A 57,671-nucleotide genomic window follows, 5' to 3' on the forward strand; every position below is an offset into this window, starting at 1 on the left:
CTTACCGCTGTCCATTATTAATTTTACAGCCATAAAAATCCCTCCCTTTTATACTTATATATTATACACTTAATCTTATCAACAATCTTTATAATTTAATGTTTTATAAGCTCTTCTAAAGCCTTAATCTGTTTCTCCTTATTTTTTATCGCTAACGACAATATTCTGTATGTTTCAGATTTTACATCCTTTTCGTTTTTTACAAATCTTCCTTGAACGTCTATAAATAATGCTTTAAGATCTCTGTTAAGATTAAGAGAAGATACCAAAAATTCATTTACATTGTGAATTTCTGGCATATCAAGCTTTTTACTGAATTCATTAATTATGAAAGCTATTTTGTCATAAACATAAAAATCGATTTCATCTAATTCCAATTTCTTAGCTTCCTCTTTAATAGCCTCATAATACTCGATGGTCTTTTTAACTTGTTTAATTAATACCTTTGATATAACTCTTATAGAAGGAACATCAGCATTTTCGTTAGCTATATTTTCGTACATTTTTATTCTTCTCTTATCAATTACAATTGCTTTATCTATTAAATCAATTACGTTATACGCCATATTTCCTCCACCTTTATTCTTTTGACTTTATCTGTTGTAATTTTAAACATCATTTGTAACTATATTTTGTATAAAAAATACACATATAAACTATACATTGTTAATTTTAGCTATTTTATTTTAATGCTAAAAAGGTAAAACATCAACATTTTTTCTCATTTTTATTAATTCACTTACATGAATAAAATAATAATTACATTTAAAGGTAATATTTTAAACACTGCTATTACATTTTCTTTGTTATCATATAACAAAACATCCCATATCTTCTTAATCAATTATATAACTAACTAAGACAACAAGGGATGTTTTTTCTCTTATATTCTCAAATTATGTTGCAAAATTTAGATTTATTTTAATAATTATTGCTTTTTATCCTAGCACTCATACCCTCTAAAAAATTGCTATGCATTACTTTTTAACTTACTTTGTTTTTAAGTCTTAGCTTGTCAGCTACCATTGCTATAAATTCACTATTTGTTGGCTTACCTTTGTCGTTGTGTATTGTATACCCAAATAGCTTGTTAATTGTATCTACTTGACCTCTTCCCCAAGCTACTTCAATTGCATGTCTTATTGCTCTTTCTACCCTGGAAGCAGTAGTATTATACTTCTTCGCAATAGATGGATATAATTCCTTTGTCACAGCAGATAATAATTCCATATCATTAACAACCATAGTGATTGCTTCTCTTAAATACATATATCCTTTAATATGAGCTGGAACTCCTATTTCATGAATTATATTTGTTATTTCTGTTTCTAGATCAATTGGTTCTTTTTTAGTTTCTAATTTTACTTCTTGAGATTCTGCTACTGGCATCTTCTTTTTAACATCTTCACTTGAGATTGTATTATTAAACATTTGTCTTATTCTCTTAGTGAAAACATCCATATCAAAAGGCTTTACTACATAGTAATCTGCACCTAAAGTAATAGCTCTTTGAGTTATCTTATCTTGTCCAACTGCGCTTAATACAATAATTCTTGGCATTGGATCTAAATCCATTGCTCCTAATCTCTCTAATACTCCAAGTCCATCAAGATGAGGCATAATAATATCCAAAACTACCAAATCTGGCTTCTTTTCTTGGATCAACTTTAACGCCTCTATTCCATCTTTAGCGATACCTGTAACAATAATATCCCTTTGGTTTAATAGATAGTCATTTAAAATATTACAGAATTCTTTGTTATCATCTGCTATTAAAACTGATATTTTTGAGTTTTGCATAACATTCTTCCTTTCAATTTATCTACCATAATTTTACATTAATATTATTCGACAAAGGTTATTAGTTTCCTTCTAAATTATAATAAAAATTTATTTTTTTATTGAATTACTGCTGTTTTAATTAAATTATAACATATATTAAAAAATTATTACTATATTTTTATAAAAATTGTACAAATTACTCTATTAAATATTCTTCAGAAATATAAAAGGTTCATACGTATTTTATATTTACATATGAACCTTTTATATTATTTTAATATGTCTGAATCTTGAAGCATCCATTCTATATATATACCATAACCAACCTCAGGATTGTTAATTAAAACATGTGTTACAGCTCCTATTAACTTTCCATTTTGAATTATTGGTGAACCACTCATTCCTTGAACTATACCACCTGTCTTCGCTAGTAATTTTGGATCTGTTACCTTAATTATCATACTTTTTGGACCAGGTTTATCTTGAACAAGTAGTTTACTTATTTCAATGTCGTACAATTGAGGACCATTTTCATCAATTGTAGTAAGAATTTGTGCTTTACCTTCTTTTATTTCATTTCTTAATGCTATTTTCATAGGTTTATTGTTTATATACTGATTGTTTTCTTTTAATTCTCCAAATATTCCACAGTATGTATTTTGATTTATTGTGCCTAGTGGTTCGTTTTCTTCAACAAAAATTCCTCTCAATTCACCTGGGGAACCCTTTTCGCTTTTCCTTAAGTTTATTATTGATGATTTAAGTAGACTACCACTTTTTATTTCTATAATTGAATTAGTATCTCCATCAATAATCGCATGGCCAAGTGCTCCGTATTTATTGGTTTTCTTATCATAAAATGTTAACGTACCTACACCAGCTGTTGAATCTCTAACCCATAAACCAATTTTATACTTATTGTCTACCGAGGACTTAACTCTAGTTATTTCTTTATTTATCTTTTTTCCTGACTTACTTATCTCAAAATCTAACTTATCATCCCTACTATTACTTACTTTTCTTATTAGATCTTGTGAGTCTTCCACCTCTTCATTGTTTATTCTTAATATTACATCACCTATTTCTATTCCCTCTTCTTTAGCCGGTGATACTACTTTGTTTTCATCAATCTGTATATCTGAATAACCTACTACCAATACACCTTTTGAGGAGAGCTTTATTCCTACAGGGACGCCTCCAGGATAAACTTGAATTTTATCAGAATCTTTTAAGCTTACTTTATTAACTGTTAAGCTATCTAGTGAACTTGTTAGCTTATTATTTAGTCCGGCATCAGTTGGTAAGAATGCCATTTGAGAATTATCAGTAGTTGAACTAAATAAACTCTTATTTATCCCACTTCCTATATTTAAATTAACCATTAATAGAAGTATTAGGGGAGCGAAAACTAAATTTTTCAATGATTTTTTTTGATTTTTCATTTTTTCTCCTCCTTTCGCCTCTATCTTTAAATTACCCTTGTATAGATTACAATATGCTGTGATAACTTTGTTATAAAGTCAAAAATATTATAGTTATGCCTTAAATTTTCTAAAAAATAAAACTGATAACAATGTTATCAGTTTTATTTTGGCTATTTTTACTAATTTTATTCATTTTTTATTTCCATTTTATCTTTTAAAGCATCAGCCATTTTTATTATTTCTTTTGAATGTTCGATGGTAACCTTAGTAATTTCAGCCCCGCCAATCATCTTAGCTATTTCATTAATTTTTTCATCTTTGCTTAATATTTTGATATTTGAATAAGTTTTGCCCATTTTTTCTTCTTTAGTTATATAGTAATGACTATCAGATAAACATGCAATCTGTGGTAAATGAGTGATACATAAAACCTGATGCCTATTCGAAATTTCATATATTTTTTCACCAACAGCCTGTGCTATTCTTCCACTTATTCCAGTATCTATTTCATCAAATATTATTGTTTCAATATTATCCTTTTCAACAAATACAGCTTTCAAAGCTAGCATTATTCTCGATAATTCTCCTCCGGATACTATCCTATCTAAAGACTTCAAAGGCTCTCCGATATTTGTAGAAATTAAAAACGTAACTATATCTTTTCCTTTATAGTTAAAGTTTTTATCTTCTTCTACATCTATTTTAAAGCTACATTTTTCAAGGCCCAAAAACTTCAATTCCCTAGATATTTTTTCTTCTAAGTATTTTGCAAATGTTATTCTCTTTGTCCTAATTTTATCCGTTATTTTATGTAATTCTTCAATTATTTTATTGTTTTCATGTTCTAATAATTTTACCTTTTCTTCAATATTTATCATATCATCATATTGTTTTTTAATTTTCTTATAATAAGCTAAAATCTCTTCAATTGAAGGGCCATATTTCTTTTTATACCCAGCTATTTTGTAAAGTCTTTCATTTATATAAGATAACTCATCTTCATCATAAACAACATCATCTAGAAGAGCACCTATTTCTCTAGAGTTTTCTTCTAATAAATAAAATGCCTCATTTATGCTTTCATTTATTTCTTTTATTTTATAAATATGCTTTTCTACACTTGTCAATTCTTGTACAACATGACTTATATTATCTAATATTGATTTACCATCCATTTGATCTTTCAAAAGAGAATATGAGCTATTTAGTGCTAAACGTATCTTTTCTGCATTAGATAATACACTTAACTTTTCTTTAAGCTCCTCTTCTTCATTTTCTTTTAATTTTCCCTCTTCAATATCACTTATTTGATATTTTAAATAATCAATTAGTTTGTCTTTATCTTCAACACCAACTAATTTTCGTATTTCATTTTCAATATTTAAGCTCTTACTTCTTAGTTCTCTATAATCTTCTATAAGTTTATATAAGCTATCATCACCAAAGCTATCTAAGTAAGTAATATGTTTACTTTTATCTAATAAGTTTTGATTCTCATGTTGTCCATGTATATCAATAATCCTCTCAGATATTTTTTTCAAATTCGAAATAATTATACTCTTGCCATTAACTTTAGTAATACTTCTTCCATTTATAAATGACTCTCTAGAAATTATTATTACTTCGTTTATATCTACACCATTTTCATGTAAAATTTCATTTACTTTTTCATTTTCTACTGAAAAAATTGCTTCAACATAAGCCTTTTCTTCTCCAGTACGGATAATATCCTTATTAAATTTTCCACCTAATACAAAGTTTATCGCATCAATCAAAATCGATTTTCCAGCACCTGTTTCACCTGAAATTATATTAAATCCGTATGAAAAATCCACTGTCATTTCTTCAATTAATGCAAAATTTTTAATACTTAATTGTAATAGCATCCTACACCACCTTACAATTTACTCATTAATTAACTTTCTTAAACTACTTACAATCTCTTCCGCATTTTCAATTGTTCTAACAAGTATGAAAATCGTATTATCTCCTGCAATTGTTCCAGCAATATCTTTATAATCTAATGTATCTAATGCTTCTGCTGCAGCATTTGCAGAACCAGATATGGTTTTCACTACTACAATCTTATCTACATTTTCTACATGTAAAACAGAATTTTTTAATATGGATGTAAGCTTATCAACTATAGAATTTTTATCATTGGTAGGCATAACGTATTTATATCTTCCTGATGAACTTTGCACCTTAATTAATTTTAAAAGTTTAATGTCTCTAGATACTGTAGCTTGTGTTACATCAAACCCAGCATCTTTCAATGCTTCTGCTAGTTCTTCTTGAGTTTCTATATCTATCTCTTTAATAATCTCAAGTATTTTCTGATGTCTATTAGATTTCATCATTATCACCTTCACAATAATTATTTGTATTTAAAAGTTTAGTCTTAAGTAATTTAAAATAATCATAGTCATTAAATAAAAGTACCTTACAATTACTATCGGATTTTTTTATCTTAACTTTTTGCTCTTTGTCTAGCTTTATAGCTTTCTGCCCATCTATCGAAAGATATATCTCCTCATCATAGCTTTCACTTAAAATAGTTATTTCCGAACTGCTTTTCAAGATAATTGGGTGCATATTCTTTGTATGTGGGCATATAGGGGTTAAAAGTATTATATCTAAAGTAGGAAAAATTAGTGGACCGCCTGCAGAAAATGAGTATGCTGAAGATCCAGTTGGAGATGCAACAATTATTCCATCTCCTTTAAAAGATGTAAATTCAACTCCATCAACAAAAATCGTAAACTTTCCCATTCTTGATAGGGTTCCTCTAGCAATTACTAAATCATTTAGCGCTATTCGAGTAAATTCTTCTCCATCTTTTAAAAGACTTCCTTGTAACATAATTCTATCTTGAATAAAATAATCCTCTTTTTTAAGCTTATCAATTATATTATCTAAGTCAGTAATATCTGCAGATGTTAAAAATCCTAAGTTTCCTATATTTATTCCTATAACTGGACACTTAATATATCCGTTTAGCCTTCTAGACGCCCCTATCAAAGTTCCATCTCCACCTAATACGACAAGCAAATCTAAATCCTCATCTAATTTGTCTAAAAGATTTTCTGAATTATAAGCCACTTGCACCTGTGAATTTTCATATGCTTTATTTAATTTTGTAACAACTTCATCCAATATCTTTCCGTCTTTGTCTTTTGAAGGATTAATGATTACCCCTATTTTTTTCATAAAATCTCCAATCTATTTTAAAGTTCATTATGTGCTCTATCTACTATTTCTTTGATTTTCTCTAGATTAAAATTACTTTGAACTTCTGAATTTTTAGTAAAATATATTAAAAATTCCATGTTACCTTCTGGACCTTTTATAGGAGAAAAACTTAAATCTAATATATTTAAGTTTTCATCGTATAAATAATTAGCAATTGATGTTATGACTTCTTCATGAGTACTTTTTTCTCTTACAACACCCTTTTTACCAACCTTCTCTTTTCCTGCTTCAAATTGAGGTTTTATTAATGCAATTACCTCTCCATTATCACTAAGTAATGAAACAACTGCAGGCATAATCTTTTTAAGTGAAATAAAAGATACATCAATTGATGCAAAATCTGCTGCTTCTCCTAAATCCTCTGGAGTTACATATCTGATATTAGTTCTCTCCATACAAACGACCCTTGGATCCGTTCTAAGCTTCCATGCAAACTGACCATAGCCTACATCTATGGAAAATACCTTTTTTGCTCCATTTTGCAGCATACAATCAGTAAAACCTCCAGTTGATGCTCCAATATCTAAGCAAGTTTTCTCTTTTAAATTCATAGAGAATTCCTTTATCGCTTTTTCAAGCTTATAGCCACCTCTACTAACATAAGGCATTTCTTGGCCCTTAAACTCTATTTCTGCTGTAACTTTTATTTTCTCTCCACACTTATCAACTCTTCTGCCATCAATGAAGATTTTTCCAGCCATTATTTGAGCTTGAGCTTTTTCTCTTGATTCAAAAAATCCTTTTTGAACCAACAGAACATCTAATCTTTCTTTAGTATCAGCCATTATATACTCCTTATTTAATATTATATATTATTTGTTCACTTATACTTTGAGGATCTAACCTATATTTCTTATATAATATGTCAACATCTCCATGAGGTACAAAATCATCATTAAATCCGAAAGTAGTAACCTTTATCGAAGAATTGATCTTACTTATATATGAAAGTATTGTTTCTCCGAATCCGCCTCGTATAACATTATCTTCCATGGTAAAAATCATTGTATTCTTTTCTATTAATGCATCAATTAATTTAGTATCAATTGGTTTTATAAATGTAGCATTTATTACAGTAGGATTATATCCTTGCTTAACCAAAATATCCTTTGCCTGCATCGCGAAATCAACCATTTTACCTGCTGCAATAATTGCAAAATCTTTCCCTTCATTAAGTGTTTCCCATTTTCCAAGTGAAAAGCTCTCTAAAGGTATAAAATCAGTCTTTCCATCAGCTCCTCTAGGATATCTTATTGCAATCGGCTCATTTTGACTTAATGCAAATTCAAGCATTGGATAAATTTCTGAGGTACATTTTGGAGTTATTATATTTAAGTTCGGAATATGTGAAAGATATGAAATGTCAAATATACCCTGATGCGTTTCTCCATCTTCACCTACCAAGCCTGATCTATCAATTGCAAAAACTACTGGCAATCTTTGAATACAAACATCATGCAAGACCTGATCATAAGCCCTTTGTAAAAATGTTGAGTATACAGCAAATACTGGTCTTAATCCTTCCTTGGCTATTCCTCCTGCTAGGGTAACTGCATGTTGCTCTGCTATACCAACATCAAAAAATCTATTTGGATATTTTTTAGAAAATTCTTTTAATCCCGTTCCATCAGGCATAGCTGCTGTAATTGCCACCAAATCATTTCTTTTTTCTCCTATGTCAACCATCGCATCACTAAAAGCCTTTGAATAAGTAACCTCTTTCTTTATAGTAACTTCTCCATTCCCTAAATTAAATGGTCCAATTGCATGAAACTTATTTGGATTTCCTTCTGCTAATTCATAACCTTTTCCCTTTTGAGTAATAGTATGTATTATAACTGGTCTTTTTAATTCTTTAGCTTTTGAAAGTATAAAGTTAAGTTCTTTAATATCATGTCCATTTATAGGGCCCAGGTATTTCCATCCCATATCTTCAAACAGCATAGAAGGGACAACTAACTGTTTTAAGCTATCTTTGATTTTTCCTATTGAGTCAGCAATTGTACTTCCAAACTCAGAATTTCTTAATGTATAATTAATGTCACTTTTTAATTTATTATATCCTGGCTCGGATCTGAACTTATTAAGGTATGAAGCTAATCCACCTACATTTTTGGATATACTCATACCATTATCATTAATTATTACAATTATATCTGTCTTTCTATAGCCAGCATCATTTAAAGCCTCTAAGGCCATCCCTCCAGTTAATGCTCCATCTCCAATAACTGCGATAACCTTATTTGTTTCTCCTTTTATATCTCTTGCTCTCGCCATACCAAGGGCTGCAGAAATTGATGTTGAAGAATGCCCTGTATCAAAAAAATCATATTCACTTTCCCATGCTTTTGGGAAACCGCTTATTCCTCCGTATTTTCTTAATGTATTAAATCTATCCTTTCTTCCAGTTAAAATTTTATATACATAAGATTGATGCCCTACATCCCAAACAATTTTATCTTTAGTAAAATCAAAATTTTTAAATAAACTTAATGTTAATTCTACGACACCTAGATTTGATGCCAAATGCCCACCAGTCTTAGATACGCTATTAATCAAAAATTTTCTGATCTCCACTGATAATTCTTCTAAACTTTTTAGCGACATATTATTTATGTCCTTTGGTTCTCTAATGTTATCTAATAAATTAAACATATTATCATCCTTTAGATTAATTTTCTCTATTTAAAAGCATAAAAGTTAATTCTTTTAAGCTTGTTGTATTCACTGTTAATGATTCTAAAATATCAACACATTCATTAGTTAAATTTTCACAAATTTCATTACATCTTTCTAACCCATATGTTGTAATAAAGTTTGTTTTATTATTATTCTCATCACTTTTAATTTTCTTACCTAGTTTTTCTGTATTTCCTACAACGTCTAAAATATCATCTTTAACTTGAAATGCTAAACCTAGTTTTTCACCATATAATCTTAATTTATCAATATCATCCTCACTAGCTCCAGCCACTACTGCTCCAGATAATATTGATGCTTTTATAAGTTCTCCAGTCTTTTTTTTATGCATATATAATAGCTCGTCTTCTGAAATAACTTTTCCTTCATTAATTATGTCAACTACTTGACCACCAATCATTCCCTCTGAGCCTGATGAATTCAAAATAATTTTAGATGCTTCCAATGTATAACCACCATTTTTTATAGAATAATCAATTAATATATTGCAAGCTTCATTTAGTAAGGCATCTCCTGCTAAAATAGCAATTGCTTCACCATAAACTATATGATTTGTTGGTTTACCTCTTCTCAAATCATCATTATCCATAGCTGGCAAGTCATCATGAATTAATGAGTACGTATGAATCATTTCTAGTGCTAATGCTAAAGGTAACGCCCTTTCATAATTATCCTTATACATATTATAAGTAAGGAGACAAAGAATTGGCCTTATTCTCTTTCCACCAATATTTAAACTGTAATTTTGAGAGTCATAAATAATTTTATTTAATCCATTTCTTTCTTTAAAATAATTCTTTAATTCTTCATTAAAGTAATCTCTAATTGTATCAATACTCATAGCTACTCCTTTATTTTTTCCTCAAGACCTTCATTTATAACTTTTAACTTTCCTTCCATAGAATCCAATGTTAAATAAAGTTTATTAACTAATTTTACACCTTCTTCATAAATTTTCATAGATGTTGAAATATCTACTTGATTGCCTTCGAGTTCTTCAATGATTAATTCTAGTCTTTTAATCATATCCTCATAATTTTCTGATTTTTTTGCCATTAAATCACCTACTCTATTCTTTAATTATATTTATTTCTGCCCTCTTATAACCATCCTTAAAATTAATTTTATATTCTCCAGAAGAAAAATCTTCTTTAGATTTTATAATTTCACCTTTATCGCTTTCTAAAATTACGTATCCTCTGTTTAAAACATTTATAGGACTCTTTGCTTCTAATACATTCTTTAATTTCATCAAATTTTGTTTTTCTGAATTTATTTTTAAACTTATACTTCTATCAAGCAATCCCTTTAAGGTTTCAACTTCTTTATATTTATTTATTAAATAATTTTTAGGGGAATTTAATTTTAGAACCTTCTCTAAATGTTCTATTCTTATTCGAGAATTATAAATTTTATTTTCCATGGATGAATTTAATTTATTTTCTATATATGCTATTTTCCCTAACAACTCTTCTTTATCTGTACTTATTATTTCTGCTGCAGCAGAAGGAGTTGCAGCTCTTACATCTGAAACAAAATCACAAATAGTAAAATCTACTTCGTGACCTACAGCTGAAACAACTGGTATCTTTGATTTATAGATTTCTTTAGCAAGCTCTTCGTTGTTAAAAGCCCATAATTCTTCAATAGAACCGCCGCCTCTACCAATGATTATTACATCAATCTTTTCTTTTGCTCTTTCATTAAAATATTTCAATCCTTCTATTAAGGATTTAGGTGCGGCTTCTCCTTGAACTAAAGACGGATACAAAAATATATCAATAGAATTGTTTCTTCTATGAACCACATTAATAATATCCTTAATAGCTGCTCCAGTTTCAGAGGTTATTACCCCTAAAGTTTTAACATAGCTTGGAATATTCTTTTTATGTTTCTCATCAAATAAACCTTCATCTTTAAGTTTATTTTTAAGATTTTCAAATTGTGCATAAAGATCACCGATTCCTGCATCTTGGGCTTCTCTAACATAAAGTTGATAATTCCCTTCCTTAACATATGATGAAAGCCTAGCCTTTACTATAATGTTTTGACCTTCTTTCATCCTGAAATCATTCTTAGACGCATCACTCTTAAACATTACACAGTTTATTTTAGAAAACTCGTCTTTTAATGAAAAATAGATATGACCTGAAGAGTGATATTTTAAGTTAGAAATTTCACCCTTCACAGATAAATTATTAAGTATAAAGTCATTATCAAAAATTCTTTTTATATAATTGTTAATATCAGTAACACTTAAGGTTTTAATATTCATACTATTCCAATGCCTCGCATGCATTTTTAATAAGTAGAGTGGTTGTTAATGCGCCAACTCCTCCAGGTACTGGAGTAACATATTCTGCTATTTCAATTACATCATCGAATTTTACATCTCCTGTTATCTTACCATTAAATGAAGAAGTCCCTACATCGATAACTATAGCTCCTTTTTTAACAAAATCTTTATCAACGAAGTTTGGTCTACCAATAGCTACTACAAGTACGTCAGCTGTTTTAGCTATTTCCTTTAAGTTTTCTGTTTTTGAGTGGCATACAGTTACTGTCATGTCTTCACTTAATAGAAGTTGAAATACTGGCTTTCCTACTATATCACTTCTACCTATAACTACTGCATTCTTACCTCTAAGATTCATATTTAAAGATCTTAAAAGAGTAATAACACTGTTTGGGGTACAAGGAAGAAAACATTTTTCTCCTTTATAAAATCTTCCCATTGATTCATTTGTTAAACAATCAATATCCTTATCTGGATCTATAACTGATGTTACTCTTTTTTCATTAATATGCTTTGGAAGTGGTAATTGAAGTATTATACCTTGAACTTCAGTATCCAAATTCAATTCATTAATTCTTGCTATGAGAAAATCTTCTGTAATGTTTTCTTCTAGTAAAATTTTATCAAAATTAACCCCAAGACTTAACGCTACTTTTTCTTGAGCATTTTGATAGTATATAGACCCACCATCATTTCCTACTAATATAGATGCTATCTTAGGAATTTGAAGATTTTTCTCTTTTCTATCTTTAATAAAGCTTGAGATCTCTTCTTTAATTCCAGCTGCTATTATTCTTCCATCTAGTATTTTTCCCATAGTGTTCCCCCCCATAAACATTAAATTTCTTTATTAATACTGTCTAATACTCCATTCACAAAAGAAACAGATTTTTCATCAGAGTATTCCTTTGTAAGTTCTAGAGCTTCATTTATTGAAACTTTATTTGGTATATCTTCAATAAATAATATTTCTGCAACTGCTATTCTTAAAATAGACAGATTCACCTTTGATATTCTATCTAATTTCCATCCCCTTAAATAAGGTTCAATCTTCTTATCAATTTGTTCCTTATGGGTATTAATTAGATTTAATGTATCTAATATGTAGTTTGTTTCAAGAACAGTTTTATCCTCATTATAATTATCTATAAAGTTTTCAAATATTTCTTCTGGACTTTCTTTGGATATTTCCATACTGTAACAAAGCTCCATTGCTACTTTTCTTGATTTCTTTCTATTCATAAGTACCTCCAACATATATCTTTATTATTGTCCTTTTCAAATTGTTTAATCACCATTAATATATTCTATCACATAGAAATGCCCTCTGAAAACCAGAGGGCAAAAATTAATTATTTTTCTTTTTGTTCCTTTTCTTCCTTAGGCACAACTATATTGTGAACGCTTATGTTTACACTAGATACCTTAAGTCCAGTCATAACCTCTACCGTCTTCTTAACATTTTCTTGAACTTGAGAAATAATCTCTGGTATTTTTACACCATATGAAACAGCTAAAATCATATCAATTACTGCTTCATCTTCATTTACTGTAACCTTTACACCCTTACCAACATTTTTTTTACCTATTTGAAATATAGGAATTGAAGCAACGTTAGATGTATATTCGTATACTCCATTTATTTCGGAAGCTGCTATTCCAGCAATCACACTCACTACCTCGTCAGATATTCTTATTATACCTAAACTTTCGTCTCTTACCATTTCTTCCATGATAATAACCTCCTGTTAGCTTTTAGCCTTTATCTTATGATAATTATACCAAAATAAGAATGTCAATACAATGTTATTGCTTAACTTCTATTGAAACATCTTTAATATTAGAAATATTTATAACTGCTTCTAAAATTTCATTTGCTTGTTTTTGTGATAATTCATCCTTACTTTTAACTGTAACCTTTGCTTTATTTCCATCAATTGAGCATAATGCATCATCATATCCCTTGCCCTTTACAGCCAATTCAATTTTAGATGCATAGTTTTTACTCATTACGAGTGTACTTAACTGTTTAGATGCCTCATCTTTTTCTTCTTTAGGAGTATTAGGGTTGTCTATAACTTTGTTAAGTGAATCAATAGTAGTTGAATCAATTTGTTCCTTTTGATTTCTTTGATCATAAAAATAATCATTAGCTTTTGTAGCATCCTTATTCTTGTCCTCATTATTAGTATTGATTGTTGGATTTAAAGCAGTCGGTGAGTCTGGAAGTGATCCGTTCACTTTAGCAGCTAAAACTCCCACACATACGATTAAAGCTAAAAGTGTAAAAATAATCCCAAATTGTTTTTTTGTCATTTTTCTCTCCTCCCATCTATTTTCTATAAAATTATATGCTGCTATTTCATTGGATATACATTTATCTTATCCATTGATATATCATAAAGCCCAGCACATGCTTTTGTGATATCATATTTTACCTTTGAACTATCTGCACCTTGTGCAACTATCACTATTCCAGTTACTTTCGGTTTTTCAGTCTTTAGTATAAGTGGATCATTGCCATTATTGGCCATTACAACTTTACTATTGCTATTTTTCTGATTTGTTACCCTTTCCCCTGAATCTTTATCCTTTTCTTCTGTTACACTAGTTTGATCCGTAGTATCCACGGCTGGAACTTTTGACTCACTCCCTTCAAAATACATCATTACCTGAACATCACCAACGCCTTTTATATTTTGTAATATATTTCTTAATGATTCTCTTTGCGCATCCTCATAAGTTGAAATCTGTTTATCATCTTGATTTTTAACTGTACTTTTCTCTTGATTACTTGTATTATTAGCTAATGTTAGTTTTGAGGAACTCCCTTTATTAAAAAAACTTAATACAATAAGTGCAAATAAAGCTATTATTACAACTGCTATTACATTCATCATCCTTTGATCTTTTATCATGGATAATATTTTTTTCTTGAAATCATCCTTATTCATAACATCCTCCTTAACTTTTATAAAATACTTTTATCTTATCTTTATTTACTCCAAATTCTTCACTAATAGCGTCTTTTATTCCATCCTTTTCTTTAATGTTAGCTTCTTCTTTATCCTCATCTTCACCGATCTTAATTTTACTTATTGGTTTTATCTTCTTCGAACTTATATAAATATTCACATTTTTAATCTCTATATTATACTTTTCTAAATCTATATCTCCTTGAAATTCACTTTCAAAATCAATATCTTTATATTTTTTCTTTAAAATTGAATTTGCATTATTTTGAAGATTTGTTATTATCTTTTCTTTAGTTTCTTTATTAGAATTCTTAATATTTGAATTATCTAGATTACTACTACTTTCAAGCTTTACTTGATTATTAATTATTTCATTTACAAAACTAGCATCACTATTTCCAAATAGCTGTAATATTGGTTTCAATAAAACAACGATTAAAACTAGTCCTAAAACGAACTTTACGTACTTTTTAAAAGAATTATTTACTATAAGCATCTCTATAGCTGTCATAAAAACCAAGGTAAATGCTATGTCAATAACCCACTCTTTTATTAACTCCATTTTATCCTCCTACTACAAACTTACCGGTAGAAGCCATTATTGCAATCATAACAAAAAACATTAAAGATATTGAAAGCATACAAGAAATAATCATTACAACAAAATCGCCTACTGAAGCTATACAATTTGTTATTCTACTATCACATATTGGTTCAACTAAGGCTGCCGAGAGCTTGTACATGACGGTAATCATGATAAGCTTAATGATAGGTATAAGAACAATGAAAATAACAACTAACAATCCTAAGGATGATATTGCATTTTTTAATAACACTGCATAGCCAGCAACTGAGGCAATCGCATCAGAAAAAGCTTTTCCTACAATAGGTATAAAATTATCAACAGCAAATTTTGCAGTTTTTAGTGTTACTGCATCAATAGCAGTTGAAGTTATCCCTCTTATTGTAAGTAATCCAATTAAAATGGTTACTAGGATTCCTTGAACCCAAAGAGTCACTTGTTTAAATAGTTTGCAAATATTTGTTATCTTATGATCATTAGATAAATTATTAACGAAATTTAAAACAAAACTCATTAGTATCATTGGAATAATAAAGTCAACATATACCCTTGGTGCAATTGTTACTGCGCCCATCAAAATTGGATCCATAGTAACAGCTTCTGTAATTCCACCCACTGAACCTATCATAAATACTAAAACAGGAATTAATGCCATCATAAAATCTGTTAGATTTTGAATGGTTGTTTTTGCTAGATCTATAGTTATTAAAAAGCTTTTAGAAATTATTATTATTAAAATTGCATAGCAGGCGTAGAATGCTATATCACCGTGAGAACCCTTAAAAGCATCTTGTAGATTTCGAAGCAATGAGCATAAAATAGCTATAACTATTATTGATATTAAAAGTTGTAAAACCCCTCTTGCCTCCTTAAAAACTGCACTTAATAATGCTTTTGATAACTCTTTTGTGGATATATCTCCTTTTCCTTGCGTTATATAGGTTTTTATATAATTTCCAACGTTAAGTTCATTCATTAGTTCACTTTCACTTTTCATTTTAGTTACGTAGTCATAAAGTTCTTGAACATTACTGTTTTGCTCCAAATCACTTGTATTGTTATCTAATTCTTTTGCCATTGGAGTCATTACAAGAAAAATATTCATAAAAATTGTTACTAACAAAACTTTTATTATTTTCTTCATTTTATACTCCTACATAATTTTTAATATAGCATCTAATACTCCCATAAGTATTGGCATAGCAATTACCATAATTAAGATTTTAGCCGCAACTTCTATTCTAGAAGCTATTCCATTTGCTCCTGCCTCATTACAAACCTCCATAGCAAAAGATGCTAGATAAGTAATACCAACAATTTTTAATACAAGTGTTACATAAAATGTATCAACATTTGCTTTTGTAGATATATCTCTTAAAAAATTTATTACTTCCGTTAAAGGGTTAAGTAGAAATAATAATATAATCACTCCACTAACTAAAGAAATTAACGCAGCAATATTTTGTTTTGTCTCTTTAAAATATAAAAACAAAAATAGTGTTACTAGCGAAAATGCTACTATTTTTACAATTTCCATTTCTCCTCCTAGAACATAAACATAGTTTTAATAGAATCAAATAACTTTGCAATTAAATTTACAATCATAAGAAGTATTATCACCACTCCTGCAATATTAGTTAATGTTGCAACATCATCTTTACCTGATGATTTAAGTACTCTTTCTAAAATTACAATCAAAAGTCCAGCTGCTCCAATTTTAAATAACAAAGTAATATCTAACATCATACCCTCCCACTTATATTAAAAATATAACTATAGCTGCACCAAGGCTCATACCTAAGCATCTATACATCTTGCAGTTCTTATTTTTCAAATCTTTAGCTTCATTAATTTGTTCTCGCATATTCGATAAAACTAGCTTAAATATCTTCTCTTGTCCAAAAACGCCTGATTCACCTAAAGATTTTGAGAAGTCAAGTAGTATGTTTTCATCTTCATCCCTTAAACATAACTGTTCCTTATAAGTTTTAAGAGAATTATCAAAAGCAACATAAACATCTTCTACGTTATTTTCTTTTAAGTCATTTGCAATGTTACTAAAAAAACTCCTCCATTCCCCAGTATACTTAAAACTTATTTCTTCAAAAGTTTCTGGTAATGGTGTATTAACGTATAATATTTGATTTTCCATATAAACGATAGATTTTTCTAATATCTTAAGACTTTCATACCTCTTTACATATCTTTGAGCAAAATTAAATCCAAGATATGTAGAACATAAAAATATGCCCAAAAACAAAACATATCTAATCATTTAATCCCTCTCCTCTATTATCCTTACATTTTCAATTGTTCCCGGTCCCCTTCTATTACTTAACTCAATTACTCTTTTTAAAATTTTATTATCTAGTAGCCCCCTAAATATTTTTCTATTATATAAATCATTGATATCAAACCCATGTATTGTTGTTATTATATTAACTCCAGAATTGTAAGCTGATATTAATGCTTCTACATCTTTATCTGAACCAATTTCATCACAAATTAGAACCTCAGGAGACATACTCCTAATTGCCATTAACATTCCTTCACTCTTAATACAGTTGTCAAATACATCAGTTCTGATACCTACATCCATTTGTGGTATACCTTGAAATGAACCAGCTATTTCGCTTCTTTCATCAATTATTGATACCTTTCTACCTGCAATTCCCTTGCTTTTCATACCATTTGATATATTCCTTGAAATATCTCTTAACAATGTTGTTTTTCCACATTTAGGTGGGGAGATAATTATTGTGTTTAGAATTCTTCCCCCTTCTGTAATTAATGGAATTAATCCATCTGAAATTCCTTTCATTTCTTTTGTAATTCTTATATTTACAGAAGATATATTTCTTAGGGTTTTTATTTTATTATTATCTATAACCCATTCTCCTGTTATCCCAACTCTATGCCCTCCATTTATAGTTATAAATCCTTGTTTAATATCTTCTTCGAATGCATAAAATGAATAATTGGCCATTCTTTTCGCAACTATCCTTATATCCTCAAGTTTACATATATAGTTTGATATAAACTCTCTATGATTAGTTACTATAATCAACGGTAAATTTGTTCTCATCCTAATTTCTTGTACTTCCTCTATTTTAAATTCAGTAATGTGACCCAAAATATCCTTTGGTAATATATCCAATACCGAACTATATTTATTCATATTATCACCTCCACTTACAGTAAATTGTATTTACCAAGTTTCAAAAATATAACTACATAAATAAAATATGTAAAACTGTTAATTAAAATTTTCGATTCTTAAAAAATGAAAAAAGCACATCAAAATGGTTCTTAACCATTTGATGTGCTCATACTTTGCTATTTTACTTAATTTATATTTTCCCCACAGAAAGGACAAGGGATTGAGATACCTGATTCTAGCGCACTACTTTCAATAAAAATAGGTTTGTTACACTTAGTACAAGTTACTTCTTTAAAATCATCCTCAATATCTTCTAAATCTTCAATTGACACTTCTTCAAACAAATCTTCTTGTATTTCAGAAATATCATTGTCTAAGAATTCAACATTTTCTTGTATTGTTTCAACATTAACTTGAATTCCCTCAACTTTATCATTTAAATTATCAATTAATAGCAACAATGATTTTATTATTTCTTTATTTTCTGAGTCTTTTAGACTTTCCACGGCTTCTTGAATTTTATAGAATTCACTTTTAAAATCCATTTTTGCACTTCCTTCTTAATAATAAAAGTGCTAAGTCAATCAATGACTTAGCCACAAATACTAAACTCTTTCCATGTAATCCCCAGTTCTTGTGTCGATTCTTATAACATCGCCTTCATTAACAAACATAGGAACCATTACTACAGCATTAGTTTCTACAGTTGCTTGTTTTAAAGAATTTGTTGCTGTATTACCTTTTACTCCTGGCTCAGTTTCAGTAATTAAAAGTTCAACAAAGTTTGGAGCTTCTACAGAAAATGCTTGACCTTTATAGAATTTTATAACAGCAAACATGTTCTCTTTTAAGTATTTAATTGCTTCTTCAACTTTTTCATAGTTAAGAGGTATTTGTTCAAATGTTTCTTGATCCATGAAGTAGTATAATTCTCCATCAGAATATAAATATTGCATTTCTTTTCTTTCGATAACTGCTTCTTGGAACTTTTCAGTTGGGTTAAATGTTCTATCAGTAACTCCACCTGCTATTACGTTTCTTAATTTTGTTCTTACAAATGCTGCACCCTTACCTGGTTTTACATGTAAGAAATCTACAACGTTATAAACTTGTCCATCATATTCAAAAGTAGTACCTTTTCTTAAATCACTTGCTGAAATCATTAAGTATCCCTCCAAATTGTATTAATCATTATATATTATAACCCTAAAATCCAAAATAATACTTTCATATATCCTAAAAAAGGGTTACATTGTCTTTTTACAACAATGATATTTTATCAAAAGTATTGATTAATTGCAAATACTTTAGCTAAAATATTGAATTTCACCTATTATAAGTATATTCTATGTATGAAGAAAATTCAACAAAAGCAGACATATTCCACTTTTCATTAATTTTCTCTATTTTTAGATTATTTATTCCTTGTATAAATTTATTTGAATTAAATTCATTGAGTATTTTTAATAATTCCTCTTCTGTACCTAGATAGGAGACTTCAAAGTTTATTCTATCCTTAGCTTTTGTTTCCTTTAATATTATTATGTCTTTGTATTTCCCCAGTATATTTAATGCACTATTATGATTTATGCTTATTTGGCTTTTTCTTATTTTACTTTCAGGAAGATTGATATTAATTAAAAAACTCTGTCCTAAGGATAAGATAAGAAAAATAATAAATTTAATAATTATGGATCTTTCCATTAAAGTTCTCCCTTAATTTCAATATTATCCTTGTTGTAATTTATATCTTTGATGTTAACCTTCCCTTCTTCATCTATCTTTTTAATCTTATTCATTGCTGAGCTTGATTCATCCGCATTTATTATTTTTATATAAAAACTATTATTATCTATTCGTACATTAGTATTTTCTTCTTTTGAGAACTCTAATATGTATTTTATTTTCTCTTCATTAAAATTATTTTTTGATGTTTTTAATACTGGCTTACTTTCCTTGAATGAAGTAAGTTGTATAATTTTTTTTACTGCAATTGGTAATAGCACTATATTAATTATAAGAAGTATATTAATTAAATTTTTAAATCTTTTAGTACTTTTTTTCTTCTCTTTTATACTAATTTCTATTGGTATGAAGTTTTTATATATTCTCATATAAATACCTTTCTTAATTCTTCTATATTAAAGTAATCAAGTTTTTTTTCATCGCCTCTTATCATTAATTCCATATCTTTAATTTTTTCCGCACTCTTAAATTCATCGATTACACTAAATAAACTTTCTTTTTCGATATTTTCTACTTCTTTTATAAAACCCATGTATCCATTAACTATTCCTAAAGCAATTGCATAACCCTCTTCAATGTAAAATATCATTCCACATTTATTTTTAATTTTTCTTTTAAACTTTTCAAATAAAAACACTTCATAAGGCCTTATTTTTTTAATACATGCCTTTTCAATTATTTTGTTTAATACAAAAGGTTTTATAACAGAGTATATAATAAGTGTTTTATTTTTCTTATCATATATATAATGAAATAGTTTATCCTTTGAATTAAAAAAGTTGCTATTAATTGTTTCATATATAAGTTTCTTATCAGGTTTCTTATTTATATTTATTTTAGTGATCATTAGTGTTTCACCCTTGATTACTATATTGATATTACCTTTTATAAGAGAATCATACTTATTGATCTCTCTTATATAAAACTCTTTGTTTTCATTAATAAATGTGATTTTATCTTTAGTTATTAGTAATTCTTTATTTAGTGCCATTCTACATAACTCCTTCATAATATGTATCCTCAATCAAATAAATTTCTCCATCATTGTAGTCAAAATCAAATCTATACTTTAATTTACCAGCCTCAAGCTTACGTATAAATATAATTTTATTTTGAGCTATATCATAATAAACTTGATTTTCACCACTCTTTGCAATTATATTATTATTTTTCAAGAAATCTTCTAAGTCTTTCTTTTCTTTAAAAGTGTTTTTATTAATTTGAGATATGTAATTATTAATAAGTTTTATATCATTTTCTCCCATAGTTTTTATTTGATTTTCTTTAAAAGGATAGATGTATTCTTTTGAGATATTAATTGACACTAATTTATATATAGAGACAACAAGTATTGAAAAAATCATAATGTAAATTAATAATATAGCTGAGATTTGTCCCTTCTTACAAGCTAAATACCTCTTCATAATTTTTATCATTTACTTTAACAAAAAAATAAACCAATTTACCCTTTTGTATAAATTTTACCTCCTTAACATCCTCCATGATTTTATTTACAGTAGTTAATTTCCCATCTGTATAATAAAAAACTCCTAAAGCTTCGCCCTTATACATTGCTATTTCTTCAGATTTATTTTCTACTCCATAACTTATCTTTAGCTTATTACCTATTACCTCATATTTTTTAACTTGAGCTCTATTTATATTGCTCTCAATTGAGATTATTCCATTTGAGAACTTATCCTCATCTAGACTATTTTTGCAATAACTTTTCTTAAAATCTATTAAGTCCACAATTATCCTAAGCATAAAACATAGTAATATGCTTGATATAAATAAATATATTATAGTTTCAACTAGGATTACTCCTTTTTTCATTTCTATCTTACATTTCTTGATATACAAACCTCCTCACTTACCATATTACTATCAAACTTACTAACCTTTTGCTCAAGCTTTAATTTTATAGTATTCTCACTATTTAATTTTTGAATTTTTATGTATTTATCACTACTATTAACTGAAGTATCAAGTAGATCTGTAATATTATTACTTATAATTCTATTTATATCTAAGTTTTCAGAATTTATATACAAGTTTTCACTATCCTTAAATGCTGCCAGAAGCTTATTATATTCTGCATTATAGAGCAATTCCTTTTTTACACTCTTAAAAATCACAGTCTCTTTTCTCATCTCTTCTCTATAAACTAAAACCTTTTTTGCATTATCATAGCACTTAATTGAAATAAAAAATAAGATGCATAAAACAGCAATTACTAAAGGAATTTCTATTAATACTAACCCTTTATTTTTATTTAACATTTATATACTCACTTCCTGCTGTAATAGATAATACGTCTTTCTCAAGCCTTCCCTTTTTAACTGAAATTGTTGTTGATATATTAGCTTCTCCATTAGGGTCAAGTAAGAATATATTCTTACCATTTGAATATTTAAAAACATAACCATTTGGTAATTGATATTTTTTAATTAATAATCCTTTTTTATCATATATACTTATTCCCTTATCAGAAATAGCTACTTTGATGTATTGATTAGTATATTTACTCTTTAGTTTTCCAAAGCAAATACTATCCTCAGTAAATACTTTTATTTCATCGATTTTATCTTCATTTATTATTTTTACTAATGGTTTTATAAAAACAAAAGTTATACTTATAATTACCATAAGTACTGCAACTGAACAAAGTAATTCTATTAGTGTAAATCCTCTTTTTTTCACAACTTAACCCCATCATATATTGGCAATAAAAAAATAATAAACATAGAAATTATAACTGTACTTATAATTAAAATAATTATTGGCTCAATTATAGTTGTTAAAGTAGATGTTTTATATGTTATTTGTTTTTCTTTTTCTTCTGCTAATGATTTTAGCCTTACACTTAATGTTCCAGTTTCTTCGCCAATTCTTATGAAGGAAATTGTATATAATGATATGCAGCTCATTTCATCAAGTATTAAACTTAAAGCTTTACCTTGGATTAAGTTTTCATAAATAAATAGTACTTTTTCTTTTACTATTGGAATATTAATCTCGTTTCCAAACTGATAAAGTGCATTTTGCACATTAACTCCACTTTGAAAAATCAAATAAAAAACTTGAATAATATAAAATTCCGTAAATTGATTAAAGAATTTTAATTTTCCAATGATCTTAATAATTCTTGTATTAAAAACCTTAAATACCAAAATATACGGAATTAATATTACATAGCAAACTATATAAATACAGCTAACTACTGGCATTTTATCAAAGCTTTCTCTTAAGTTGAAAACCAACTTACAAATACCTTTAGGAACAATTTCTAGAGAAGAATACATATCAATAAATTGCGGTAGTAAATAAATGAACATTACCACAGAAATTAAAATAATTAAGGAAATTAGTATTATAGGATAAACAAGTGCATTAACTATTTTTTTCTTAATTGTATATAGGTTTTTATAAAAGTTTCCTAGAGAATCAAGGGTTTCTTGTAGTTTACCAGTGTTCTCACCAATCAATATCATTTCTTTGAATATTACTGGGAAAATATATAAACCTTCCATTGCTTTAGAAATGCTATATCCTTCCCTTACCTTATCTCTAACTAAAGTAATTGCTTCCTTATGATATTTATTTTTCAAATTAAAATGAATCATTTCAAAGGATTCGTCAATTGGTATACCACAATTTATGGTGTTTGCTAAGGATTCAGCTATATAACATAAAGTTAGATTATCAATTCTATGTGCTTTACTACGCTTCAATATTCTCTCCTTCAAGAAAATTCATATAAGTATCTAAGCTAATTACGCCTTCCTCTAAGAGATTTTTAAGTCTTGTAAAAAAACTGCTGCTAAACCTTGAACCTACTTCCCCTCTTAAGTATTCTTTTATATTTGCTTTTTCTATGTCTTTAATAAACAGCATGTCATAAATTAGCATTCTCCCTTGAGTTCCAGTATAATTACATTCTTCACAGCCAGTACCCTTATAATAAACCTCCATGCTAATCTTGTTTTTATTTCTAATTTCATCACTGATTTTATGAACAGTATTACATTTACTACAATTCCTTTTAACTAATCTCTGAGAAATCACTAATATCAATGAATCCATTAGTAAATACTCTTCTATACCCATCTCTTTTAATCTTGAAAAAACTTCATATGGGCTTTTAGTATGAATTGTTGTATATACCTTATGTCCAGTAATTGCAGCTCTTACTGCAATTCTTGCTGTTTCCTCATCACGTATTTCCCCAATCATTATAATATCTGGATCTTGCCTTAATATGCTTCTTAATCCAGTTGAAAATGTTATTCCAGCTTTGATATTTACGCCAACTTGGTTTATCCCATTTATTAGCATCTCTACTGGATCTTCAATTGTTGTAATATTTACATCTTTACCTTTTTCTTCATTAAGTATTGAATACAATGTGGTTGATTTTCCTGAACCTGTAGGTCCATTTACAACTATCATCCCATTTCTTACTGCAAGGGCTCTTTTAAGCAAACTTAAATCATCTTTAGAAAAATTAAGACTTTCTAGATTGTATTTATCCCAGTTGTTATAAAGCACTCTTATTACTATCTTTTCACCATAATAGGTTGGAAGTGTTGAAACTCTTAAATCTAATAATTCCCCATTTTTCATGTTATGCAACATCTTTCCATCCTGTGGCCTTAATTTATCTGAAAAATCCATGTTACTTTTTATCTTAATTCTAGTTGCTATATTTAAATATTTATCCTTATCAATCTTAAAAGCTAAAATTAACGAACCATTTAATCTATATTTAATTAGCACCTCTTTTTCAAATGGCTCAAAATGAATGTCTGATGCTTTTTTACTTATTGCATCATTAATTATATTCCCCTCAGTGTCTATGTCTTTTTTATATATTCTTACTCCAAAACCATCCTTAATTAACTTTTTTATACTCTTCTCAGTAGACTTAATTGGAACAATAGCAGTAGAAAAGTTTTGCTCAAGATACTTTATCATTTCAGCTGATACACTACTCATAGCTACATATACTTTTCCATTGTATCTACCTATTGGAATAATATTATACTTTTCACATATGTCTAATGGAACTTCCTTGAGTAACCCTATATCGATATTGTCTAATGATAATTCTCCACCTAGGTTCATTTAATCACCCCCAGTTGAGATTATTATCATATTTCCATTTTTTTAATCAAAAAAAGAAACAAATTATTGCTAATTTGTTTCTATAAAAGAGTATTGTCCAGTTTTTTTAGATTTAATTTTTACTGTTCCGTCAACCGAAACAAGTTCATATACATCTTCCTTAGAGGAAGAGTCATCATATCCTATGAAAAGTATATTCCCTTCTAGGTCTTTTTCTATACCCTTCTCTAAATCGATATTCTTAGGAAAATCATATACTAATTTTTTTAATTTACCATCACTTAAAAGATACAGTGAAGATAAACCATCTTTCTTTTTTCCTAATATAAATATCTTATCTTCTAACACAATTATGTCATTTATATTCTGTACTTCTGTAGTTAATACTTGTACTTTACTATTATCAATATCAAAGGAATTCAGTAATTTATTGCCATCAAAATCAGATGTTAAATAAATTATTTTATTACCTTCTATACTTATGTACTCTATTGCCCCTTTCTTTATATCAAGCAAAAGTTTTTCATTATTAGTTTTAGTGTTATAAAGAAATATTCCATTTAATTTACTTTCAGCTTTCACTCCATAATAAATGATTGAATCATTATCTAACCAACCATAATTGTTCCCTGAAATAAGTGTATTGCTTTTTAGTTCTTTAAACTTTTTATTTGAGGAATCAAATATACCTAATGTTACATTATTTTCTTTTATTTCTTTAGAATAAAACACCTTATTCCCGCTAGGTGATAGTTTAACATCCTTTATATCTTTCCAATCATCTATTACATTTTCTGTATTTTCATTACCTAATATAAGATTTTTAGAATTGTTCTCTGTTTTTTCCCTTAAATAGCTATTTTCTTTTTTATTATAATTTATCAATGTTCCTTCTTCATTGTCTGAAAGCTTTATATTTTTCTCTAAATCTAATATAATTTGCATTTTTCCGTTATTATAGTAATTAACACTACCTTGTACCACTTTACTATAATCCTTGAATACACTTTTATTTTTATCTGATTTTACATTATTATCACAAGAATATAAATTTAAAGATAAAACTGCAAGTACTAAAGGATATGTTGCTTTTTTAATTTTCATAACTTAATCTAAATATCCTCCTATTTATAAAAAGTGATTTATCTATTAATGCATTTTTCTATTTTATTTACTCCCCTAAATAGTTCAGCCTATAGAAATTCTTGATACTAATGTTTTAAAAATGTTATACTAAATTTATGTTTTTAATGAAAGGAAGATTTCTATGGCTTTAGACGGTATTTTTTTACACTATTTGGTTGATGAGTTAAAACCATCATTAATTGGTGCTAAAATTGATAAAATAAATCAGCCTGAAAAGGATGAAATAATATTAACCTTAAGGACTGGAGGCGAAAATAAGAAATTTCTTATTTCAGCATCTAGTAAACACCCTCGTTTTCATTTTACTAAAGAACCTAAAGCAAATCCACTAAAAGCCCCAATGTTTTTAATGGTTTTGAGAAAATATCTATCAAGTGGCAAAATTGTAGATGTTATCCAATATCAAAATGATAGAATAATAACTCTCTACATTGAAGCTATGGATGAACTTGGGTTCAACTCTCTATATAAGCTAGTTATTGAAATAATGGGTAGACATAGTAATATTACTTTAATAAGGGACAGAGATAATAAAATCATGGAATGTATAAAACACATATCATCTGACGTAAATTCATACCGTGTCTTATTTCCAGGTGTAACTTACGTATTCCCTCCAGATAGTAATAAATTAAATCCATTTAACTTTAACAAGGATGAGCTTGTTCAAATTTATAGTGAAAAATCAATTGAATTAGATAAAAACATGTTTTTCAATTTATTTACTGGTATAAGTAAACTTCTTAGTTCTGAAATGTTTGACGTTTATTCAAAAAACACCGGAGATAATTCAATTGAAAAAATTTCAGATTTTACTATAAACTATTTTAAAAATCTTGAATCACAAATTAAATTCCTGCTTTTTAAAGATAATGAGGAATTTAAAGATTTTTATATAACATCTATAAAAAATTATATGAACTTAAATTGTGAAGAGTTCCAAGATCCCTCTGAGTTACTAGAATTATTTTTTAAAGGTAAGGATAAACAGGATAGAATTAAATCTAAATCAAGTGGCCTTCAAAAAATCATCAATACTAATATAGAAAGATGTAATAAAAAGTTAAGTATACTAACTTCTACATTAAATGAATGTAAGAAGAAAGATAGCTATAAGATTAAAGGTGACCTACTTACAGCATACATTTATAGTATAAAAAAGGGTGACAATTCAATTAAACTTTTAAATTTTTATAATGAAAATGAAGAAGAATATTTGGATATTGATCTTGATACAAATAAAACCCCTTCAGAAAATATTCAATATTATTATAAGAAATATAATAAACTAAAAAAATCTGAGGAAAATGCCCTTGAGCAACTAAGCAAAAATGATGAAGAATTAGAATATCTTAAATCTGTACTTTCGAATCTCGAGAATTCAGAACAATATTCAGATATTGATGATATAAAGAAGGAATTAATTGAAACAGGATATATAAGATTCAAGAAGAGTCCTAAAGATAAAAAGGATAAGGCAACTAAACCACTTCATTTCATTTCTAGTGATGGAATAGATATTTTTGTGGGTAAAAATAATATCCAAAATGATTATCTTACTTTAAAGTTTGCACACAAAGAAGATACTTGGCTTCATACAAAGGATATACCAGGTTCTCATGTAATAATTAAAGGTGGAAATATCCCTGATAGTACCCTTGTAGAAGCAGCTAACCTAGCAGCTTATTATAGCAAAGGAAAACTGTCTTCAAATATTCCTATTGACTATACTAAAGTTAAATATGTAAAAAAACCAAACTCAGCTAAACCGGGAATGGTTATTTATACAAATAATAAAACTATCTATGTTAATCCAATTGAACCTAATTTAATAAGAAAATAAAAAAGCAGGGCATTAATTAATTAATGCTCTGCTTTCATTGAAACTTTATTTTCTAAAATATTCATAATAGTAACATTTTAATCTACCATTATATAACTTTCTGTTTTTATCTGACTTAAGTCCAAAAAGTTTCTGAAAATCTTCATATGAAGTTAGAATATTCATCTGAACTTTTGGATTACTTTCTTTTAGTTCACCAAGCTTCTTGTATAAAACTCTAATTTCTGCTTCCTCACCAATTCTTTCTCCATATGGAGGGTTAGAAATTATAAATACATCATCTTTTTTAAGTTCAAACTCTTTAAAATCTTGCTTATGGAATTCAATATTTCCTGAAACACCAGCAAGCCTTGCATTATCCTTAGCAACAGACAATAATCTACCATTTATATCATAACCGAATAGTTTGATATTATTATTCTTTATTGACTTTCTTGCTCCATCTCTCACTTGATCCCAAAGGGATTTAGACATATTAGGCCATTCTTCACTAACAAATTTTCTATTTAATCCTGGTGCCATATCCCTTGCAATCATTGCAGCTTCAATTAATATTGTTCCTGAACCGCAAAAAGGATCAATTAAAGTTTCTTTACCAGACCACTTAGATAAAAGAACCATAGCTGCTGCAAGTGTTTCTTTTAGTGGTGCCTCACCTGCTTTTTCCCTATATCCTCTTTTATGTAATCCAAGTCCAGATGTATCCACGGATAATGTTGCCTTATCTTTTAATAAGGATATTTCTGTCTTGTACACAGGACCATCCTCTGAAAAAATTGTTCTATTGTACTTCTCTTGCATACTTGTAACTATAGCCTTTTTAACTATTGATTGACAATCTGGTACTGAATGTAATGTAGACTTAACCGATTTCCCAGTTACATGCATTTTACCATCTACCGGTATTAATGCCCCCCAATTTATAGCTTTTGTACCTTGAAATAGCTCTTCAAAACTTCTAGCTTCAAATTCTCCCATATTTATTAATATTCTTTCTGCAGTTCTTAAATGTATGTTAGCTATGACAATATCTAATTCATCTCCAGTGAAATGAACTTTACCATTTTCAAGTATCAATTCATCATATCCTAAAGATTTTAGTTCCTTTGCTACTACTGATTCTAGCCCAAAGGCAGATGTTGCGATTAAATTATAATCCATTAAATATGCTCCTTTTACTTTTCATATATTTTAACAGAATCTTCTTTGTCTATTTCCTTAATTTCTACAGCTATTACCTCAGAGCCTGAAGTTGGAATGTTTTTACCAACATAATCAGCTCTTATAGGAAGTTCTTTATGTCCCCTATCAATAAGTACAGCAAGTTGTATTGATTTAGGTCTTTGATAATCAATTATAGCATCAATTGCAGCTCTGGCAGTTCTGCATGTAAATAGAACATCATCTATTATAATAACCTTTTTATTTTTTATCTCAATTCCTATATCATTATCGGATACAGAAGGAGCTTGACCAATTTCACCTAAATCATCTCTATAAAGAGTAATATCTACCTTCCCTACCGGAACCTCTATACCTTCTATATTTTTTATTTGTTCAGCAATTCTTTGTGCTAAAGGATATCCTCGTCTTTTAATACCTATAAGTACTATATCTTCAACACCTTTATTTTTTTCGATAATCTCATGAGATATTCTAATCAAGCTTCGTCTTATTGCATTTTCGTCTAATAAGATTGATTTTAATTTCATTTTTCCACCTATCCCCTTAATTTTTTAATTGCTTCTTGAAAATATTCAGGAAGTTCTGAAGAAAACTCCATATATTCTTTTGTACTTGGATGTATAAAACCTAATACTCTTGCATGTAGCATTTGCCCATTCGTTGAAGTTTTTTGCTTTTTAAATCCATAAACAGGGTCTCCAACTAAAGGGTGTCCTATTTTAGCCATATGCACTCTTATCTGATGGGTTCTACCAGTTTCCAAATTACATTTAATAAGAGTACATTTATCATATACTTCTATAACCTCATAATGTGTAATTGCTTCCCTTCCATCTTCAACAATTGCCATCTTAATTCTCTCTTTTGGATGCCTTCCAATAGGTGCATTTACTGTTCCTTTTAAGTCTTTTACCCTACCTTCAACTAAAGCAATATACTCTCTTTTCATAGAATGATCCTTTAGTTGCTTTGATAAAAAGCTATGACTTTGATCATTTTTAGCTATTACTAATACTCCTGATGTATCTTTATCAATCCTATGTACTATTCCAGGTCTAATTACACCATTTATTCCTGAAAGATCTTTACAGTGAAATAATAAAGCATTAACTAATGTTCCTGTATAATTTCCAGGAGCTGGATGTACAACCATGCCCTGTGGTTTATTTACTACTATTACATCTTTATCTTCATAAATTATATCAAGTGGAATATTTTCAGCTTCAACCTGAAGATTTGTAGCCTCAGGTAACTCTACGCTAACCACATCATTTATTTTTAATTTATAACTACTTTTTATATTCTTTTCATTTACTAAAACATTTTTAGAATCTATCAATTCTTGAATAAAACTTCTAGACTTATCCGTTAAGACTTCGGATAAATACTTATCTATTCGCATATCGACAAACTCTTCATTTACACTTAACCTTATTAATTCCATAATAATTATTGCCTCTCCCGCTAAAACTAATCTGGTAAACTTGCTTTATATTGATCGTTGCTAATCTTTTCTATTGGATCAACATATTCATCATCATCATTATAAAGATTATCTGAATTATCTATACTATAATAATCATCTACTTTATTATAGTTATATACATCTTGATAATTATCAACAGTTCCATCTACAATATTTTCTTTTCTATTTGCATGATCAAAGTAAAACGGATTTTCTAAAACCTTTTCTTCAACAGGTCTCTCTATTTCACTTGTTTCAGAAGAAATTTTCTTTTGACATTCAATGCAATACTCAGCATAAGGTATAAAATCTAATCTTTCCTTTGATATTTCATTTCCACAGTATTTGCACTTACCATATGTACCATTTTCAATAGAATCTAATGATCTTTCAATTTGATAGTAAATTTTATCCTCTCTGGCTTTTAGTGCAATTCCTGTTTCCATAGTATAAATTTCTCCAGCTGTATCAGCAGGATGATTGTCATAATGAGATATTTCAGATGCTACCTCTATGTTAGTATAAATCATATCATTATCTCTAAGATTTTTTATAATTTTTTCAACTTCTTCCTTTTCACTCAATAGTTTCTTTTTATAAAGCTTCATTAAATTGTCGTCCATAATACCACCCTCTTTTGATTTTTTAAATCTAACTTCAACATATATGATTCTCACTTATAGGGTTTTTATAGAAAACTTAACTTATTCTTTCATAAAAAAGTAATTAGTTTAACTTAAACCCTATATTATTGTTATATATGTTGTCGATTAGAATTACTCATATATATTCTTATCAAAATCAAGTAATATTATTATTACAATATACTCTTAATTTACATATTATAAAGTATATGATAAATTTAAGCTAACTAAATTTCAAGAGATTTCTAAAAAAAAAGAAGCAAAATCTATACAGATTTTGCACTTAAAACTATTTATTTGCAAAAAAACTTTTTATTTGATCAAGATCGGTATTACTAACTTCTTCTTCAATTGATTCATTAGTTATTGGTTCCTCTTCAATAGTTCTTTCTTCTATAACTTCTTCTACAGGAGTACCAATGCTATAATTTTTAATTACTTCTTTCTCCAAATCATCAAAAGTTTCTAGTTGTGTATTCATAAAGTTTCTAAACTTAGCTCTAAATCTTACAAATTCTTGCTTCACTTTATCATATTCATCATTAATTTGTATTACATCTCCATGAGCCTTATCTAATATTTTTTGTGCTGCATCGTTTGCATTCTTTACAATTAAATCAGCCTCTTTTTGTGATGAAGATCTTGCTTGTTCTGCTGCATTTTGAGCTAATAAAAGAGTATTTTGAATTGTATTTTCAATCTTATTATAGTGATCTAACTTTTCAGTTAAATTTGTTACAGTATCCTTTAGGTGAGAATTTTCTTTGTAAATCTCTTCATAGTTTTCAACTATTTCATCAAGAAATTCATCTACTTCTTCTGGACTGTATCCTCTAAGCCCTCTTTTAAACTCCTTATTACTTATGTCTGCTGGAGTAATTTTCATACGTATCACCTCTACATTATGTATATTTTTTTATTTTAATTCTTAGTTTATCACTTTTTGTTTTCCCAACTATTTCACTAATTAGATACTTACCTTTGCCTCTTATAGTAATTCTTGAATCTAATTTTACCTCTGAGCTCTTATTAATATCATCAGAGTAATCTATAAGTACTTTCCCAGAGTCAACAAGTTTTACTGCATTGGCTCTTGAACAATTAGCAATTTCACTTACTATTGCATCTGCTCTAAGTGAAGCTACACTAATAATTGACTCAGTAAAATCCATATGTGGTAATTCCTCTATATCAGCTACCAATTCAACAGTACAAGGATTTTTGCCTACAGAAATAAGGTTTTCAATTATAAACTTGCCAATTTCATCACAAGCTACAAAATAGCACTTATTATCTTTAATAACTAAATCCCCAATTTTATTTCTCTTTATTCCTAAAGACAATATTGCACCTAAATAATCCTTGTGCTCTAAAACTTTAAACTTTGAATTGTTTATTATTTTTAGCACTGTAATAGGGTACGGAGTATTATAGCCATTGTTGAATGAAATCATTCTTCTTTCACTTTCCTCAAATACACCGTTGCACTCTATTTTCATTACATGAGATAACCTTTTGTAAAAAAAGTTCCATATATTAGGGGTTAAAAAATCCTGTGTAAAAATAGTAGTTTCATATTGCATAGAAATATTAGCCTTCTCCAAAACAGATTGTGCTAAATTTAATTCTTCTCCTGTAAAATGTGCAATTAATTCTTTTTTATCAATCATTTTTTATAATAACCTAAATAATAAAGATTGTATGAATTGTATTGCAAGTAATGCTAATAATGGAGAAAAATCAATTGGTAGATTTAAATTAAGTCTATCTTGTAGTCTTCTAAAAGGCTCCATTATAGGACCAGTAAATTTATTTAATGAACGATATATATTAACAGCATAACCCATTTGAGCTGCCATAGATAATATAACATCCAAAATTATAGCCCACTCTAATATTTTAAAAAGCAAAAGTATAGCTATCACACGATTTCAATCCCTTCTTTAATAGTAATTATATTCTTAAATCTGAGTATAAATAAGAGTATTCTTCACTATACTATTTACTCCAATTAAATATTCCCTTTGATGATAATTCACTTTTCAATTCATTTGTTACTTCAACATTTGAAGGTGATAGTATATATACCCCTTTTTCAACTTCTTGAAGTTCCCCAGCTAATGCAAAGCATGCACCAGAAACGAAATCTAATAGTCTTTGTGCAATTTTAGTTTCAAGAGCAGTAGAGTTTATAACTACTATTCTTCTAGCTTTTAATGCCTCACATATTTCAGTAGCATCATCATATACTGTAGGTTTTTTAATTGTTACCTTTGCTGACGAAGAAGTATGTATATTAACTACTTTATTACTCTTTTTATTAGAGATAATCGGTTCAACTTCTTCAACCTCATCCATTAATTCATCATCTTCAAAATCTTCGTATTCGTCATCGTATTCTCCAAATCCAAATAATCCTTTTACTTTATCAACCATTTTAGCTGCCATCTTTTATTTACCTCCTAATTATATATTCTTTGGCCGAATATTCCTTCACCGATTCTAACCATATTACTACCTTCTTCAATTGCAGTTTTATAGTCTTTAGTCATTCCCATTGAAAGATATTCCATTTGAACATTTTTGTAATTCTTTTCACTTAGGGTATTCCAAATTCCCTTTGTTTTTCTAAAGTAGAACCTATTACTTTCTACATCTCCTTTAGGTATTATTACCATAATTCCTAAAGCTTTAACATAGTTACACTTTTCAATTTCTTCAATGATATTTTCAATGTCCTCCTCAAAAATACCCGTTTTACTTTCCTCTTTACCAATATTTATCTGTATAAGAACTCTTGCAATCATATTTTCAGCACTATATACCTTTTCTATTTGCTGCAAAAGTTTAATTGAATCGAGTGAATGTATTAAGTGTACTTTTCCAACTAGGTATTTAACTTTATTGGTTTGAAGGTGTCCTATGAGATGCCATCTAACATCCTTATGAAATCTATCGTACTTTTCCATAAGTTCTTGAACTTTATTTTCTCCAAAGTCCCTCATTCCACATTCATATGCATCTTCTAAATCTTGTAATGGTTTAGTTTTTGAAACGGCTATAAGTGTTACTTTATCAGGTATTTCTTTTTGTATATTAAATATATTTTCTCTTATACTCAACCTATCAGCCCCTTACCCTAATTATATTCTCCAAAACATAGCAATTTCCTTCAAATTTACATATTTATTATACTATAAAGTAGTGATTTTTTCTATAAATATTATAATATATATAATTCTCATTAAAATAACTTTAACTACATCAGTTACCTTTTATAGTTATATGTAGAAAAATAATCGTCAAGGCGATTATTTATTTTTTACACTTTAATGGATTATATAGGATTTTTATATAAAACTTAATTCATTCTTGTTTGAAAAGTCAGTTTCTGGTCCTTTTTAGGCATAATTATATTAACATTTGAACTTAAAAGTCTCTAGTAAATTCTTAGTTTATATTTAAACTTATAATATTATCTTAAAATTAAAATATTATAAGTTCCTAAAAAGTAAAAAAAGCACCTTCTATTTAATATAGGGTGCTAAAAAATTTGGTGCTATTGACTTTTTTTCAATTGCAGGTAAAACAATATTGGTTTCTTCTTCAATTTCTACTCTTAATCCTCTATTCTTTAGAAATCTTAAATAACCATTTTCATCCTGAAGAGATTCTTTCATGAGCTTAGCATCACCAATAACTTCCACCTCGAAAGGTGCTGGGAGCTGAACATCATCAATATTTAAAAAGGCAGCATTACATATAATAAAGGAGTTAGGTAAAACTCTTTGCTTATTTATTGCAATTGCTTCTCCTCCAGCATTTCTAATCTCATTTATAACATTAGCCATATCTTCATCATGAAGTATTTTTAATTTTGTAAGTATAGGGTCATACATACCATTTTCATCGATACTTAAATCACCATCATTTAAGGTTATTTTAAGTCCTGGTCCTGTTACTTCTTCAAAACCATCAACCATTTTATTTAATTTAAGCTGAGCCTTCAAATCCTCAACTACTTTGTCATCCTTTTTTCCTGATGAAGAATATTCATTTATCTTTTGAATAATCTTATAGTTATCATCTTTTAAGTCACTTACTTCTTTTCTTAACTTATTTCTTTTCTCAACAGCATCGCTATACTCTTTAGTAGTTAGTTGTATGTTTGATGAAACTTTTGAAAAGTTTATGTTTAATGCAATAAGTATTCCAACAATAATTGATGCTATAAAAACAAATACACTCGATTCATTTTGCTTCATAATTAAACCTCCACTAGTGAGATTTTGCTTTTTCTAATAGAAGTCTTCTTATAATTGCAAAATTATCGAATATTCTACCTCCAAAAACAATAACTGCGGCTATATATATTGGTATACCAAGCTTATCACCTAAGTAAGCAAGTGCTGCTGCTAATGCAGCATTACCAAAAAATCCTGAAATAAAAACATCTGCTTGAAAGTTCTTTGATAATGTTGCTCTTATAGCTCCAAAAACAGAATCCAAACATGCAAGTATAGCCACTGACATATAAGGTGAAAACTTATCTGGTATATTGATTTGAGTAGTTATTCCTATTATAATTCCAACAAGTAATCCTAAAAATGCTATCATCTAAACACCCCTTTATTTAACAGGTTTTATAAAATTCGTATTCAAACCTTTTGTACTTTTATTAATGACAATTTCGTCCTCTGGGACAATTTTCTTATTATAGTTGTGTAAACTCCCAACCTCTAATGTTCCTCCAAAATTAAGTATAGATTGTAGTTTTGCTTTATCTCCTACAGCTTTTACAACAATTTCAGTTTTGGGATCAACCTTACCTTCACTGCCAATCCATATATAATTATTAGAGAACTTGATTCCAGTTTGAGGTGTTATCCTGTAATCATTAATTGCTATAGCTTCAGCTCCAGCATAAAGTAAATTGTTGACTATATGAACTAAATCAGTTTCTCCTAATGCTGTATTACCCATATCATTTTGGGTTGAAAATATATCCTTTTTAGGATTAATATATAAAGTTATACCTGTTCCTTTAACATCAATTGAGCCTGTAATCATTCTAGTATCATCTAAATCTTTCTTTAGCTGTTTATCTAAATTACTTGAATTTGTTGACGCATCCTCAATTTTCTTCAATTGATCTTGAAGATCTCCATTACGTTTATTGGCATCATCTCTTTCTTTCTTTAGCTGCTCAATTTCTGCTAAGACATCAGTTTGATTATAATTTTGTTGAGTAGATTTTTCCTTATTACTAATAAGCTTAAACTGATATGATAAAAGGAAGCCTAATAGAGCGCAAACTACTGCTACTGCAAGCTGTGAATATATTTTTTTCATACATGACCTCCTATTCTTCTACGATAATCGGATTGGTATTAAATCTTACATCTATGTAACCCTTTGTCATATTATGACTCTTTAAAATATTAATTGCACTGTTGAGCTTATTTTGTAAAGTATATTCTGAACCTATTCTAATCATTACTTCACCATAATAAATATTTATATTTGTTGTATCACTTAAATCAAGTAATGAGAACTTTATATTAGATGTGTTAGCTGCAAACAGCTTTCCAAAGGAACCTACTAACTTTTCCATCTTTTCATCCTTAGTTATATAACTTCCTAAACTTTTATTATTAATGTTAATGCCTTTAAGATTTATTAATGCAGTATTTCCTTTTTCATTTTTTATTTCTATTATCTTACCTTCTTCATCTAATATATAGGTTTCACCGTTATCTTCAATTGAAAATGTTGGCTTCTTTTCAATAATATCTACACTTACTTTATTCGGTAATTTTTTAGAAACCTTTGCTTCTTTAACATAGGCTTCTTTTTCAATTACTTCTTCAATAGTTTGTCTTTTTACCGAAAAAATATTTTTCCCTTTAAAAGCATTCAATTTTCCACTTATATAATCTTCTTTTAATATAGGATTTTCATTATTATTTTTAACACTTATTTGAGAAATATTAAAAGTTGGAGCTTTTAATAAAAACAAAATAAATAACCCTAAAAATAATATAAATAAGGCTAACAATTTTTTTATCTTCTGTTTTTTTCTTCTAACTTCTATATATTTGTTATTTTGTGGCTGCACTTGAATTCTCCTTAATTTCCTTTTACTTAATAATATCACTTTACATTACATATTTCATTACAATTTTCTTAATTTTTAGTTGAAAAAAACTTAACTTTGCAAATGCAAAGTTAAGTACTACTTTTTCGTTCAATTTGTCTAGATATATTTAACAATATACCTAGTGCAGTCATATTTATAATTAATGACGATCCCCCATAACTAATCAAAGGAAGTGGCACTCCTGTAACAGGCATAGAACCAGTTACAACTGCGATATTAATTAATGCCTGTACTGCTATAATTCCAGTTATACCAGTTGCTAATAACGTACCATAAGTATCCTTAGCCCTCATAGCTATGGAAATTCCTCTCCAGACTAAAACCACAAATAATAATATTATAAAAAGACATCCTATAAGACCTAACTCTTCACCAATAATAGAGAAAATAAAATCATTATGTGGCTCTGGCATATAAAGAGTTTTTTGCCTTGATTGCCCAAGACCTAAACCTGTAACTCCTCCTGCTCCCAATGCTAAAAATGATTGTATTAACTGATATCCATTATTTGCTGGGTCTTTCCAAGGATCTAAGAAGTTTAAAAGTCTTTCTCTTCTATAAGATTCTGAAAAAATAAAAAATACTCCACCAGCAAAAAGCACCGGTATTATTGTTGCAAAATCTCTAGGTCTTGCTCCTCCAACGAAAAGCACAATAAGTGTTACTATCATAATAACTGAAGCAATAGATAAGTTTTTTTCTAAAAGTACAGATCCTGCAAAAAATCCTGAGAAAATAATATATGGCAATATTCCTGTTTTGAAATTTTTAATACCTTCACCCTTTTTATCGATACTCAGTGCTAAAAATGCTACTACAGCATATTTTGCTATCTCCGAAGGTTGAAGTGAAAACCCAGGTAGAGGTATCCACCTTTGAGCACCATTAGTTCCTTCAAAAAGAAATACTACGTATAGTAAAGGAATTGTGATTATTATTAATGGTACCGTTAATTTTCTGAGTTTGTGATAATCAAATGACATCATAAAAAGCATGGCTATAATTCCAACTATTGCTGAAAACCCTTGTTTCTTTAAAAAGTACATATTGTCATTAAAATTATACATCGCATAAAAAGATGATGCCGAGTATACCATTACTACTCCAATGGCTAGCAAGAAGAATATTACATAAAATAAAATATAATCAATTTGCCCCATCTTAATTGCTGCTTTTTTAAATTTTTTCATTCTCTACCCTCCATGAATTACTAAAGAGAAAGGAATCCAATAAAACATAAAATTAAAGTTATAACTGAAAATACTGTAACAATTTTAGTCTCTTTCCAACCTAACTGTTCAAAATGATGGTGTATTGGAGCCATCTTAAATACTCTTTTGCCAGTAAGTTTAAATGAAGTAACTTGAATCACAACTGATAATGCTTCAAGTACATATATACCGCCAATAATCACTATCAAAAGTTCTACCTTTAGAAGTAATCCAACTGTCGCTACAGCTCCACCTAGAGCTAAAGAACCAGTATCACCCATAAAAACTCTAGCAGGAAATGCATTAAATCTTAAGAACCCTAAAAGTGCTCCAGCCAAAATCACACAAAAAATCGATAAACTATAGTGACCTAAATTAAAACTTAATATGGCTAAGAAGGTCATAACTAACACTGTTATAGAAGTGGCCAATCCATCTAATCCATCAGTTAAGTTTACCGCATTAGTTTCTGAAGCAAAATAGAAGATTATAAATGGTATGTAAAAAATCCCAATATCAATTTGTGCATTTACAAAAGGTATATTTATTTTAGTACCAACATTTACATATCCATAATACGCTAGTAAAAATGAAACTAATAATAATAATATCATTTTTTGATATGCTCTAAGTCCTAGATTTTTCTTCCTGATAATTTTTAATATATCATCTAAAAAACCTATAAATCCAAAGGCTACAAATGCAATTAATGCTATAATAGCTTCATCCTTAATGTTACTTATCATAATAAATGTAGCAATTATGGTTGAAAAAATAAATATTAAGCCTCCTATGGTTGGTGTACCAGCCTTTTTGAGGTGAGTTCTCGGCCCATCTTCTCTAATGTTTTGTCCAAATTTTAACTTATATAATAATTTAATTATTGGTCCCCCAATTATAGTTGCTATTGCAAAACCCAAGATTATTGCCATTATAATATCTGGATTAAGCATACTTTTCATATTTTCCATATCTTTTCCCCTTTTTAACGAACTTTAGTTATTAATGGAATGTACAATTCCTTCAAATTTCATCCCTCTTGATGCTTTAATTAAAATACAGTCCTCCGAATCAATAAATTCATTTAAAAATTTTATTAATTTCTCTTTTGATTCAAAACTTCTAATTGAATCTCCAAAACCTTCTTTATAAGCAATCGAATATTCACCAGTAACTAAAAGTTCATCAATTCCAATTTCTTTAGCATATTTACCTACTTCTTTATGTGCTTCGAAAGACATCTGCCCTAATTCAAGCATTGTTCCTAAAACTGCAATCTTTCTTTTGCTATTTGTATTTTTCTGAACATTTAATGCTGCCTTCATAGACTGTGGAGACGCATTATAACAATCATTTATAATTGTTATATCATTTTTCCTAATAAACTCTAATCTCATAGAAGTTCTTTCTAGATTATTAAGCCCTTTCTTCATTTCTTCAAATGTAAGCCCTAGCTCTAATGAGCATGCAATGCCTAATAGTCCATTTAAGACACTATGTTCTCCAGGCGCTTCAATTTTAAATTTACAGTTATCATCATTATACCTTATGGAAAATTCAACACATTCCTCCATCAGATGGATTCCTTCAGCCTTTAAGTCTGATGATTCGTTAACACCGCACCTAATTATCCTAAAATTTCTGTCCTTTACAGTATTTAAATACTTGTCTTCAGAATTTAATATTAATACACTATTCTCATTAAAATAATCGGTGATTTCCATCTTAGCCTTTAATATTCCGTCTTGAGTACCTAAGTTTTCTATGTGAGAAATTCCTATATTAGTTATTACAGAGATATCAGGCCTTGCGGCTTTAGCTAATCTATGAATTTCACCAAAGTCACTCATACCCATTTCTAGTACCGCTACGTCATATGAATTATCTAGCTCAAAAATCATTAATGGAACTCCAATTTCATTATTAAAGTTACCTTTGGTTTTAAAAACCTTAAATTTCTCAGATAATATTGCAGCTATTATATCTTTTGTAGAAGTTTTTCCTGTTGAACCAGTTACTCCAATTACCTTTATAGATAACTTACTTTTATAATACTCAGCAAAATCTAATAATGCAGTTCTAGAATTGTCAACCTTTATGATACTGCAGTCTATATTTTCATCAAATGTTACATCTTCATCTACTACACATAATTTTGCACCATTTGTAATAGCAGTTCCAATATATTCATTACCGTTAAAATTCTCGCCCTTTAATGCGAAAAATATACTGTTTTTTTCAATTTTTCTACTATCAGTAGTAATTTTATCAAAAATTTTAAGAGTACCTTTTTTTAATACCTTTGCATTAACAGCAGTTATTATCTCATCTAATCTTATTTTTTCCATTATAATCACCTATCTTCGTTCCAATATTTCTTTTACCACTTTTCTCTCATCAAAGTCAATTACTTTGTCTTTAAGAATTTGGTAAGTTTCATGTCCCTTTCCAGCAATTATAAGTACATCACCATCTTTACAAATAGAGATGCCTTTCTCTATTGCATTATACCTATTTTCAATAATTTCATAGTTAGTTAACTTTAACTCTCTAACGATATCATTAATTATTTCAATAGGCTCTTCACTTCTTGGATTATCTGAAGTTACTATAACATAGTCGCATAACCTTGTAGCTATTTCGCCCATTTCTCCACGTTTTTGTTTATCTCTATCTCCTCCACATCCAAAGATGCAGATTAGTCTATTCTTAGTAAATTTTCTAGCTGTAGACAATATATTTTCTAATCCATCTGGTGTATGAGCATAATCATTTATTATTTCAAAGTTTTTATTAAATTCATAGCCAATTCTTTCACAACGACCTGCTACTACTGTATTCTTCAATGCATTTATTATACTATCCCAACTTATGCCTAAAATTCTAGTTGCTCCAATTGCTCCTAAGGCATTATGAACATTATAATCTCCTGGAATTTGAAGTGATATTTTATGCTTATCATTTTTATTTATAACATTGAAGCTTGAAAGTACACCATTAATCGTAATATTCTCTCCCTCAAAATCTGCTTCTTTGCTTATGGAAAAACTTAAGGTTCTATCCTTTTCTCCTTTAATTAAAAGTTCTTCCACAATTCGTTCTCCGTATTTATCATCTATATTGATAACCTTATAGTATGAGTTTTCAAAAAGCTTATATTTTGCTTTATAATAATTTTCAAAGGTCCCGTGAAAATCCAAGTGATCTCTTGTCAAATTGGTAAATATACCAACATTAAACTTAATACCATACACCCTATCTAATTCTAAAGAATGTGATGATACTTCCATAACGCAACATTCTACATCCTCATCTACCATTTGCCTAAATAATTGATGTAATTCATAGGATTCAGGAGTTGTACGTTCAGTCTTTATTTCTTTATTTCCAATATAATTTGCGATGGTTCCTATTAATCCAGTTTTTATACCTTCATTTTCTAATATTGATTTAATCATAAAAGCTGTAGTTGTTTTTCCATTTGTCCCAGTAACTCCAATTAATTTCATCTTTTCTACTGGGTTTCCGAAATAATTAGCACTAATTATCGCTAATGCTTTTCTACTATCTTTTACTACAACTTCAGTATAATCATAATTTATATTTAATTCTTTTTCCGTAATAATAACAGAAGCTCCTCTTTCAATTGCATCAGTTGCAAAGTTATGTCCATCTACTTTTGTACCTTTTATACAAACAAATATATCTCCCTCTGTAACCTTTCTATTGTCGTACTTCACATCATTTATTTGGATATTCAATTCTCCTTTTGTAACACAATAATCAATATTACATAGTAGTTTTTCAAGTAACATAAATACACTCCCTAAATATTATGCTAAAAACATAATCTTAATAACTTATTTTTTTACAAAAGATGAGCATGTGGAAAACCACATGCTAAAATCCTCCATCTCCAGTTTCATTTGATAATCTTAATTGTACTGTAGTACCTTTTTTAATAATTTCACCAGCTTCTACGCTTTGATAATCTATTAGTCCAACTCCCTCATATTTTGGAGTTATTCCGAGTGAACTCAATAGTTCTGTAGCCGCTGCTTGGCTATATCCAGTTACATCTGGCATTATTATATCCTTATTATAGTTCGCATCAGAACCAGTGTAAAGATTTAATTTACTTCCCTCTTTAACTGAATATCCAGGCTTTGGAGATACATCAGTAACATATGTTCCATCACCATTAATTTGCAAATCTAGTTTAAGGTCTTTTAGTTTCTTTTTAGCATCGTCAACCTTAAGTCCTCTTATTTCTGGTACAACTACATCTTTTACTACACTAGTAGAACCAATTTTATCAAAATCACTTTCCATATAATTAAATATATCTGTAAATAACATATTAGCAATTGGCGTTGCTATAACACCTGCAAAATATTCACCAGCACTTGGTTCATCTATAGATATCATAACTGTAACCTTAGGATCATCTGCCGGAGCCATACCAACGAATGTTGAAATATACTTTCCATTCTCATATGTCCCATTTTCAGGATTAACCTTTTGCGCTGTTCCTGTTTTACCAGCTATATGATATCCTTCTATAAATGTTCTTTTTGCTGAACCCTCTGATACAACTTTTTCTAAATATCCTCTAAGTTCTTTTGTTTTCTCTGGTGTTGCCACTGTTTTCGTTGCAGGGGTAAACTTCTCATCAATTATTTCAACACCATTTGCATCCTTATGAGATATTTGCTTCATAAGGTGAGGTTGAATTAATGTCCCACCGTTTGCAACAGCATTAACAGAAGCCATAAATTGTATTGGGTTTACTGTATTTGTTTGTCCAAATGAAATTGTTGCTAAGTCTACATCTGAGATTTGATTTGTAGGTTTTATTATTCCTTTTGCTTCACCTGGCAAATCTATCCCTGAAACTTTACCTAACCCAAATTCTGCAATATGCTTATTTAGATTTTCTTTACCTATTTTTTGCCCTAATTGTATAAATCCTACGTTACATGAATTCTTTAATATATCTCCGAAAGTTTCAGTACCATGTCCACCAGCCTTCCAGCATTTTATGGTTCTTCCACCAACTACTGTAGAACCGCTACATGTATAGGTATCATTTACTCCTACCCCTTCTTCAAGAGCTGCTTCTGCAGTAATAATCTTGAAAATTGAACCTGGTTCAAATGAGTCAGATACACTTCTATTTCTCCACATTTTTTGAAGTTTATCTCCAGAAGTCTTTCCATCAAATTTCTCTGCACCCTCATACGGTTTATTAGGGTCAAAATCTGGCTTATTTGCCATAGCAAGTACTTCTCCATTTTTAGGATTAGTTATTATTACACTTACTGCCTTAGCTTTATTATCATTTAATGCTTGTTCTGCTGCTTTCTCGGCGAAATATTGCATTTTTTCATCTATAGTTAGTGTTACATCCTTACCGTCTACAGGTGGCGTAAACTTTGAAACTGTATATGGTAATTCTTCACTCTTCCTATCTAGTTCAGCTATTCTCATACCTGGTACTCCAGATAATTCTTTATTGTACTGTAGTTCTATTCCACCTAGTCCTTGACCATCTGTATTTGTAACTCCTATTGCTTGAGCTAAGAAGTTATTGTTTGGATAATATCTCTTTGTATCTGGTGAAACTAAAACACCATTTATTTTTAAATTCTTCACCTTATCTGCTGGTTCTTTTTCAATTCTTCTTACAAGTGTAGCAGATCCAGCTGCTGCTCCTGATGGTAACTTAGTTTCAAGTTTTTTAACTACATCTTGCTTGTCCATATTTAATGCTTCTGCTATTCTTTTAGCAATATCATCTGTAACTAATTCATTATTTTTCAAGTAAGTTCTAATTGCATTTAAATCAAAATCAACCCTATACACATTTGCAGAAACTGCTAGTTCTGAACCATTTCTATCTAATATTTTTCCTCTTTTTGCATCAATTTTTACTTCACTAGTCCATTGTTCGATAGCCTTTGCAGAATATTCTTTTCTTTTTACTATCATTATATAAGACAATCTTATTGACAATATAAAGAAAACTAAACTAAGCATAATAAAGACTATTCTCATTCTCTTCTTTATTGTGGCACTATCTCTGTACTTTTTTTTCACAGTTTAACCTCCGTGTAAATTGATTAAAAACTAAGATGCACCTACCAAAGTGCATCCATCATCTTTTCTAATAAAGTTGTATCTCCCACTTTTGTATTATCTACTTGTTGTAAGTTAAAATTATTTTGACTTAAATCAACTTTTATTATATCTCCTTTTTTAGGTATTGTCATACCCAAATTTTTTTCAGCCTTTTCTTTAACATTTCCAAGAGAAGATGCCTTTAGTACATCTAAATTAAGTGCTTCATTATCTGCCTCTACTGCTTTAATATCAGAGTCTATAGAAGCCATAGATTTTTGAATTTTATAAACTTGTGAATCTCTAAATATCGTAACCATACCAAATATAAACACCAATAATATTATTTGAGTCATTCCTGCTCTTAACTTAGCTTTTTTATTGTTAATTATTACTTGTCTTTGCTTTCTAGCTCGTTTTAACTTTTCATATTCTTCTCTATCAGGCTCTCTTAACTTTCTTTGTGGATTTAAAGCATTATTCCCTTTTATATAATCATATTCTCTCATTTTCAATTTATTCACATCCCCATTTTATATAACTAAATTTTTTCAAAAATTCTTAATTTAGCACTTCTGCTTCTTGGATTTCTCTCAACCTCTTCTTCTGTTGGCTCAATTGCCTTTCTTGTAATCACCTTGCCTTTAGACTTTTTACCACATACACACATTGGAAACTCTTTAGGACAAGTACATGGATTAGCTAAATCTCTAAATTTATTCTTTACAATTCTATCTTCTAATGAATGGAATGTAATTATTGCTAATCTTCCACCTGAATTCAACTTTTCTACACTATCTTCTATAGCTTTTTCGAGTATTTCTAATTCACCATTAACTTCTATTCTTATAGCTTGAAATGTTCTCTTAGCTGGATGAGGGCCTTCTCTTCTTGCTTTAGCTGGAATTGCTCTTTTTATTATGTCAACTAACTCAAAAGTTGTTTCTATTGGCTTATCTTTTCTATTTTCTTCGATAAATCCAGCAATTCTTTTAGCGAATTTCTCCTCCCCATATTCTTTTATAATTCTATAAATCTCTTCTTGAGAGTAATTGTTTACTACTTCATACGCACTCAAAGAATTATCTCTATTCATTCTCATATCCAGTGGAGCATCTTTCATATAACTAAACCCTCTATCTCCATTGTCTAACTGATATGAAGAAACTCCCAAGTCCATAAGTATTCCATCTACTTTTGGAATATGTAATTCTTCTAGAATCTCATATATGTTATAAAAATTATTATGAACATATCTTACATTATCGAAAATTTTAAGTCTTGCTTTAGCAGCATTTAGAGCATCTGTATCTTGATCTATGCCAATTAATTCTCCATTTCTACCAAGTCTAGTTACTATATGAAAAGAATGACCCGCACCACCCATTGTGCAATCTACATATTTACCATTATCCTTAATTTTTAATGCATCTATACATTCGTTTAATAAAACTGATAAGTGTTTAAACTCCATACTATCACTCCCTATATTCCTAAATCGCTCATTTTTTCAGCTATACTATCATAATCAATATTAGCGTCATTATATTCTGTCCATTTCTCTTTGCTCCATATTTCAATTCTTGTTAGAACACCTATGCTAACTATTTCTTTTTCAATATTTGCATACTCAATAAGATTTTGAGGTATCAAACCTCTACCTTGTTTATCTAACTCTACTTCGCAAGCACCAGCAAAAAAGAATCTTACAAAAGCTCTGGCATCTTTATTAGTAAGTGGTAAGGATTTAAGCTTTTCTTCCAAAATTTTCCATTCGCTCATAGGATATGCATATAGGCATCCATCAAGTCCCTTAGTTAGAATGAACTTATTTCCTAGTTCTTCTCTTAACTTAGAGGGTATGATCATTCTGTTTTTAGAATCAAGACCATGTTGGTATTCACCTATAAACATCTTTCACCTCTCCACAAAACTATTCCTCTTAACTATTATACACCACTTTACACCACTTTTAACCACTTTATATATATATATTCTATAATAAAAATTAAAACCCTTCAAGATTTTAGAAGGATTTTTAACTATTTTTTAAGATTAGTCAAAGTTTTCATTAAATGCCCATGATATTTTTCAAAAAATTTTATATTAAACTAAAACAAAAAAAGAAGTGATTCATTACTTTGAATCACTTCTTTACAAAAGATATATAATGTTTTAAGTTCAACTATTAATAAGTTTGCTATAAAAAACCCTAAATAGGGTTTTAAGCTCAACTAATAATTCATTCATGCCTGAAAATGTCCAGAAACCAACATTTTCAAACAAGAATAAATTAAGTTTCCTATAGAAAACCCTATTTTATTTACACATTAAATCTAAAGTTAACTACATCTCCATCTTTCATTATATATTCTTTTCCTTCAAGTCTATATAATCCTTTTTCTTTAGCAGCAGCTTCTGAACCTAATTGTACCAAATCATCATATGAAACTATTTCTGCTCTTATAAATCCTCTTTCAATATCTGAATGTATTTTTCCTGCTGCTTGAGGAGCCTTAGTTCCTTTAATTATTGTCCATGCTCTTACTTCTTGAACTCCTGCAGTTAAATAACTAATTAGTCCAAGTAACTTATAACTAGCTTGAATTAATTTATCCAATCCAGATTCATCTAAGCCATATTCATTAAGCATTTCATTTTTCTCTTCATCTTCTAATCCAGAAAGTTCTTCTTCAAGTTTAGCACAAACAATGATTACTTCTGCATTTTCTACAGTTGCATATTCCTTAACTTTTTTCACATATTCATTCTCAAGATTACCACTCATTACTTCTTCTTCAGATACATTACATACATATAAAACTGGCTTAGAAGTAATTAAGAATAAACTTCTGATAAATTCTTGCTCTTCTTCACTTGCTTCAAGAGTTCTTACTGGCTTATTATTCTCCATATGTTCTTTAATTCTTTCCATTAAAGAATATTCTTCCTTTGCCTTCTTATCACCAGATCTTGAAAGTTTTACAGTCTTCTCCATTCTTCTTTCTAAAACTTCCAAATCTGAAAATATTAATTCTAAATTTATAGTTTCTGCATCTCTAATTGGATCTACATTTCCTTCTACATGAACTACATTTCCATCATTAAAGCATCTAACTACATGGCATATAGCTTCAACTTCTCTAATATGTGATAAGAATTTATTTCCTAAACCTTCACCTTTTGATGCACCTTTTACTAGTCCAGCGATATCATAAAATTCTACTGATGTATATACCTTTTTCTTACTATTATATATTCTTTCCAATTCATCAAGTCTTTTATCTGGAACTGCTACAACTCCAACATTTGGTTCTATTGTACAAAATGGATAATTTGCTGATTCAGCTCCAGCTTTTGTTATAGCATTAAAAAGAGTACTCTTTCCTACATTTGGTAACCCAACTATTCCTAACTTCATTCTATGTACATTCCTTTCTTTCCTTTACTCATCTTTAAAATTATACTTTATATATTTCTTTATTTCAACATTATACCCAATGTTGGAATAAACTACTTTACTATTTTTTTTAAAACTACAGAACATAAAACTGAGGTGATTTTATGAAAAAGTTTATAAAAATTTTTTTAATCTTTTTTCTATCTTTAGTTTCTTTTGTAACATACATACCAACATTAGCTTCATCCACAAAAGAATTAGATTGGTATTATGCTTCAAATGGTAAGGGAAACATTCCATCTCATCCTAAAGAGTGCAAGGATTTTATAGCTAAATACCCAGCCTACTTTTTAGGTAATACCAATGAGAAAGTTATTTATCTTACTTTTGATCAAGGATATGAAAATGGATATACTCCAATAATTCTTGATATTCTAAAAGAGGAAAATGTACCAGCTGCATTCTTCGTAGTTAAACCTTATTTGAAGGATTGCCCAAATCTAATAAAACGAATGGTTGATGAAGGTCATTTGGTATGTAATCATAGTGCAAGACATCCTTCAATGGCAAAGATACATGATGATACTAAGTTTAAAAAAGAATTTGAAGATGTAGAAGTACTATATAAAGAAATCACAGGTAACGATATGCCTAAATTATTTAGACCACCTATGGGCAAATACTCTGAAGAAGTACTTGATAAAACAACCAAGCTAGGTTATAAAACTATCTTTTGGAGCTTTGCTTATAAAGATTGGATAGTAGATGAACAGCCAAATGAAGATTTCGCTTTTAAAAAAATAACAGAAAACTTCCATCCTGGCGAAATTATGTTATTGCACTCAGTTTCAAAAACAAATGCTAAAATATTAAAATCTGTTATACAAGATGCGAAAGCTAAAGGCTATACCTTCAAATCATTAAATGAAATTCAATAAAAAAAAGGCTTAAAGCCTTTTTTTATTTTCCATCAATAATATTATTAATAGTTCTTATTAGTTTATCTTTTTTATAAGCCGATTCAACCTGAATGTAATTAATTTCTCTAGAAATCGAATTCTTATACTCACCTTCTGGAATATTAGCTAAGTTAATTTTAACATTTAAACTAGCACTTTCAATCGCTGCGTTTATTAGTATTGCTGCTACTCCTGCATCGGATATAGCCCCTTTATTTCCATACTTTGTAGCAATTTCAATCTCATTAAATAAGCTAATTGCTGTTCTTGCAAAATTTAATGGAGATTCAAGTGCTCCTCTTGTATTCTCTAATATTTTTTCTTCTCTATTGGTTATTTCTTCTTCATTTCCTTTAGGCAATCTATATGCGCTCATTAAAAGCTCAAAAGCTCTTTTATCTTCTTCCATAAAATCATAAAACTTACTTAGATATCCTTTAGTTCTATCTACAGAATTATATACCTCATTTTTGCAATCTTCTTCAAGCTCATCAAACTTTTTCTTACCAGTTGTTAAGCTATAAACCATGCAGTTTAACCCTGCTGATAATACTCCTACTAATGCTGCAACACTTCCACCACCAGGTGTAGGATTACTAGATGCTAATTCATCCGTAAATTCTCTTAAACTATAGTTTTCAAACATTATTTACACCCCAAATCTGATTATTGTATTATTTATTCTTTTCCACTAACTTTAACAGGTAGCCTAAGTAAACCCAGAATAATATTGAGATAAAGCTAATTATATATATTAAGTCACTTTCAAAAAAATTAACACATATAACGCCTACACATATTGAAAAAAGTATCGTTGATTTTAATTTCTTTGAACCGCGTAGCTTATCTATTTTTAATATAACATGAATAAATGTCATAAAGATAAAACACATAAATATTATAAGCATTGGTACTCCATATACAGTTGCAATCTGTATGTAGATATTGTGAAGACCCCCTGCCTCAATTCCTGGTAAATGATAAATTCCACGAGAAGTTAATTTAGGAATTAAATCTGTTAACGTAGGAATCATTGCTGTATTACCGACTCCAGTTAATGGATGCAATTTAATTGACTCCCACGCAGTAATCCATAATTGATCTCTACCACTTAATACTTGATCCAAGAAATTATCTACTTTTATAGTAGCCCCAATAACAGCTAAAACTGCTAATAATATCATTCCTATTCTTAAAACTATATTTTTAGCATAAATAAATATTAGTATAAATACAAGCATCATTATCATTAAAAAGCCGCTTCGTCCACTAGAAAGATATAATGCAATTCCATTAGGGATTATTGTCAACAGTACTACTATTTTTGATATAAACTTTTTATAGTCAATTATCAAATATACTCCAATTACTATAGCTAATGCCGCAGCTATACCTAGAGCATTTTCATTAAAGAATAATCCAACATTACCTTCTCCACCACCAATAGGGTTAATGCCATAATTATGACCTTTTATTGTGAAGTTAAGTTTTGCTAAAAATAAAATTGCAGAACCTATACATAAAATGGAAGCAACAACATAATAAATTGTTGAAATTACATTGATTTCTTTTAATAACTCTTTATCAGTTTTTTTCTTATCAACTGATAACATTGCAAAGAATATTATTAAATTTACAGCAAATATTTTTATATTTTCACCTGTTCTATATTTAAACACAACTAATAAAAAAGAACACAATATAAAAATATATAGAGGTATCTTATAATATTCAACACCCTCATTTATTAATGTGATTGCACTTAATACAACTAAAATTATTCCCCATACAATGAGTGCTTTATTCAATAAACTTAGCCCAGGTACTTCTGAAACTATAGAAACAAAAGATATACTCATTAGTAGATAAAGGATTTTGAAGTAAAATTTGTTGTTTATAAAATTGATTCCTTTAATTAATGTATCCATTATATTAACTCCTTATAAACTCTTATGATTTGGTCTATTATAACATATTTTGAATATCTCTCAATGCACTCATTACGTATTTTCATTGCATCATACTCATGAATATTATTTCTCATTTTTTGTAATGCCTCAATTAAATATTTCTCTTCATTCTCTATCAGAAGTCCGTTTGTACTAGTAACTATATCTTCTGAACCTCCATTTTTTGTAGCTATAATAGGCTTTCCATTAGCAGTTGCTTCAATATATACTACTCCGAAAGTTTCATATTCTGATGCTAAAACAAAGGCATCACATTTAGCCATCTCATTTGCAACTTGATTTCTATCTAGTGTTCCTAAAAAAGAAATTTTATCTTCTGAACCTAAGCTCAAAACAAGTTCTTCTAAACTTTTTCTTATTGATCCGTCCCCACCTATAACTAGTTTGCATTTATTATCTGTAAAGGCATTAGAAAAAGCTTTTATTAATAGCTCCATTCCTTTTCCCTCTTCTAAGTAAGCTAAGGAAAAAAATCTAAATTCATCTGAATGCTCAGTATTTTCAATTTTAAACAAATCTAAATTTACTAGATTATGAATTACACTAACTGGATTTTGGGTATACTTTGATAATTCCTTTTTTAAGCCATTTCCAACCGCAATCAGTTTATCACACTCATTATAGGCCTTAAAAATATGCTTTTTATAACTGGCTTTTACATATTTACTATGTTCTAATGATGTATGCTCAGTAATTACTAAGGGGATATTATATTTTTTAGAAATATAATTTGCTGCTATCCCGCCCCAAAAACATGAGTGAGCATGAATTATATCTACTTTCCCCTGCTCCTTTAGTATTCTATTAAAAAGCTTATCCATTCTTCTATTAAATGATTTAAACATAATTGGATTCTTGGGGAAATAGTTATAATCTTTATATCTATAAGTTGTTAGTCCAAATTCTTCTTTTAACGTTATTCCTCTTTTTTCATTAATTTTACCTATCATAGTAATAGGCCAAATTTCATTGTATGCAACTGTTACTTTGACACCCGACTCTTTTAGTGCTTTGAATTGTTCAATAAAAAAAGTTCCATGGACTTTCTTTCTCTCTGATGAGTACCATGATGGTATTACTAAAACATGCATATATTAATCTTCTCCTAGAATTTTATTTAATCTTTTTGCAACTGTCTCCCATTCATAGTTCATATCTTCTAGAGGATATTCTCCTTCATCAATTTTTCTAGATAACTTCACAATTGCTTCTTTTATCATTTCCTTCTCATTTTTAACACCTAGACACTTATAATGGTTTTCTACCAATGGAATTATAGGGTCTTTATCGTCTCCGTATATATTTAGAACCCATGCATCCGTACCGAAATAATCGTATATCTTGCCTGGAATTTGCTTAGAATTCTTATTCCCAAATAACAACAGAACATCACTGTTAAGCATATATTTAAGAGCTTCATTATAAGGTATTCTCCCAGATACTTTTACGATTTCTTCTGAAGTCAATTCATCTTTCACATTATCGTCATCAATATTACCAAAAAATAAAATATTTAGCCTATTATATACATTACTATTTTCATTTTTAAGTTCTTTTATTGCCTTAATAAACGGATTAACATCCCTTAACTTAGTAAAGATTTCACCTGCATATACTATATTTATTTTATTTTTATTAATTAATCTTGGTATTTCCTGATTTCTAAGTTTATCGTAGATTTCTTTATCATATCCTCTGTTAAGTACATGACACTTATCAGGATTTAAGTTATAAGTATTAATATAATCTTGCATATTTTCCTTAGTTACAAAAATAAGCCTATCTGTATTATTAACCACTTTTTTCTCTAAATATTTTTCAAAATACTTTCTAATAAAATTTGCTTTCTCCCTAGTAGAGTCTTTTACCCAAGGATCACTCCAATATGTAATCCATGGAATGTTTGAAACTTCTTTTTTAATTAAATAAGCACACAAATGGGATGAAGGTGGCTCATGCATAGAAAAAATTACATCAAAACTATTTTCTTTAAGAAGTTTCTTTCCATACCTTGACGCTTTCAAGGCCCAAATACCATACATATCAGGCACTGCCACTAAGTTTTTAATTTTTCTTAAAAATAATCTTCTGCTAGTTTTACTATTAGTATTTGATGCTGTGCTACTAGATTTCTTAGGCATTATTTTGTCAAAAATTTTTCCTCCATCTATTGCATGAATACTAATACTACTATCCATCATTGAAAGAAGATATTCATCATAATATATTGAATTTTTAGGAAAATTCACGGTTAATAAGTGAATTTCATTGCCTTCAATCTTATTTAACTTATTTAAATATTGTAGTGTCTCTATAGATGCTGAATTATTAATAAGTGGAGAATAGCATGCAATAAATAATATCTTCATTATTTCCTCCTAATCTTCTTCAAAAACAATAAACTAATTTCATTAATTTCATTTATTCTTAATATCATACAGAATATATAATATATTAACATTCCAATTAATGTTATAGGAATTATGGTCTTAATATTTAAAACAATATTAAATGTGCTATTGATAAACACTAAAATAACTCCCATTATAATAGATGCAAAAAGAATCTTAAATAATTTTATTATAAGTTCTAACATATTAAAATTACTTACTACTCTATTTATATTTGATAGCAATAATACTGAAGTAATTATAAGTGCACTAGACGTTGCAATTGAAATTCCTATAATTCCAAATATCTTAGAAAGTATAATATTAAATAAAATATTAGCTATTACACCTATTACTCCATTAATAGTGGTATCTTTAGTTCTTCCCATTGAAAACAATGTGGAATTTAAAATGTCTCTAATTCCATAAAATGCAAGTCCTATTAAATATCCTAAAAAAGCTAATCTTGTTAAACTTACAGAATGTAACGTAAATTCATTTCTCATATATATCATCTTTATAATATCTTGATTATATATAATTGCTGCCGTAGCAATTGGAATCAATAATAGCATTGTATATATAATGGTTTTTTTAACATATTGTATGAATCCCTCTTTATCTTCAGAATTTTTACTATTTGCCATTAGAGGAAATGTTACTGTAAGAATAGAGGATGTAATTATTGTGTTAAGGAAAACTATTAATTTCTGTGAATAGTTAAGTGCTGCTACACTTCCTTCTTCTAAATATCCTGCAATTTTAATATCAACCATCATATTTATTGAATTTGCACCTGCACCTATTATAACTGGCGCTATAAGTAATAGAACCTTCCTGATTCTTTCATCTTTAAATTTAAAATCTGGTTTATAAATATATCCATGTTTTATTAGAGATGGAATTTGTACTAGTACTCTTGCAATATTTCCTATAACATTTGCTATAGTTAACCCAACGATGCTGTATCCATTAAAAAACACTAAATATATAATCATAGGAGCATTGAAAAATAACCCTAGAATCGATGGAACTATGAAATCTTCATTTACTTGAAGTATAGAACTAAAACAAGCATTTACAGCTAAAAATAGTAGATTTAGCATTGTAATTCTTGTAAGAAAAATAGTTAGTTCTAATTTTTCACCACTATATCCTGATGCAAAAAAAGGAACAATTTGCCTTGCAAAAATAAAGGATATAAGAAATACTCCAATTGAAATAACTACTAGTAAAGTTATCACCTTATTAGCAAACTCATGCATTTTATTTTTGCCATTTTTAATTAATTGTTCACTTAGAACAGGTAAAAAAGATGTTGAAATAGCAAGTCCTATTATCATAAATAAGCTTTCTGGAATAGTTACTGCAACTGAATATGCATCAGCATATAAACCGGTGCCGAAGCTACTAGCGATTAACATATCCCTTATAAAGCCTATTCCCCTACTTAGTATAGAAACTGCCATAATGATAAAGGTAGACTTCAGTATTTTTCTGCTATTCATTAATTCACCCTACCTTTGCTCATTAGAACCATCCAAAGGAATTTAGGTATTGATCCAAGTCTTTTTATTCTCCAAGGCTCTTTAGATACTCTATAAAGCCATTCTAGTCCAAGATTAATCATCCATCTTGGTGCTCTTTTTACATTTCCAGCTATAACATCAAAACTACCGCCTACTCCCATATAAACCTTACAAGGTAGCTCATTCATATATCTAGCTATAAACTCTTCTTGTCTTGGACACCCCATTGCAACAAAAATAGCATAAGGGTTACCCTTTTTAATATCTGAAATTATATTTTCGCAATTATATATATCAAAATATCCATTATGTCTACCAGTTATTTTTATACCAGGATAGTTTAACTGTAGTTTGTTACAACACTCACTCAATACTTCTTCTTTAGCACCTAGTAAATAAATTCCTTTTCCCTCTTCATTACATCTACCAATTATTTCATGCATTACTTCTATTCCTGCTATTTTTTCTTCTACAGGATCCTTAACCAATTTAGATGCAATTACTGTTCCAACTCCATCTGGAATTATCAAGGTTGTCTCTTCATGAAAATTTTTATAAAGAAACTCATTTTTTAGTCCGTTAAATAGAATTTCCGGATTACCTGAAATTATGTTAACCTTTGGATAACTATCAATATGCTCTAAAATCTGACTCTTCTTTTTCTTATATATTTTAAATCCTAATATTTCTACAAACATATTATTTCTCCTAATTTTCATTCTCTTTACATAATACCATAAAGGATTTTATCTGTGAAATTCTATTTATCCTTTTACTTACAATTGATATAAATTTGTAAACTCTTAGTAATAATTTAATTAGGCAAGGGTTTAAGTTCAACTAATAATTTATTCATGCCTGAATATGTCCAGAAGCCGACATTTTAAAACGAGTATAAATTAAGTTTCCTATAAAAAACCCTATAAGCTATTAATATAATCTCTCAGTTGCTTAACTATCTCATCATCTTTATTTATCTTTTCTGCTATTTCCAAATGTAGCTTTGCTTGTTTTAAATCACCTGAATTAATATACGACATTATTAAATTCGTACAAATCTCCACATCTCTTGTTGCTTCAAAGGCTTTCCTGAAATATTTAATTGCATTATCATAATCTCCAATTGAAGCTAAGTTAATACCCATTTCATTTACAGTTTCAACAATTGCACTATCTAAGGCTAAACTTTCATTTAGATAATATATTGCTTTTTCAAAATTATTAACTTTTCTATAACATAAGGCAATATAATAAAATAAAGTTGCATCATCGCCAAACCTATCAATTAGAGGTATAAGTTTTTTAACTGCTTCTTCTGGTTTATTTTCTATTAACCCTTTTCCTTCTTCAAAATTAATAATATCTTCAATGTTTTGATATATTTCAATTATTACATCATTTTTTTCTCCGCCTAACTTAAAATACTCCTTAAATGCTTTGTAAGCTTCATTATATTTTGAGTCATCTCTAAATATTAAAGCATCATATAAATATGGCATTGGATTAGTGTTATTTATATCTCTATATCTATCTATATCTTCCTTAAACACTGTTACAAATTCTTTATCAGTTTCCCTAATTGATTCTCCAAGTGATAATAGTTTTGTGAATACCTCATCTGAATTATCAACTTGAGATAACCCTCTTAACATTATATATGCATCATCTAATTTATTTTCTTTAACTTTTTCTGCAACTCTACTTTTAATGAATTTAATTGAATCTTTAATATTTAATAGTAGAACTTTATAATCATCATTATATTTCAGATTTTTGTCGGAACCTAATGCCAAACTCATTCCTTCAACAAATTCATATATAGGTAAATTTTTTATTTTATTCTCACGTTCTATATTTTGGGCCAAATAATCTGGACTTATAGGTAAATATAATTCCTCACTTTTTAATTTCACATTAGGTATTTTTAAGGCATTTAAAAATCCATTTTTATTAATCTCTAAAAAAAGTAATTTTGATAGTTTTTCCTTAAAATAAATATTATAATTCAAATTCAATTCTCCTTTTCATATAAAATTAAAGCTATCATCTTTGGATGATAGCTTTAAATACAGATTAGTTTAAATTATCTTCAATAAGCTTTGTTAGAGAAGCTTTAAATTCATTAATCTTATTCTCTGAATCCTTTATAGAACTACCTTTTACTGCAACATATAATTTCATTTTAGGTTCTGTTCCTGAAGGTCTTACAACAAACCATGATTCATCCTCGAATATAAATTTTAATACATTTGATTTAGGTAAATCAATAGTATTCTGAATTTTATTAACTAAATCTTTTTGAATACTTAATTTATAATCTTCTTTCAAGCTTAATTTAACTCCATTAAGCTCTTCAAAATCTGTTTCCCTTAATCTTTCAATACATTTAGCTATCTTTTCTTGCCCTTCTTTTCCTGTAAGTTCAAATGAAACTAGAGTTTCTAAGAAATATCCATACTCCTCATATAATGCTATTAACGCATCATATAAACTCATTCCTTTTTCTTTGTAATATAATGTCATTTCAGCTATAAGCATTGCTGCTACAACTGCATCCTTATCTCTTGCATGATTTCCAGCTAAATATCCATAACTTTCTTCAAA

At 28.6% G+C, this 57,671-nt stretch carries 67 protein-coding genes (2 of these 67 only partly in view); 2 read left to right on the plus strand and 65 right to left on the minus strand.

What is annotated here, in order from left to right; all coding sequences use genetic code 11:
* The 35 genes from JK634_RS04245 to JK634_RS04415 form a co-directional block, all read right to left on the minus strand.
* Positions 1 to 33, minus strand: partial view of a hypothetical protein gene (locus JK634_RS04245; RefSeq protein WP_202766377.1) — the start only. 186 nt of this gene lie to the left of the window's left edge; the window shows 33 of its 219 coding nt (coding positions 1-33); the start codon lies at positions 31 to 33; its stop codon lies off the left edge, out of view.
* A 62-nt stretch (positions 34 to 95) separates the two neighbouring features.
* Positions 96 to 566, minus strand: a complete 471-nt coding sequence (locus tag JK634_RS04250; RefSeq protein WP_202766378.1) for a hypothetical protein — start codon at positions 564 to 566, stop codon at positions 96 to 98.
* A 418-nt stretch (positions 567 to 984) separates the two neighbouring features.
* Positions 985 to 1,800: a sporulation transcription factor Spo0A gene (gene spo0A / locus JK634_RS04255; RefSeq protein WP_202766379.1), complete on the minus strand. Its 816-nt coding sequence runs from the start codon at positions 1,798 to 1,800 to the stop codon at positions 985 to 987.
* Positions 1,801 to 2,051: 251 nt separating this feature from the next.
* Complete coding sequence (spoIVB, locus tag JK634_RS04260) at positions 2,052 to 3,224, minus strand: SpoIVB peptidase (protein ID WP_202766380.1); 1,173 nt, start codon at positions 3,222 to 3,224, stop codon at positions 2,052 to 2,054.
* Between the two features lie 167 nt (positions 3,225 to 3,391).
* Positions 3,392 to 5,092, minus strand: coding sequence for a DNA repair protein RecN (gene recN / locus JK634_RS04265; RefSeq protein ID WP_202766381.1), 1,701 nt, complete (start codon positions 5,090 to 5,092; stop codon positions 3,392 to 3,394).
* An 18-nt stretch (positions 5,093 to 5,110) separates the two neighbouring features.
* Positions 5,111 to 5,563: an arginine repressor gene (locus tag JK634_RS04270; protein WP_202766607.1), complete on the minus strand. Its 453-nt coding sequence runs from the start codon at positions 5,561 to 5,563 to the stop codon at positions 5,111 to 5,113.
* Positions 5,553 to 6,416 (minus strand): NAD(+)/NADH kinase, encoded by an 864-nt coding sequence (locus tag JK634_RS04275; RefSeq protein WP_202766382.1) that lies wholly within the window; start codon positions 6,414 to 6,416, stop codon positions 5,553 to 5,555. The genes JK634_RS04270 and JK634_RS04275 overlap by 11 nt, the downstream gene beginning before the upstream one ends.
* 17 nt (positions 6,417 to 6,433) lie before the next feature.
* Entirely contained in the window at positions 6,434 to 7,243 is an 810-nt protein-coding gene (locus JK634_RS04280; protein WP_202766383.1) for a TlyA family RNA methyltransferase, read from the minus strand.
* Between the two features lie 10 nt (positions 7,244 to 7,253).
* A complete protein-coding gene (dxs, locus tag JK634_RS04285; protein ID WP_202766384.1) occupies positions 7,254 to 9,113 on the minus strand; it encodes a 1-deoxy-D-xylulose-5-phosphate synthase in 1,860 nt (619 codons plus the stop codon).
* 16 nt (positions 9,114 to 9,129) lie between these two features.
* Positions 9,130 to 9,999, minus strand: coding sequence for a polyprenyl synthetase family protein (locus JK634_RS04290; RefSeq protein WP_202766385.1), 870 nt, complete (start codon positions 9,997 to 9,999; stop codon positions 9,130 to 9,132).
* Positions 10,000 to 10,001: 2 nt separating this feature from the next.
* The gene (xseB, locus tag JK634_RS04295; RefSeq protein ID WP_202766386.1) at positions 10,002 to 10,214 is read right to left on the minus strand and encodes an exodeoxyribonuclease VII small subunit; all 213 of its coding nucleotides are present in this window, start codon (positions 10,212 to 10,214) and stop codon (positions 10,002 to 10,004) included.
* A gap of 13 nt (positions 10,215 to 10,227) precedes the next feature.
* The gene (xseA, locus tag JK634_RS04300) at positions 10,228 to 11,433 is read right to left on the minus strand and encodes an exodeoxyribonuclease VII large subunit (protein WP_202766387.1); all 1,206 of its coding nucleotides are present in this window, start codon (positions 11,431 to 11,433) and stop codon (positions 10,228 to 10,230) included.
* Between the two features lies 1 nt (position 11,434).
* Positions 11,435 to 12,271 carry a bifunctional methylenetetrahydrofolate dehydrogenase/methenyltetrahydrofolate cyclohydrolase gene (locus JK634_RS04305; protein ID WP_202766388.1) on the minus strand — a complete coding sequence of 279 codons (837 nt, stop codon included), beginning with the start codon at positions 12,269 to 12,271 and terminating at the stop codon, positions 11,435 to 11,437.
* A gap of 20 nt (positions 12,272 to 12,291) precedes the next feature.
* Positions 12,292 to 12,696, minus strand: coding sequence for a transcription antitermination factor NusB (nusB, locus tag JK634_RS04310; RefSeq protein ID WP_202766389.1), 405 nt, complete (start codon positions 12,694 to 12,696; stop codon positions 12,292 to 12,294).
* 110 nt (positions 12,697 to 12,806) lie between these two features.
* The gene (locus JK634_RS04315; protein WP_202766390.1) at positions 12,807 to 13,187 is read right to left on the minus strand and encodes an Asp23/Gls24 family envelope stress response protein; all 381 of its coding nucleotides are present in this window, start codon (positions 13,185 to 13,187) and stop codon (positions 12,807 to 12,809) included.
* Positions 13,188 to 13,260: 73 nt separating this feature from the next.
* Positions 13,261 to 13,770, minus strand: coding sequence for a SpoIIIAH-like family protein (locus tag JK634_RS04320; protein ID WP_202766391.1), 510 nt, complete (start codon positions 13,768 to 13,770; stop codon positions 13,261 to 13,263).
* Between the two features lie 41 nt (positions 13,771 to 13,811).
* Positions 13,812 to 14,408 carry a stage III sporulation protein AG gene (gene spoIIIAG / locus JK634_RS04325; RefSeq protein WP_202766392.1) on the minus strand — a complete coding sequence of 199 codons (597 nt, stop codon included), beginning with the start codon at positions 14,406 to 14,408 and terminating at the stop codon, positions 13,812 to 13,814.
* 10 nt (positions 14,409 to 14,418) lie between these two features.
* Positions 14,419 to 14,991 (minus strand): stage III sporulation protein AF, encoded by a 573-nt coding sequence (spoIIIAF, locus tag JK634_RS04330; protein WP_202766393.1) that lies wholly within the window; start codon positions 14,989 to 14,991, stop codon positions 14,419 to 14,421.
* 1 nt (position 14,992) lies between these two features.
* Positions 14,993 to 16,156: a stage III sporulation protein AE gene (gene spoIIIAE, locus JK634_RS04335; protein WP_202766394.1), complete on the minus strand. Its 1,164-nt coding sequence runs from the start codon at positions 16,154 to 16,156 to the stop codon at positions 14,993 to 14,995.
* Between the two features lie 9 nt (positions 16,157 to 16,165).
* Positions 16,166 to 16,549, minus strand: a complete 384-nt coding sequence (gene spoIIIAD, locus JK634_RS04340) for a stage III sporulation protein AD (RefSeq protein WP_202766395.1) — start codon at positions 16,547 to 16,549, stop codon at positions 16,166 to 16,168.
* Positions 16,550 to 16,557: 8 nt separating this feature from the next.
* On the minus strand, positions 16,558 to 16,755 hold the full coding sequence (gene spoIIIAC, locus JK634_RS04345; protein WP_202766396.1) for a stage III sporulation protein AC: 198 nt from the start codon (positions 16,753 to 16,755) through the stop codon (positions 16,558 to 16,560).
* Between the two features lie 13 nt (positions 16,756 to 16,768).
* The gene (gene spoIIIAB / locus JK634_RS04350; RefSeq protein ID WP_202766397.1) at positions 16,769 to 17,287 is read right to left on the minus strand and encodes a stage III sporulation protein SpoIIIAB; all 519 of its coding nucleotides are present in this window, start codon (positions 17,285 to 17,287) and stop codon (positions 16,769 to 16,771) included.
* Positions 17,288 to 18,190, minus strand: a complete 903-nt coding sequence (gene spoIIIAA, locus JK634_RS04355) for a stage III sporulation protein AA (protein ID WP_202766398.1) — start codon at positions 18,188 to 18,190, stop codon at positions 17,288 to 17,290.
* A gap of 167 nt (positions 18,191 to 18,357) precedes the next feature.
* The gene (locus JK634_RS04360) at positions 18,358 to 18,717 is read right to left on the minus strand and encodes a CD1247 N-terminal domain-containing protein (RefSeq protein WP_202766399.1); all 360 of its coding nucleotides are present in this window, start codon (positions 18,715 to 18,717) and stop codon (positions 18,358 to 18,360) included.
* Between the two features lie 60 nt (positions 18,718 to 18,777).
* On the minus strand, positions 18,778 to 19,335 hold the full coding sequence (efp, locus tag JK634_RS04365) for an elongation factor P (protein ID WP_202766400.1): 558 nt from the start codon (positions 19,333 to 19,335) through the stop codon (positions 18,778 to 18,780).
* A gap of 163 nt (positions 19,336 to 19,498) precedes the next feature.
* Positions 19,499 to 19,876 (minus strand): hypothetical protein, encoded by a 378-nt coding sequence (locus JK634_RS04370; RefSeq protein WP_202766401.1) that lies wholly within the window; start codon positions 19,874 to 19,876, stop codon positions 19,499 to 19,501.
* Positions 19,876 to 20,286, minus strand: a complete 411-nt coding sequence (locus JK634_RS04375; RefSeq protein ID WP_202766402.1) for a hypothetical protein — start codon at positions 20,284 to 20,286, stop codon at positions 19,876 to 19,878. The genes JK634_RS04370 and JK634_RS04375 overlap by 1 nt, the downstream gene beginning before the upstream one ends.
* Positions 20,283 to 20,927: a hypothetical protein gene (locus tag JK634_RS04380; RefSeq protein WP_202766403.1), complete on the minus strand. Its 645-nt coding sequence runs from the start codon at positions 20,925 to 20,927 to the stop codon at positions 20,283 to 20,285. Before JK634_RS04380 ends, JK634_RS04375 begins: the two co-directional genes overlap by 4 nt.
* A complete protein-coding gene (locus tag JK634_RS04385) occupies positions 20,911 to 21,342 on the minus strand; it encodes a hypothetical protein (protein ID WP_202766404.1) in 432 nt (143 codons plus the stop codon). The genes JK634_RS04380 and JK634_RS04385 overlap by 17 nt, the downstream gene beginning before the upstream one ends.
* Positions 21,320 to 21,781 carry a hypothetical protein gene (locus tag JK634_RS04390; protein ID WP_202766405.1) on the minus strand — a complete coding sequence of 154 codons (462 nt, stop codon included), beginning with the start codon at positions 21,779 to 21,781 and terminating at the stop codon, positions 21,320 to 21,322. Before JK634_RS04390 ends, JK634_RS04385 begins: the two co-directional genes overlap by 23 nt.
* Entirely contained in the window at positions 21,757 to 22,200 is a 444-nt protein-coding gene (locus tag JK634_RS04395; protein WP_202766406.1) for a hypothetical protein, read from the minus strand. Before JK634_RS04395 ends, JK634_RS04390 begins: the two co-directional genes overlap by 25 nt.
* Positions 22,190 to 22,621, minus strand: a complete 432-nt coding sequence (locus JK634_RS04400; RefSeq protein ID WP_202766407.1) for a prepilin-type N-terminal cleavage/methylation domain-containing protein — start codon at positions 22,619 to 22,621, stop codon at positions 22,190 to 22,192. The genes JK634_RS04395 and JK634_RS04400 overlap by 11 nt, the downstream gene beginning before the upstream one ends.
* Positions 22,618 to 23,652, minus strand: coding sequence for a type II secretion system F family protein (locus tag JK634_RS04405; RefSeq protein ID WP_202766408.1), 1,035 nt, complete (start codon positions 23,650 to 23,652; stop codon positions 22,618 to 22,620). The genes JK634_RS04400 and JK634_RS04405 overlap by 4 nt, the downstream gene beginning before the upstream one ends.
* Entirely contained in the window at positions 23,642 to 25,045 is a 1,404-nt protein-coding gene (locus JK634_RS04410) for a GspE/PulE family protein (protein ID WP_202766409.1), read from the minus strand. The genes JK634_RS04405 and JK634_RS04410 overlap by 11 nt, the downstream gene beginning before the upstream one ends.
* Before the next feature lie 69 nt (positions 25,046 to 25,114).
* A complete protein-coding gene (locus JK634_RS04415) occupies positions 25,115 to 26,149 on the minus strand; it encodes a hypothetical protein (protein ID WP_202766410.1) in 1,035 nt (344 codons plus the stop codon).
* Positions 26,150 to 26,312: 163 nt separating this feature from the next.
* Between JK634_RS04415 and JK634_RS04420 the strand changes: the two genes are divergently transcribed.
* The gene (locus JK634_RS04420; RefSeq protein ID WP_202766411.1) at positions 26,313 to 28,034 is read left to right on the plus strand and encodes an Rqc2 family fibronectin-binding protein; all 1,722 of its coding nucleotides are present in this window, start codon (positions 26,313 to 26,315) and stop codon (positions 28,032 to 28,034) included.
* 45 nt (positions 28,035 to 28,079) lie between these two features.
* Here JK634_RS04420 and JK634_RS04425 read toward each other — a convergent pair whose 3' ends face one another.
* From JK634_RS04425 to ychF, 22 genes are all read right to left on the minus strand, one after another.
* On the minus strand, positions 28,080 to 29,195 hold the full coding sequence (locus JK634_RS04425; protein WP_202766412.1) for a THUMP domain-containing class I SAM-dependent RNA methyltransferase: 1,116 nt from the start codon (positions 29,193 to 29,195) through the stop codon (positions 28,080 to 28,082).
* Positions 29,196 to 29,209: 14 nt separating this feature from the next.
* Positions 29,210 to 29,746: a bifunctional pyr operon transcriptional regulator/uracil phosphoribosyltransferase PyrR gene (gene pyrR, locus JK634_RS04430; RefSeq protein ID WP_202766413.1), complete on the minus strand. Its 537-nt coding sequence runs from the start codon at positions 29,744 to 29,746 to the stop codon at positions 29,210 to 29,212.
* An 8-nt stretch (positions 29,747 to 29,754) separates the two neighbouring features.
* On the minus strand, positions 29,755 to 30,663 hold the full coding sequence (locus JK634_RS04435; RefSeq protein WP_202766414.1) for an RluA family pseudouridine synthase: 909 nt from the start codon (positions 30,661 to 30,663) through the stop codon (positions 29,755 to 29,757).
* Between the two features lie 26 nt (positions 30,664 to 30,689).
* Positions 30,690 to 31,307 carry a TraR/DksA C4-type zinc finger protein gene (locus tag JK634_RS04440; RefSeq protein ID WP_202766415.1) on the minus strand — a complete coding sequence of 206 codons (618 nt, stop codon included), beginning with the start codon at positions 31,305 to 31,307 and terminating at the stop codon, positions 30,690 to 30,692.
* 310 nt (positions 31,308 to 31,617) lie between these two features.
* Positions 31,618 to 32,214, minus strand: coding sequence for a DivIVA domain-containing protein (locus JK634_RS04445; RefSeq protein WP_202766416.1), 597 nt, complete (start codon positions 32,212 to 32,214; stop codon positions 31,618 to 31,620).
* Between the two features lie 16 nt (positions 32,215 to 32,230).
* Entirely contained in the window at positions 32,231 to 32,998 is a 768-nt protein-coding gene (locus JK634_RS04450) for a YlmH family RNA-binding protein (RefSeq protein WP_202766417.1), read from the minus strand.
* Positions 32,999 to 33,001: 3 nt separating this feature from the next.
* Positions 33,002 to 33,253, minus strand: coding sequence for a YggT family protein (locus JK634_RS04455; RefSeq protein WP_202766418.1), 252 nt, complete (start codon positions 33,251 to 33,253; stop codon positions 33,002 to 33,004).
* Positions 33,254 to 33,326: 73 nt separating this feature from the next.
* Positions 33,327 to 33,776 (minus strand): cell division protein SepF, encoded by a 450-nt coding sequence (locus tag JK634_RS04460; RefSeq protein ID WP_202766419.1) that lies wholly within the window; start codon positions 33,774 to 33,776, stop codon positions 33,327 to 33,329.
* Positions 33,777 to 33,790: 14 nt separating this feature from the next.
* Positions 33,791 to 34,450, minus strand: a complete 660-nt coding sequence (locus tag JK634_RS04465) for a YggS family pyridoxal phosphate-dependent enzyme (protein WP_202766420.1) — start codon at positions 34,448 to 34,450, stop codon at positions 33,791 to 33,793.
* A 405-nt stretch (positions 34,451 to 34,855) separates the two neighbouring features.
* Positions 34,856 to 35,593, minus strand: coding sequence for a DUF881 domain-containing protein (locus tag JK634_RS04470; protein ID WP_202766421.1), 738 nt, complete (start codon positions 35,591 to 35,593; stop codon positions 34,856 to 34,858).
* A gap of 13 nt (positions 35,594 to 35,606) precedes the next feature.
* The gene (locus JK634_RS04475; protein ID WP_202766422.1) at positions 35,607 to 35,945 is read right to left on the minus strand and encodes a small basic family protein; all 339 of its coding nucleotides are present in this window, start codon (positions 35,943 to 35,945) and stop codon (positions 35,607 to 35,609) included.
* A 12-nt stretch (positions 35,946 to 35,957) separates the two neighbouring features.
* Positions 35,958 to 36,680: a DUF881 domain-containing protein gene (locus JK634_RS04480; protein WP_202766423.1), complete on the minus strand. Its 723-nt coding sequence runs from the start codon at positions 36,678 to 36,680 to the stop codon at positions 35,958 to 35,960.
* A 10-nt stretch (positions 36,681 to 36,690) separates the two neighbouring features.
* Complete coding sequence (locus JK634_RS04485; protein WP_202766424.1) at positions 36,691 to 37,446, minus strand: cell division protein FtsQ/DivIB; 756 nt, start codon at positions 37,444 to 37,446, stop codon at positions 36,691 to 36,693.
* A gap of 110 nt (positions 37,447 to 37,556) precedes the next feature.
* Positions 37,557 to 38,678 (minus strand): stage V sporulation protein E, encoded by a 1,122-nt coding sequence (gene spoVE / locus JK634_RS04490; protein ID WP_202766425.1) that lies wholly within the window; start codon positions 38,676 to 38,678, stop codon positions 37,557 to 37,559.
* 20 nt (positions 38,679 to 38,698) lie between these two features.
* Entirely contained in the window at positions 38,699 to 39,670 is a 972-nt protein-coding gene (gene mraY / locus JK634_RS04495) for a phospho-N-acetylmuramoyl-pentapeptide-transferase (protein ID WP_202766426.1), read from the minus strand.
* Positions 39,671 to 39,694: 24 nt separating this feature from the next.
* Entirely contained in the window at positions 39,695 to 41,047 is a 1,353-nt protein-coding gene (locus JK634_RS04500; RefSeq protein WP_202766427.1) for a UDP-N-acetylmuramoyl-tripeptide--D-alanyl-D-alanine ligase, read from the minus strand.
* 9 nt (positions 41,048 to 41,056) lie between these two features.
* On the minus strand, positions 41,057 to 42,514 hold the full coding sequence (locus JK634_RS04505; RefSeq protein WP_202766428.1) for a UDP-N-acetylmuramoyl-L-alanyl-D-glutamate--2,6-diaminopimelate ligase: 1,458 nt from the start codon (positions 42,512 to 42,514) through the stop codon (positions 41,057 to 41,059).
* An 85-nt stretch (positions 42,515 to 42,599) separates the two neighbouring features.
* Positions 42,600 to 44,756 carry a stage V sporulation protein D gene (locus tag JK634_RS04510; protein WP_202766608.1) on the minus strand — a complete coding sequence of 719 codons (2,157 nt, stop codon included), beginning with the start codon at positions 44,754 to 44,756 and terminating at the stop codon, positions 42,600 to 42,602.
* 83 nt (positions 44,757 to 44,839) lie between these two features.
* A complete protein-coding gene (locus tag JK634_RS04515; protein ID WP_202766429.1) occupies positions 44,840 to 45,334 on the minus strand; it encodes a cell division protein FtsL in 495 nt (164 codons plus the stop codon).
* Positions 45,335 to 45,360: 26 nt separating this feature from the next.
* Positions 45,361 to 46,293: a 16S rRNA (cytosine(1402)-N(4))-methyltransferase RsmH gene (gene rsmH / locus JK634_RS04520; RefSeq protein WP_202766430.1), complete on the minus strand. Its 933-nt coding sequence runs from the start codon at positions 46,291 to 46,293 to the stop codon at positions 45,361 to 45,363.
* An 11-nt stretch (positions 46,294 to 46,304) separates the two neighbouring features.
* Entirely contained in the window at positions 46,305 to 46,733 is a 429-nt protein-coding gene (mraZ, locus tag JK634_RS04525) for a division/cell wall cluster transcriptional repressor MraZ (RefSeq protein WP_202766431.1), read from the minus strand.
* 409 nt (positions 46,734 to 47,142) lie between these two features.
* Complete coding sequence (ychF, locus tag JK634_RS04530; RefSeq protein WP_202766432.1) at positions 47,143 to 48,240, minus strand: redox-regulated ATPase YchF; 1,098 nt, start codon at positions 48,238 to 48,240, stop codon at positions 47,143 to 47,145.
* A gap of 143 nt (positions 48,241 to 48,383) precedes the next feature.
* Between ychF and pdaA the strand changes: the two genes are divergently transcribed.
* Entirely contained in the window at positions 48,384 to 49,157 is a 774-nt protein-coding gene (gene pdaA, locus JK634_RS04535) for a delta-lactam-biosynthetic de-N-acetylase (protein ID WP_202766433.1), read from the plus strand.
* Positions 49,158 to 49,179: 22 nt separating this feature from the next.
* Here the strand turns inward: pdaA and JK634_RS04540 are convergent, their stop codons facing one another.
* The 8 genes from JK634_RS04540 to JK634_RS04575 form a co-directional block, all read right to left on the minus strand.
* A complete protein-coding gene (locus JK634_RS04540; RefSeq protein ID WP_202766434.1) occupies positions 49,180 to 49,824 on the minus strand; it encodes a cyclodeaminase/cyclohydrolase family protein in 645 nt (214 codons plus the stop codon).
* A gap of 28 nt (positions 49,825 to 49,852) precedes the next feature.
* A complete protein-coding gene (locus tag JK634_RS04545) occupies positions 49,853 to 51,106 on the minus strand; it encodes an O-antigen ligase family protein (RefSeq protein WP_202766435.1) in 1,254 nt (417 codons plus the stop codon).
* Positions 51,106 to 52,239: a glycosyltransferase gene (locus tag JK634_RS04550; RefSeq protein ID WP_202766436.1), complete on the minus strand. Its 1,134-nt coding sequence runs from the start codon at positions 52,237 to 52,239 to the stop codon at positions 51,106 to 51,108. The genes JK634_RS04545 and JK634_RS04550 overlap by 1 nt, the downstream gene beginning before the upstream one ends.
* Positions 52,240 to 52,242: 3 nt before the next feature.
* Positions 52,243 to 53,517: a glycosyltransferase gene (locus JK634_RS04555; RefSeq protein ID WP_202766437.1), complete on the minus strand. Its 1,275-nt coding sequence runs from the start codon at positions 53,515 to 53,517 to the stop codon at positions 52,243 to 52,245.
* Positions 53,517 to 55,046 (minus strand): murein biosynthesis integral membrane protein MurJ, encoded by a 1,530-nt coding sequence (gene murJ, locus JK634_RS04560; RefSeq protein ID WP_202766438.1) that lies wholly within the window; start codon positions 55,044 to 55,046, stop codon positions 53,517 to 53,519. Before murJ ends, JK634_RS04555 begins: the two co-directional genes overlap by 1 nt.
* Positions 55,046 to 55,765 carry a WecB/TagA/CpsF family glycosyltransferase gene (locus tag JK634_RS04565; protein WP_202766439.1) on the minus strand — a complete coding sequence of 240 codons (720 nt, stop codon included), beginning with the start codon at positions 55,763 to 55,765 and terminating at the stop codon, positions 55,046 to 55,048. The genes murJ and JK634_RS04565 overlap by 1 nt, the downstream gene beginning before the upstream one ends.
* A 222-nt stretch (positions 55,766 to 55,987) precedes the next feature.
* Complete coding sequence (locus JK634_RS04570) at positions 55,988 to 57,076, minus strand: tetratricopeptide repeat protein (protein ID WP_202766440.1); 1,089 nt, start codon at positions 57,074 to 57,076, stop codon at positions 55,988 to 55,990.
* Positions 57,077 to 57,140: 64 nt separating this feature from the next.
* Positions 57,141 to 57,671: the 3' portion of a phospho-sugar mutase gene (locus JK634_RS04575; RefSeq protein ID WP_202766441.1), read on the minus strand. 1,203 nt of this gene lie beyond the right edge of the window; 531 of the gene's 1,734 nt are visible here — the last part of the coding sequence; its start codon lies off the right edge, out of view; its stop codon occupies positions 57,141 to 57,143.

The sequence above is a fragment of the Clostridium paridis genome (genome assembly GCF_016765615.1).
In the GTDB taxonomy this organism is placed as follows: Bacteria; Bacillota; Clostridia; order Clostridiales; family Clostridiaceae; genus Clostridium_T; species Clostridium_T paridis.

What these genes read in the sequence shown, in the direction of transcription:
- JK634_RS04250 (WP_202766378.1), bottom strand. Translation starts at nt 566, where the DNA reads ATGGCGTATAACGTAATTGATTTAATAGATAAAGCAATTGTAATTGAT.
- spo0A (WP_202766379.1), bottom strand. Translation starts at nt 1,800, where the DNA reads ATGCAAAACTCAAAAATATCAGTTTTAATAGCAGATGATAACAAAGAA.
- spoIVB (WP_202766380.1), bottom strand. Translation starts at nt 3,224, where the DNA reads ATGAAAAATCAAAAAAAATCATTGAAAAATTTAGTTTTCGCTCCCCTA.
- recN (WP_202766381.1), bottom strand. Translation starts at nt 5,092, where the DNA reads ATGCTATTACAATTAAGTATTAAAAATTTTGCATTAATTGAAGAAATG.
- JK634_RS04270 (WP_202766607.1), bottom strand. Translation starts at nt 5,563, where the DNA reads ATGAAATCTAATAGACATCAGAAAATACTTGAGATTATTAAAGAGATA.
- JK634_RS04275 (WP_202766382.1), bottom strand. Translation starts at nt 6,416, where the DNA reads ATGAAAAAAATAGGGGTAATCATTAATCCTTCAAAAGACAAAGACGGA.
- JK634_RS04280 (WP_202766383.1), bottom strand. Translation starts at nt 7,243, where the DNA reads ATGGCTGATACTAAAGAAAGATTAGATGTTCTGTTGGTTCAAAAAGGA.
- dxs (WP_202766384.1), bottom strand. Translation starts at nt 9,113, where the DNA reads ATGTTTAATTTATTAGATAACATTAGAGAACCAAAGGACATAAATAAT.
- JK634_RS04290 (WP_202766385.1), bottom strand. Translation starts at nt 9,999, where the DNA reads ATGAGTATTGATACAATTAGAGATTACTTTAATGAAGAATTAAAGAAT.
- xseB (WP_202766386.1), bottom strand. Translation starts at nt 10,214, where the DNA reads ATGGCAAAAAAATCAGAAAATTATGAGGATATGATTAAAAGACTAGAA.
- xseA (WP_202766387.1), bottom strand. Translation starts at nt 11,433, where the DNA reads ATGAATATTAAAACCTTAAGTGTTACTGATATTAACAATTATATAAAA.
- JK634_RS04305 (WP_202766388.1), bottom strand. Translation starts at nt 12,271, where the DNA reads ATGGGAAAAATACTAGATGGAAGAATAATAGCAGCTGGAATTAAAGAA.
- nusB (WP_202766389.1), bottom strand. Translation starts at nt 12,696, where the DNA reads ATGAATAGAAAGAAATCAAGAAAAGTAGCAATGGAGCTTTGTTACAGT.
- JK634_RS04315 (WP_202766390.1), bottom strand. Translation starts at nt 13,187, where the DNA reads ATGGAAGAAATGGTAAGAGACGAAAGTTTAGGTATAATAAGAATATCT.
- JK634_RS04320 (WP_202766391.1), bottom strand. Translation starts at nt 13,770, where the DNA reads ATGACAAAAAAACAATTTGGGATTATTTTTACACTTTTAGCTTTAATC.
- spoIIIAG (WP_202766392.1), bottom strand. Translation starts at nt 14,408, where the DNA reads ATGAATAAGGATGATTTCAAGAAAAAAATATTATCCATGATAAAAGAT.
- spoIIIAF (WP_202766393.1), bottom strand. Translation starts at nt 14,991, where the DNA reads ATGGAGTTAATAAAAGAGTGGGTTATTGACATAGCATTTACCTTGGTT.
- spoIIIAE (WP_202766394.1), bottom strand. Translation starts at nt 16,156, where the DNA reads ATGAAGAAAATAATAAAAGTTTTGTTAGTAACAATTTTTATGAATATT.
- spoIIIAD (WP_202766395.1), bottom strand. Translation starts at nt 16,549, where the DNA reads ATGGAAATTGTAAAAATAGTAGCATTTTCGCTAGTAACACTATTTTTG.
- spoIIIAC (WP_202766396.1), bottom strand. Translation starts at nt 16,755, where the DNA reads ATGTTAGATATTACTTTGTTATTTAAAATTGGAGCAGCTGGACTTTTG.
- spoIIIAB (WP_202766397.1), bottom strand. Translation starts at nt 17,287, where the DNA reads ATGATTAGATATGTTTTGTTTTTGGGCATATTTTTATGTTCTACATAT.
- spoIIIAA (WP_202766398.1), bottom strand. Translation starts at nt 18,190, where the DNA reads ATGAATAAATATAGTTCGGTATTGGATATATTACCAAAGGATATTTTG.
- JK634_RS04360 (WP_202766399.1), bottom strand. Translation starts at nt 18,717, where the DNA reads ATGGATTTTAAAAGTGAATTCTATAAAATTCAAGAAGCCGTGGAAAGT.
- efp (WP_202766400.1), bottom strand. Translation starts at nt 19,335, where the DNA reads ATGATTTCAGCAAGTGATTTAAGAAAAGGTACTACTTTTGAATATGAT.
- JK634_RS04370 (WP_202766401.1), bottom strand. Translation starts at nt 19,876, where the DNA reads ATGGAAAGATCCATAATTATTAAATTTATTATTTTTCTTATCTTATCC.
- JK634_RS04375 (WP_202766402.1), bottom strand. Translation starts at nt 20,286, where the DNA reads ATGAGAATATATAAAAACTTCATACCAATAGAAATTAGTATAAAAGAG.
- JK634_RS04380 (WP_202766403.1), bottom strand. Translation starts at nt 20,927, where the DNA reads ATGAAGGAGTTATGTAGAATGGCACTAAATAAAGAATTACTAATAACT.
- JK634_RS04385 (WP_202766404.1), bottom strand. Translation starts at nt 21,342, where the DNA reads ATGAAGAGGTATTTAGCTTGTAAGAAGGGACAAATCTCAGCTATATTA.
- JK634_RS04395 (WP_202766406.1), bottom strand. Translation starts at nt 22,200, where the DNA reads ATGTTAAATAAAAATAAAGGGTTAGTATTAATAGAAATTCCTTTAGTA.
- JK634_RS04410 (WP_202766409.1), bottom strand. Translation starts at nt 25,045, where the DNA reads ATGAACCTAGGTGGAGAATTATCATTAGACAATATCGATATAGGGTTA.
- JK634_RS04415 (WP_202766410.1), bottom strand. Translation starts at nt 26,149, where the DNA reads ATGAAAATTAAAAAAGCAACATATCCTTTAGTACTTGCAGTTTTATCT.
- JK634_RS04420 (WP_202766411.1), top strand. Translation starts at nt 26,313, where the DNA reads ATGGCTTTAGACGGTATTTTTTTACACTATTTGGTTGATGAGTTAAAA.
- JK634_RS04425 (WP_202766412.1), bottom strand. Translation starts at nt 29,195, where the DNA reads ATGGATTATAATTTAATCGCAACATCTGCCTTTGGGCTAGAATCAGTA.
- pyrR (WP_202766413.1), bottom strand. Translation starts at nt 29,746, where the DNA reads ATGAAATTAAAATCAATCTTATTAGACGAAAATGCAATAAGACGAAGC.
- JK634_RS04435 (WP_202766414.1), bottom strand. Translation starts at nt 30,663, where the DNA reads ATGGAATTAATAAGGTTAAGTGTAAATGAAGAGTTTGTCGATATGCGA.
- JK634_RS04440 (WP_202766415.1), bottom strand. Translation starts at nt 31,307, where the DNA reads ATGGACGACAATTTAATGAAGCTTTATAAAAAGAAACTATTGAGTGAA.
- JK634_RS04445 (WP_202766416.1), bottom strand. Translation starts at nt 32,214, where the DNA reads ATGAAAATTACTCCAGCAGACATAAGTAATAAGGAGTTTAAAAGAGGG.
- JK634_RS04450 (WP_202766417.1), bottom strand. Translation starts at nt 32,998, where the DNA reads ATGATTGATAAAAAAGAATTAATTGCACATTTTACAGGAGAAGAATTA.
- JK634_RS04460 (WP_202766419.1), bottom strand. Translation starts at nt 33,776, where the DNA reads ATGGCAGCTAAAATGGTTGATAAAGTAAAAGGATTATTTGGATTTGGA.
- JK634_RS04470 (WP_202766421.1), bottom strand. Translation starts at nt 35,593, where the DNA reads ATGAAGCAAAATGAATCGAGTGTATTTGTTTTTATAGCATCAATTATT.
- JK634_RS04475 (WP_202766422.1), bottom strand. Translation starts at nt 35,945, where the DNA reads ATGATAGCATTTTTAGGATTACTTGTTGGAATTATAATAGGAATAACT.
- JK634_RS04480 (WP_202766423.1), bottom strand. Translation starts at nt 36,680, where the DNA reads ATGAAAAAAATATATTCACAGCTTGCAGTAGCAGTAGTTTGCGCTCTA.
- spoVE (WP_202766425.1), bottom strand. Translation starts at nt 38,678, where the DNA reads ATGAAAAAATTTAAAAAAGCAGCAATTAAGATGGGGCAAATTGATTAT.
- mraY (WP_202766426.1), bottom strand. Translation starts at nt 39,670, where the DNA reads ATGGAAAATATGAAAAGTATGCTTAATCCAGATATTATAATGGCAATA.
- JK634_RS04500 (WP_202766427.1), bottom strand. Translation starts at nt 41,047, where the DNA reads ATGGAAAAAATAAGATTAGATGAGATAATAACTGCTGTTAATGCAAAG.
- JK634_RS04505 (WP_202766428.1), bottom strand. Translation starts at nt 42,514, where the DNA reads ATGTTACTTGAAAAACTACTATGTAATATTGATTATTGTGTTACAAAA.
- JK634_RS04510 (WP_202766608.1), bottom strand. Translation starts at nt 44,756, where the DNA reads ATGAGAATAGTCTTTATTATGCTTAGTTTAGTTTTCTTTATATTGTCA.
- rsmH (WP_202766430.1), bottom strand. Translation starts at nt 46,293, where the DNA reads ATGGAGTTTAAACACTTATCAGTTTTATTAAACGAATGTATAGATGCA.
- mraZ (WP_202766431.1), bottom strand. Translation starts at nt 46,733, where the DNA reads ATGTTTATAGGTGAATACCAACATGGTCTTGATTCTAAAAACAGAATG.
- ychF (WP_202766432.1), bottom strand. Translation starts at nt 48,240, where the DNA reads ATGAAGTTAGGAATAGTTGGGTTACCAAATGTAGGAAAGAGTACTCTT.
- pdaA (WP_202766433.1), top strand. Translation starts at nt 48,384, where the DNA reads ATGAAAAAGTTTATAAAAATTTTTTTAATCTTTTTTCTATCTTTAGTT.
- JK634_RS04540 (WP_202766434.1), bottom strand. Translation starts at nt 49,824, where the DNA reads ATGTTTGAAAACTATAGTTTAAGAGAATTTACGGATGAATTAGCATCT.
- JK634_RS04545 (WP_202766435.1), bottom strand. Translation starts at nt 51,106, where the DNA reads ATGGATACATTAATTAAAGGAATCAATTTTATAAACAACAAATTTTAC.
- JK634_RS04550 (WP_202766436.1), bottom strand. Translation starts at nt 52,239, where the DNA reads ATGCATGTTTTAGTAATACCATCATGGTACTCATCAGAGAGAAAGAAA.
- JK634_RS04555 (WP_202766437.1), bottom strand. Translation starts at nt 53,517, where the DNA reads ATGAAGATATTATTTATTGCATGCTATTCTCCACTTATTAATAATTCA.
- murJ (WP_202766438.1), bottom strand. Translation starts at nt 55,046, where the DNA reads ATGAATAGCAGAAAAATACTGAAGTCTACCTTTATCATTATGGCAGTT.
- JK634_RS04565 (WP_202766439.1), bottom strand. Translation starts at nt 55,765, where the DNA reads ATGTTTGTAGAAATATTAGGATTTAAAATATATAAGAAAAAGAAGAGT.